We start from the raw sequence: 56,403 nt of genomic DNA, 5'->3' as shown, positions 1-56,403 counted from the left end.
TGATCCTCGATCCGAACCGGCCGATCCTCGGTCTGGACGACTCGAAGAAACTCACCGAAGCCAAGCGTGAAAAGCTCTACGACGAGATCTGCGAAAAAGCCTTGAGCTGGTGCATCGCCCGCGCCGAAGTCGAAGAAATCGATGAGCTGAACATTCTCCACGCCACCATGCTGGCCATGCAGCGCGCGGTGGCCGGGCTGCACATCCAGCCGAAACTGGCGATGATCGACGGCAACCGCTGCCCGCACTTGCCTATGCGTTCCGAAGCGGTGATCCAGGGCGACGGCAAGGTCCCGGCGATTGCTGCCGCGTCGATTCTGGCCAAGGTCAGCCGCGACCGCGAAATGGCCGCTTTCGAACTGATCTATCCGGGCTACGGCATTGGCGGCCATAAAGGCTACCCGACGCCCGTTCATCTGGAAGCGCTGTCGCGGCTCGGGCCGACCCCGATTCACCGACGCTCGTTCGCCCCGGTGCGCCTGGCTTACGAGGCGCGGGAAGTGCTCACGCAGGTTTAGGCGCAAGGCTGATGTTTTATTCGAGGCCCGGTACAATCCGGGCCTCGTTGTCTCTATGTAACTGGACAGGATCACTATGCCGGCTTCATTCGTTCATCTACGCCTGCACACTGAATACTCCCTGGTCGACGGGCTGGTGCGGATCAAGCCGCTGGTCAAGGCGCTCACGGCCCTGAACATGCCGGCGGTCGCGGTCACAGACCAGAACAACATGTGTTCACTGGTCAAGTTCTATAAAAACACCATGGGCGCCGGCATCAAGCCGATCTGCGGCGCCGACCTGTGGCTGTCGAACAAGGATCCGGACGGACCGCTGAGCCGGATCAGCCTGCTGGTAATGAATGCCAAGGGCTATCGCAACCTCACCGAGCTGATCTCGCGCGGCTTCATCGAAGGCCAGCGCAACGGCATGATCATTGTCGAGCGCCAGTGGGTCGCCGAAGCCAGCGAAGGCCTGATCATGTTGTCCGCGGCCAAGGAAGGCGAGATCGGCATGGCGCTGATCGGCGGCAACCCGGCCGAAGCCGAGACGCTGACGCGTGAGTGGATGGCGGTGTTCCCGGACCGTTTCTATCTGGAAATCCAGCGCACCAACCGTCCCAACGACGAAGAGCAGTTGCACGGCGCGGTGGCCCTGGCCGACAAGCTCGGTGCGCCGCTGGTGGCGACCAACGATGTGCGTTTCATCAAGCAGGAAGACTTCGCCGCCCACGAAACCCGCGTCTGCATCGGTGAGGGCCGCGCCCTCGACGATCCGCGGCGCTCGAAGAATTACAGCGATCAGCAATACCTGAAAAGCGCCGAGGAAATGCTCGAGCTGTTCAGCGATATTCCCGACGCGATCGAAAACACCGTCGAGATCGCCAAGCGCTGCAACATCGAAGTCAAGCTGGGCACGCACTTCCTGCCCAACTTCCCGATCCCCGATGGCATGACCATCGACGAATATTTTCGCAAGGTTTCCTTCGACGGTCTCGAAGAGCGCCTCGCGGTGCTGCTGCCCAAGGACACCACCGAGGACTACGAAGCCAAGCGTCAGGTCTACGTCGACCGCTTGAATTTCGAGCTGGATATCATCATCCAGATGGGCTTCCCCGGTTACTTCCTGATCGTGATGGACTTTATCCAGTGGGCCAAGAACAACGGCGTACCGGTCGGTCCCGGCCGTGGATCGGGTGCCGGTTCGCTGGTGGCCTACGTACAGAAGATCACTGACCTCGATCCGCTGGAATACGATCTGCTGTTCGAACGTTTCCTTAACCCGGAACGGGTTTCGATGCCCGACTTCGACGTCGACTTCTGCATGGACGGTCGTGACCGGGTGATCGATTACGTGGCCGAGAAGTACGGCCGCAACGCGGTAAGCCAGATCATCACGTTCGGTTCCATGGCCGCCAAGGCTGTAGTGCGCGACGTGGCGCGGGTGCAGGGCAAGTCCTACGGCTTGGCGGATCGTCTGTCGAAGATGATTCCGTTCGAAGTCGGCATGACCCTGGAAAAAGCCTACGAGCAGGAAGAAATCCTGCGTGACTTCATCAAGGTCGATGAAGAGGCCGCGGAAATCTGGGAGATGGCGCGCAAGCTCGAAGGCGTGGTGCGTAACGTCGGCAAGCACGCCGGTGGTGTGGTGATCGCCCCGACCAAGCTGACCGACTTCTCGCCGATCTATTGCGACGAGGCCGGTGACGGCCTGGTGACCCAGTTCGACAAGGACGACGTCGAGGCGGCCGGTCTGGTGAAGTTCGACTTCCTCGGCCTGCGAACCCTGACGATCATCGATTGGGCGCTGAAAACCATCAACCGCGACCGCGCCAAGGTCAACGAGCCGCCGCTGGACATCGCGTTTATCCCGCTCGATGACAAGCCGACTTACAGCCTGCTGCAAAAAGCTGAAACCACTGCGGTGTTCCAGCTTGAATCGCGCGGCATGAAAGAGCTGATCAAAAAGCTCAAGCCCGACTGCCTGGAAGACTTGATCGCACTGGTGGCACTGTTCCGTCCGGGCCCGCTGCAGTCCGGCATGGTGGACGACTTCATCAACCGCAAGCACGGCCGCGCCGAGCTGGCGTATCCGCACTCGGACTACCAGTACGAAGGCCTCAAGCCGGTACTCGCGCCGACTTACGGCATCATCCTGTATCAGGAACAGGTGATGCAGATCGCACAGGTCATGGCCGGTTACACCCTCGGCGGTGCGGACATGCTGCGCCGGGCCATGGGTAAGAAAAAGCCCGAAGAAATGGCCAAGCAGCGCGGCGGTTTCATTGAGGGCTGCGCCACCAACGGCATCGACGCCGACCTTGCCGGTAACATTTTCGACCTGGTAGAAAAATTCGCCGGTTACGGCTTCAACAAATCCCACTCCGCGGCTTACGGTCTGGTGTCGTATCAGACGGCTTGGCTGAAAGCGCATTACCCGGCGCCGTTCATGGCTGCGGTACTCTCGGCGGACATGCACAACACCGACAAGGTCGTGACCTTGATCGAGGAAGTGCGCACGATGAAGCTGCGCCTCGACGCGCCGGACGTGAACACCTCGGAGTTCAAGTTCACGGTGAACGACGACGGCCGCATCGTTTACGGCCTCGGCGCGATCAAAGGTGTCGGCGAAGGCCCGGTTGAAGCCATTACCGAGGCGCGTCAGGCCGGTCCGTTCAAAGACTTGTTCGACTTCTGCGCGCGGGTCGACCTCAAACGCATCAACAAACGTACCCTCGACGGTCTGATCCGCAGCGGTGCGCTGGATCGTCTGGGCCCGTATTTCCACGACGAGCAAAAGGCTTATCAAGCCAATATCGACCGCAACCGCGCCGTGCTGCTGGCGGCGATGGAAGAGGCGATCAAAGCGGCCGAGCAGACCGCGCGCACCCACGACTCCGGCCACGCCGACCTTTTCGGCGGCTTGTTCGTCGAGGAAGATGCCGACGTTTACGCGTCCCATCGCAAGGCCAAGGAGCTGACCCTCAAGGAACGCCTCAAAGGTGAAAAAGACACCCTGGGCCTGTACCTGACCGGTCACCCGATCGATGAGTATGAAGGCGAGATCCGCCGATTCGCCCGTCAGCGCATCATCGACCTGAAACCGGCGCGCGACACCCAGACCGTGGCCGGGATGATCATTGCCCTGCGGGTCATGAAGAACAAAAAGGGCGACAAGATGGGCTTCATCACCCTCGACGACCGCTCCGGGCGGATCGAGGCGTCGCTGTTCGCCGAGGCGTTCCATTCCGCGCAATCGCTGTTGCAGACCGACGCTATGGTGGTGGTCGAAGGCGAAGTCAGCAACGACGACTTCTCCGGCGGCCTGCGCCTGCGGGTCAAGCGGGTGATGAGCATGGAAGATGCGCGCACCAACCTCGCCGAGAGCCTGCGCTTGAAATTGCAGACCCAGGATCTGAAAGGCGATCAGCTACGCTGGCTGGGGGATCTGCTCAAGCGTCATCGCGGGGCGTGCCCGATCACCATGGAATACACAAGTCCAGATGCGAAGACCTTGCTGCAGTTCGGCGAGACCTGGCGGATCGACCCGGCGGATACGTTGATTCAAGCCCTGCGTGACCAGTTCGGGCGAGACAACGTCTTCCTCCAATACCGTTGACCGGCGAGTGCCATCACTGCGCTCGCCCGCAACCTGAATTTTTAATCTCGACCTTAGCGCGCCTCTCCCTTAAGGTAGGGCGCGAATAGACAACCGGCCGGCCCAAGCTCATTTGGGACACGACCCAAGACGGACGCCTATGAACCCGAATTTTCTAGATTTCGAACAGCCGATCGCCGACCTGCAAGCCAAGATCGAAGAGTTGCGCTTGGTCGGTAATGACAATTCGCTGAATATCGGCGATGAGATCTCCCGCCTGCAGGACAAGAGCAAAACGCTCACCGAAGACATCTTCGGCAAATTGACCAGCTGGCAGATCGCACGCCTGGCGCGTCACCCGAAACGCCCTTACACCCTCGACTACATCGAGCACATCTTCACCGAGTTCGACGAACTGCACGGTGACCGTCACTTCTCCGACGACGCCGCGATTGTCGGCGGTATCGCCCGCCTGGAAGACCAGCCGGTGATGATCATCGGCCACCAGAAGGGCCGTGAAGTGCGCGAGAAGGTTCGCCGCAACTTCGGCATGCCGCGTCCGGAAGGCTATCGCAAGGCCTGCCGTCTGATGGAAATGGCCGAACGCTTCAAGATGCCGATCCTGACCTTCATCGACACGCCGGGTGCCTACCCGGGTATCGACGCCGAAGAGCGCAACCAGAGCGAAGCCATTGCCTGGAACCTGCGCGTGATGTCGCGCCTGAAAACCCCGATCATCGCCACCGTCATCGGTGAAGGTGGTTCCGGTGGCGCACTGGCGATCGGCGTCTGCGATCAACTGAACATGCTGCAGTACTCGACCTACGCGGTGATCTCGCCGGAAGGTTGCGCATCGATCCTGTGGAAAACCGCCGAAAAGGCGCCGGATGCCGCTGAAGCCATGGGTATCACTGCCGAGCGTTTGAAAGGCCTGGGCATCGTCGACAAGGTGATCGGCGAGCCACTGGGCGGCGCGCACCGTGACCCGGCTGCTGCCGCGGCATCGATCCGTGCCGAGCTGAGCTCGCAACTGGCGATGCTGAAGAAGTTCGATAACGAAGCGCTGCTCAAGCGCCGTTACGATCGACTGATGAGCTACGGTCTCTAAAGTCGAGCGCTACCCCTTGCAGGAGTGAGCCTGCTCGCGATAACGATGTAACATTCGACCCATGTGTTGACTGTTGCACCGCTATCGCGAGCAGGCTCACTCCTACATTCGATTGGGGCAAAGAGAAAGATATGGGCCCGTCCCCCACTGATTTGCCGTCCCGGCTATTGCCGAGCCTCGAACCCTGGCGCGACGCCGCTCATTGGCGCATCGCCTTTTCCGGTGGCCTTGATTCCACCGTCCTCCTGCATCTGCTCGCTCAACTCGCAAAGTCCCAATCCCTGCCTGCGCTCAGCGCCATCCATATCCATCACGGCCTTCAGGCTGCTGCCGATGCATGGCCGCAACATTGTCAGGCGGTGTGCGATGCGCTGGGCGTGCCGTTGATCATCGAACGGGTGAAGGTGCAGCCGGGCGCAAGCCTGGAGCGCGCGGCGCGGAATGCGCGTTATGCGGTGTTCAATACGCTGACCGAGCACAATGACGTGCTGCTTACCGGCCAACATCGTGATGATCAGGCGGAAACATTGTTGTTCCGGTTGCTGCGCGGCGCCGGTGTGCGCGGTTTGTCAGGCATTCCTGCGCAACGCCCGGTGGGGCAGGGCATGCTGGTTCGTCCGTTGCTGGATGTTCCGCGGGCCGAGCTGGAGGCTTACGCCAACGCCCATGAACTGGCCTGGATCGAAGATCCGTCGAATCAGGATCGGCATTTCTCACGCAATTATCTGCGCCATCAAGTCGTGCCGGCGCTGACCGAGCGCTGGCCTCAGGCGCAGGCAAGCATGGCCCGCAGCGCTGCGCACCTGCGTGAGGCGCAGGGTTTGCTCGATGAGCTGGCGCAGATGGATCTGGCGCAGGCTGGCACCGCGCATGACTTCGCATGGCTGGGACTGCCATCGCTGGAGATGGTGCCGCTGGCCGCGCTGTCTGTGGCGCGTCAGCGCAATGCCCTCAGCCATTGGCTCGAACCGCTGACCCGCTTGCCGGATGCCGACCATTGGTCGGGTTGGAGCAATCTGTGCGAGGCCGCTGCCGACGCTTCGCCCGTCTGGCGTCTGGCCGATGGTGAACTGCACCGCAGTGCCGGCCGGTTGTGGTGGCTGAATGGCCAATGGTTGCGCGCACCCGCGATCGGCGTCGACTGGCAGACGCCGTCGTTGACGCTACGCTTGGCCGATAACGGCAGCGTGATGTTCAGCGGATCGGCGCCTGACGGGCCATTGCGCATTGCTTATCGGCAGGGCGGGGAGGTCATGCAGATCGCCGAGCGCGGCCATCGTGATCTCAAGCGCTTGCTCAACGAGCGTGCCGTGCCGGGTTTTGTCCGTGGCAGATTGCCGCTGCTGTTTCGCGGCGATGAACTGCTCGCGGTGGCGAACCTGCCGGGGCTCGACGGCCCGGCGCAGGGTGGCTGGAAATTGCAATGGCAGCCAAGCGGTGAAGATCAAGGTTTGAGCTGAAAGGAGCATTCCGGTAGACTACGCTCCCTTCTTGATACAACTTCTGTGGATTCGCCTGAATTGCAGGAGTTGCCGATTACCAAGCAGTCTTTGCTGGGCGATTCCAAAAAATGTGTAGCGAGCAACGTACCGGTGTTTCACCTGCCGGTCTGTCCCAACGCGGCGGTTTTTTTGAAAGGTGCACTGTGATTAATGCAGGTGATCGGGGGCTTCGGCCTTCCTTCGCTTTCCCCGGCGGCTCGTTCCGCTTTAACGCAGACTTCTAGGGTTTTTCATGACGCGCTACATATTCGTCACGGGCGGTGTTGTTTCTTCATTGGGGAAAGGCATTGCCTCGGCTTCATTGGCGGCTATCCTGGAGGCGCGGGGGCTTAAGGTCACCATGCTGAAGCTGGATCCGTACATCAACGTCGATCCAGGCACCATGAGCCCGTTCCAGCACGGTGAAGTGTTCGTCACCCACGACGGCGCCGAGACCGACCTGGACCTGGGTCACTACGAGCGGTTCATCCGCACGACCATGACCCAGAACAACAACTTCACCACTGGCCGTGTCTACGAGCACGTGCTGCGCAAAGAGCGCCGTGGTGATTACCTGGGTGCAACCATCCAGGTGATCCCGCACATCACCGACGAAATCAAGCGCCGCATCATCAAGGGTGCCGGTGACGCTGACGTGGCGATGGTCGAAATCGGCGGCACCGTTGGCGACATCGAGTCGCAACCGTTCCTCGAGGCGATCCGCCAGTTGCGTTTCGAAGTCGGCGCCAAGCGCGCGATGCTGATGCACCTGACACTGGTGCCGTACATCGCCACTGCCGGCGAAACCAAGACCAAGCCAACCCAGCACTCCGTCAAGGAACTGCGTTCGATCGGCCTGCAGCCAGACGTGCTGGTGTGCCGTTCCGATCACCCGATCGACATCTCGTCGCGTCGCAAGATCGCCCAGTTCACCAACGTTGAAGAGCGTGCGGTGATCGCGCTGGAAGACGCCGACACCATCTACAAGATCCCGGGCATCCTGCACTCGCAGGGTCTGGACGATTTCGTCGTCGAGCGTTTCGGTCTGCAATGCAACAGCGCCGATCTGTCCGAGTGGGACGCGGTGGTCGATGCCAAGCTGAACCCGGAACACGAAGTGACCATCGCCATGGTCGGCAAGTACATGGAGCTGCTCGATGCCTACAAGTCGCTGATCGAAGCGATGAGCCATGCCGGCATCAGCAACCGCACCAAGGTCAACCTGCGTTACATCGATTCCGAAGACATCGAAAACCAGGGCACCGCGCTGCTCGAAGGTGTCGACGCGATCCTCGTACCGGGCGGCTTTGGTCTGCGCGGCGTGGAAGGCAAGATCACTGCCGTTCAGTATGCTCGCGAGAACAAGGTGCCTTACCTCGGCATCTGCCTCGGCATGCAAGTGGCGGTCATTGAATTCGCCCGTAACGTGATGGGCTGGAAAGACGCCAACTCCACCGAGTTCGACCGCGCCAGCGGCCACCCGGTTGTCGGTCTGATCACCGAGTGGGAAGACGCGACCGGTGCAGTGGAAGTACGTACCGAAGCGTCCGATCTGGGCGGTACCATGCGTCTCGGCGCTCAGGACTGCCTGCTCGAGCCGGGCTCCAAAGTGCATGACTGCTACGGCAAGGACGTGATCGTCGAGCGTCACCGTCACCGTTACGAAGTGAACAACAACCTGCTGCCACAACTGATCGAAGCCGGCCTGAAAATTTCCGGTCGCTCCGCTGATGCGGCGCTGGTTGAAGTGGTTGAAGCGGCCGACCACCCATGGTTCGTCGCTTGCCAGTTCCACCCTGAGTTCACCTCGACTCCACGCGATGGCCACCCGCTGTTCAGCGGTTTCGTCAAGGCCGCGTTGGCTCAACATCAGAAGAAGGCGTAACCCCGATGGCACAGAAGATCATCCGCGTCGGCGACATCGAGATTGCCAACGACAAACCCATGGTGCTGTTCGGCGGCATGAACGTGCTGGAAAGCCGTGACATGGCCATGCAGGTTTGCGAAGAGTATGTGAAGGTCACCGAAAAACTCGGTATCCCTTACGTGTTCAAGGCCAGCTTCGACAAGGCTAACCGGTCTTCTGTGACCTCTTATCGCGGCCCTGGCCTGGAAGAAGGCATGCGCATCTTCCAGGACATCAAGCAAGCCTTCGGCGTGCCGATCATCACCGACGTCCACGAGCCTGATCAGGCCGCGGTCGTCGCTGAGGTCTGCGACATCATTCAGCTGCCGGCCTTCCTGTCGCGCCAGACCGATCTGGTTGTCGCGATGGCCAAGACCAACGCCGTGATCAATATCAAGAAAGCCCAGTTCCTCGCGCCTCAGGAAATGAAACACATCCTGAACAAGTGCGTGGAAGCGGGTAACGATCAACTGATTCTCTGCGAGCGTGGTTCGAGCTTCGGCTACAACAACCTCGTGGTCGACATGCTCGGCTTCGGCATCATGAAGCAGTTCGAATACCCGGTATTCTTCGACGTGACCCATTCGCTGCAAATGCCTGGCGGTCGTTCCGACTCCGCCGGCGGTCGCCGCGCCCAAGTCACCGATCTGGCCAAGGCCGGCATGAGCCAGTCGTTGGCGGGTCTGTTCCTTGAAGCGCATCCGGATCCGGACAACGCCAAATGCGACGGCCCTTGCGCCTTGCGTCTGGACAAACTGGAGCCATTCCTGGCCCAGCTCAAAGCCTTGGACGAACTGGTGAAGAGTTTTCCGACGGTAGAAACCGCGTAAGACTCATTTCTCCGGTAAAGTACCGCACGATTTGTCGCTCATGCCCTCGGGCATGAGCGTTGTCGTCTGCAAGTCTGCCCGCTGTACTTCGCTTGCCGACGATTGAAGGTTTCCTCTAGCTGCGTCGTTTTCGTCAACTTTGGAGTGTTTACAACAATGGCAAAAATCGTCGACATCAAAGGTCGTGAAGTTCTCGACTCCCGTGGCAATCCCACCGTGGAAGCGGACGTGCTTCTCGACAACGGCATCATCGGCAGCGCCTGCGCGCCGTCCGGTGCATCCACTGGCTCGCGTGAAGCACTCGAGCTGCGTGATGGCGACAAGAGCCGTTACCTGGGCAAGGGCGTGCTCAAGGCGGTAGCCAACATCAACGGTCCGATCCGCGATCTGCTGCTGGGCACCGACCCAAGCGACCAGAAAGCCCTTGACCACGCGATGATCAAGCTCGACGGTACCGAAAACAAGGCAACCCTGGGCGCCAACGCCATCCTCGCGGTATCCCTGGCTGCGGCCAAGGCGGCTGCGCAGGATCAGGATCTGCCGCTGTACGCACACATCGCCAACCTCAACGGTACTCCGGGTGTTTACTCGATGCCGGTGCCAATGATGAACATCATCAACGGTGGCGAGCACGCCGATAACAACGTCGACATCCAGGAATTCATGGTGCAGCCGGTCGGCGCCAAGTCGTTCTCGGAAGGTCTGCGCATGGGCACCGAGATCTTCCATCACTTGAAAGCTGTGCTGAAGGCCCGTGGCCTGAGCACCGCAGTTGGCGACGAAGGCGGTTTCGCACCGAACCTGGCGTCCAACGAAGACGCGTTGAAAGTGATCTCCGAAGCGGTGGCCAATGCCGGTTACACGCTGGGCACCGACGTGACCCTGGCGCTGGACTGCGCGGCGAGCGAATTCTACGAAGACGGCAAGTACAACCTGTCCGGCGAAGGCCAGGTGTTCACTGCTGAAGGTTTCGCCGACTACCTCAAAGGCCTGACCGAGCGTTATCCGATCATCTCGATCGAAGACGGTCTGGACGAGTCCGACTGGGCTGGCTGGAAGATCCTCACCGACAAGATCGGCGAGAAGACTCAACTGGTGGGCGACGACCTGTTCGTGACCAACACCAAGATCCTCAAGGAAGGCATCGATAAAAAGATCGCCAACTCGATTCTGATCAAGTTCAACCAGATCGGCACCCTGACCGAAACCCTGGAAGCCATCCAGATGGCCAAGGCTGCCGGTTACACCGCCGTGATCTCGCACCGTTCGGGCGAAACCGAAGATTCGACCATTGCCGATCTGGCAGTGGGCACCTCGGCTGGCCAGATCAAGACCGGTTCGCTGTGCCGTTCCGACCGCGTATCGAAGTACAACCAACTGCTGCGTATCGAAGAGCAGTTGAATGGCAAGGCCAAGTACAACGGCCGCAGCGAGTTCCGCGGCTGAGTACAAACTGATGGAAGGACACCGGATTGTGTCGAAAAAGTCGTGACAGCGATGGATTTGCCACTAATCTGATGCCTTGAAAGCACAAGCCTGGATCTTTCCAGGCTTCGTGCTATCAGATGCTTCAAGTTTTCGCGTGGCGGTCTTTTTTCACTGGATACCTGATATTCGATGCGCAGTCCTTACTGGTTGTTTCTCGTTTTGCTCTTGCTGCTGGCCGGTCTGCAGTACCGCCTGTGGGTGGGCAACGGCAGTCTGGCGCAGGTCGCCGAGCTGAAGCAGCAGATTGCTGACCAACATGCCGAGAACGAAGGTTTGCTGGAGCGCAATCGCGTGATGGACGCGGAAGTCAGCGAGTTGAAAAAAGGCATGGAGACCGTTGAAGAGCGGGCTCGTCACGAACTGGGCATGGTCAAGGACGGTGAAACTCTTTACCAGTTGGCCCAATGATCGATTCCCTGCCGGCCTTCTGGGCCGTGATTCCTGCCGCGGGCGTTGGTGCCCGAATGGCCGCGGACCGTCCCAAGCAATACCTGCAACTGGGCGGGCGCACAATTCTCGAACACAGCCTCGGCTGTTTTCTCGATCACCCGAACCTCAAGGGGCTGGTGGTCAGTCTTGCTGTTGATGATCCTTACTGGCCGAACCTGGCGTGCGTCAGCGATCCGCGCATTCGGCGCGTCGACGGCGGCGCCGAGCGGTCCGCTTCGGTGCTCAATGCCTTGCTGCATCTGCATGCGCAGGGCGCCGATGATGAAGACTGGGTGCTGGTGCACGATGCGGCACGGCCCAATCTGAGCCGCGACGATCTGGACAAGTTGCTCGCCGAATTGGCGGTCGATCCGGTGGGTGGTTTGCTGGCGGTGCCGGCGCGCGACACGCTCAAACGCGTCGACAAGTCCGGACGCGTGGTTGAAACCGTCGATCGCAGTGTGATCTGGCAGGCGTACACGCCTCAGATGTTTCGCTTGGGTGCATTGCATCGGGCGTTGGCCGACAGTCTGGTGGCGGATGCCGTGATTACTGACGAAGCTTCGGCGATGGAGTGGGCTGGATTGAAGCCGCGTCTGATTGAGGGCCGCGCGGATAACCTCAAGGTTACCCGGCCGGAAGATCTGGAGTGGTTGCGCCAGCGCTGGGCTAACCGGCGCTGATCTTCTTCGCCTGTTGAGCCGCCATCGCGAGCAGGCTCACTCCTACATTTGAAATGCGTTCCCCTGTAGGAGTGAGCCTGCTCGCGATAGGGTATTTCAGGCAACGCATCACTCACTCTTGATACTCCGGCCGCTCAGCCAACCCAACCTTAAGAAAATCCACCAACTTGCGCACCTTCGGCGACAAATGCCGCTGCTGCGGATACAACGCCCACACCGCAGTATTCGGCGGCTGATGCGCCTCCAGCAGAGAAATCAGCGCGCCGCTCTGCAAATGCTCCAGCACGTAATAATCCGGCAACTGACACAATCCCACGCCCTGTAATGCCGCATCCAGTACCGCCTGGCCACTGTTGCAGCGCCAGTTGCCCTGTACCCGCTGGGAAAACTCGCGACCGTTCTGCTCAAGCTGCCAGATGTCCGAACTGCCGATCAGGCAATTGTGCCGACTCAATTCCGACAAGCTGTGTGGGCGACCATACCGTTCGAGGTAGGACGGTGATGCGCAGAGATACATGCGCCGGGGCGCCAGCCGTGTAGCGACCAATCGCGAATCCTGCAGGCGGCCGAGGCGAATTGCCAGATCCAGACCTTCATGGACCAGATCGAGCTGGCGATTGCTCAGCTCGATATCAACGCGCAACTGCGGATACAAACCCATGAAGCGCGTCACCAGCGGCACGATGAAGCGCTCGCCATACGCCACGGCGCAGGTCATGCGCAGCATGCCTTTCGGCTCGCTGGCCAGATCGCCGACGGCGCGCAACGCCTCTTCGCGGCCGTCCTGCAGACGCTGGCAATGCTGCAGAAAGGTCTGCCCGGCTTCGGTCAAGGTGACGCGGCGCGTGCTGCGATAAAGCAGGCGGGTCTGCAAACGCTCTTCCAGGCGTGCGATTTGACGACTGATGTGCGAGGACGAAACCCCTAGGCGTTCGGCGGCAGCGGTGAACTGGCTGCATTCGGCAACGGCGACAAACTCGTCAATGCCTTCCCAGCGGTTTTCCAGCATTGGGATTATCCCTGTATGGCAATAATGTTTTGCTTTCGCTCGGATTATTCATCAAGCGGCGCTGAACTACACTGCCTGTCTGGTTTTTTATTCAATGCATTCACTGGAGAGTCAGCATGATCAAGTCGCGCGCCGCCGTTGCCTTCGAGGCCAAGAAGCCGCTGGAAATCGTAGAAGTCGATGTCGCCATGCCGAAGGCCGGTGAAGTGTTGCTGCGCGTGGTTGCTTCCGGCGTTTGCCACACCGATGCCTACACCTTGTCCGGCGCTGACCCGGAAGGGATCTTTCCGTCGATTCTCGGTCACGAGGGTGGCGCCATCGTCGAAGCCATTGGCGAGGGCGTGACTTCGGTCGCGGTCGGCGATCATGTCATTCCGCTGTACACCCCGGAATGCGGCCAGTGCAAGTTCTGTAAGTCCGGCAAGACCAACTTGTGTCAGGCGATTCGCGCGACTCAGGGCAAAGGCTTGATGCCGGACGGTACTTCGCGTTTTTCCTACAAAGGCGAAACGATTTTTCACTACATGGGCACGTCGACATTCTCGGAATACACCGTGCTTCCGGAAATCTCCGTAGCGAAAATTTCCAGGGACGCGCCGCTGGAAAAGGTCTGCCTGCTGGGCTGTGGCGTCACCACCGGCATTGGCGCGGTGATCAACACGGCCAAGGTCAAACCGGGTGATACCGTGGCCATTTTCGGTCTGGGCGGCATCGGTCTGTCGGCGGTCATCGGCGCGGTAAAAGCCAAGGCTGCGCGCATCATCGCCATCGACATCAACCCGGCCAAGTTCGAAATCGCCAAACAGCTGGGCGCCACCGATTGCGTTAACCCGAAAGACTTCGATCGTCCGATCCAGGAAGTGATCGTCGACATGACCGATGGCGGCGTCGACTTCTCCTTCGAGTGCATCGGCAACGTACAACTGATGCGCGCAGCCCTTGAGTGCTGCCACAAAGGCTGGGGCGAGTCAGTGATCATCGGCGTCGCCGGTGCCGGCCAGGAAATCGCTACCCGTCCGTTCCAGCTGGTGACCGGCCGCGTCTGGCGCGGTTCGGCATTCGGCGGCGTGCGTGGTCGTACCGAGTTGCCAAGCTACGTCGATATGGCCCAGAGCGGCGAGATCCCGCTGGATACCTTCATCACCCACACCATGGGCCTGGAAGATATCAACAAGGCTTTCGACCTGATGCACGAAGGCAAGAGCATCCGTACCGTCATCCATTTCTAACAGCAGCTCCAGGTTTCAAGCTTCAAGCTGCCAGTAAGAGCGAACGTGCCTTTTCTTGTAGCTGGAAGCTTGCCGCTTGCCGCTGGGGAGAATCCCGTGAATCTGGAAAATATTTCCTGTCAGAAGAGTTTCGGTGGCTGGCACAAGCGCTATCGCCATCGCTCCGAAGTGCTCGATTGCGACATGGTGTTTGCCGTGTATCTACCGCCGCAGGCGGAGCAGGGCGGTAAATTGCCGGTGCTGTACTGGCTGTCAGGCCTGACCTGTACCGATGAGAACTTCATGCAGAAGGCCGGCGCCATGCGCATGGCCGCCGAACTCGGTCTGATCATCGTCGCGCCGGATACCAGTCCACGCGGTCCGGATGTACCGGACGATGCGGACAAGGCCTGGGACTTTGGCCTGGGCGCCGGGTTTTATCTGAATGCCACACAGCAACCATGGGCGCGGCACTATCGGATGCATGATTACGTTGTGCAGGAATTGCCTGCACTGGTTGAGGCGCATTTTCCGGCATCGGACAAACGCAGCATCAGCGGTCACTCGATGGGCGGCCACGGCGCGTTGATCTGTGCGTTGCGCAATCCGGGGCGTTATCAATCAGTGTCGGCGTTTTCGCCGATCACCAACCCGGTGGATTGCCCGTGGGGGCAGAAGGCTTTCTCCCACTATCTGGGAGAAGACCGTTCGAAGTGGAAAGAGTGGGACGCCTGCGCGCTGCTTGCCGACGCGAAGGAAAAGCTGCCGCTGCTGGTCGATCAAGGTGATCGCGATGATTTCCTTGCCACCCAGCTCAAGCCTGAAGCCCTGCAACACGCGGCAAAACAAGCGGGGCATCCGCTCGAGTTGCGCCTGCAACCGGGCTACGACCACAGTTATTTCTTCATCTCAAGCTTCATTGACGACCACTTGCAGCATCACGCGCGCGCTCTAGGCGCCTAATGTCCGTCAAAGCAGGTAGAATCACGCCCTGACAAAAATCGGGGCGTTTTTTTTATGCGTATTGGCCACGGCTATGATGTGCACCGTTTCGCTGAAGGCGATTTCATTACTCTGGGCGGCGTGCGCATTGCACACGGCTTCGGGCTGCTCGCTCATTCCGACGGTGACGTCCTGCTGCATGCCCTGAGCGATGCCTTGCTCGGCGCCGCAGCGCTTGGCGACATAGGCAAACACTTCCCTGACACCGACCCGCAATTCAAAGGCGCCGACAGCCGTGCGCTGCTGCGTCATGTCGTTGCGTTGATCCACGCCAAGGGCTGGAAAGTCGGCAACGTCGATAACACCATCGTCGCTCAGGCGCCGAAAATGGCCCCGCATATCGAATCGATGCGCGCGCTGATCGCCGCGGATCTTCAAGTTGAGCTCGATCAAGTGAACGTCAAGGCTACCACCACCGAAAAGCTTGGCTTTGTCGGTCGCGAAGAAGGCATCGCCGTGCATTCCGTTGCCTTGTTGCTGCGCGCATGAATGACCTGCAATTGCTCGGCCCGCGCGCCTATGGCGAGCCCCTCGGCACGGCAGTATTGAAAGCCATCGCGGAAGATTTCCAGGTCGATGAAGTGCTCGACATTCCGTTCAGCGGCGACGGCGAGCACCTGTGGATCTGGGTGGAAAAGCGCGGTCTGAATACCGAAGAAGCGGCCCGTCGAATCGCCAAGGCGGCGGGTGTACCGTTGCGCACCGTCAGTTATGCCGGCCTCAAGGATCGTCAGGCGCTGACCCGCCAGTGGTTCAGCGTGCAATTGCCGGGCAAGGCCGATCCGGATCTGTCGGCGGCGGAAAACGATACGCTGAAGATCCTCAAGACCACCCGTCACAAGCGCAAGCTGCAACGGGGTGCGCACTCGGCCAACGGTTTCACGTTGCGACTGACCCGGTTTTCCGGCGACAAGGCAGCGATCGAAGAACGTCTGCAACTGATCGCCAAACAAGGCATCCCCAACTATTTCGGCGCCCAGCGTTTCGGCCATGACGGCGGCAATGTCGTCGATGCCCGTGGCTGGGCGGCGCGCAAGGCATTGCCGGAGCAGCGCAATGTGCGTTCGCGGTTGCTGTCGACAGCGCGCAGCTTTCTCTTCAATAAAGTGCTGGCAGCACGCGTGGCCGACGGCACCTGGCAGAAAGCCCAGGTCGGCGATCTGCTCGCGTTCACCGATAGCCGCAGTTTTTTTCCTGCCGGTGAAGCGGAGTGCAGCGACCCGCGCCTGGCGATTCTCGACTTGCACCCGACCGGTCCGCAGTGGGGCGAAGGTGACTCGCCGGCGTCGGGGGCTGTCCATGATCTGGAGCAGGGGATCGCTGGCGCTGAAGCCGAACTGCGCGATTGGCTGGTCAATGCCGGAATGAGCCACGAACGGCGCATCCTGCGGCTGCCCATTGGCGGGTTGACGTGGCATTATCCCCAGCCTGACATTCTGCAACTGGAATTCGTCCTCCCGGCCGGATGCTTCGCCACCGTATTGGTGCGCGAACTCGTTGATCTGGTGCCGGTGGGGCAGACGGACAGCCCATGCGTATTCTGATTTCTAACGACGATGGGGTAACTGCACCCGGTCTCGCCGCGCTTTATGCTGCGCTGGCGGATTACACCGAGTGCGTGGTTATCGCCCCTGAGCAGGACAAGAGCGGCGCCAGCAGTTCGCTGACGCTCGACCGTCCGCTGCACCCGCAATACCTGGCCAACGGCTTCATCAGCCTTAACGGCACACCGACCGACTGCGTGCACCTGGGCCTCAACGGCTTGCTGGAGCGCGAGGCGGACATGGTCGTGTCGGGCATCAACCTCGGCGCCAACCTGGGCGATGACGTGCTGTATTCCGGAACCGTGGCCGCAGCCCTCGAAGGGCGTTTTCTCGAACGCCCATCGTTCGCCTTTTCGCTGGTTTCACGCCAGGTGGATAATCTGCCGACAGCGGCCCACTTCGCGCGCAAACTGGTCGAGGCGCACGCCAGCCTCGACCTGCCGCCGCGCACGGTACTCAACGTGAACATCCCCAATCTGCCCCTTGATCATATTCGTGGCATTCAACTGACCCGGCTCGGCCACCGTGCCCGCGCGGCGGCACCGATGAAAGTGGTCGATCCGCGCGGCAAGGCGGGGTACTGGATCGCGGCAGCCGGCGATGCCGAAGACGGCGGTCCGGGGACTGATTTTCATGCGGTGATGCAGGGCTACGTGTCCATCACTCCGTTGCAGCTCGATCGCACCTTCAACGATGCGTTCAGAAGTCTCGACGGCTGGCTTGGAGGGCTTAGCTGATGGCCCGCGAACACGAAGATCGACTGCGCAGCGGCATCGGCATGACCTCCCAGCGCACTCGCGAGCGACTGATCCAGCGCCTCTATGAAGAAGGCGTGTCGAACGCCAAGGTGCTGGAAGTCATTCGCCGGACACCGCGTCACCTGTTCGTCGACGAAGCGCTGGCCCATCGCGCCTACGAAGACACGGCGCTGCCGATCGGCAACAACCAGACGATTTCCCAGCCTTACATGGTGGCGCGCATGAGCGAGCTGCTGCTCGAGGCGGGCCCGTTGGACAAGGTGCTGGAGATCGGCACCGGTTCCGGTTACCAGACCGCAGTATTGTCGCAACTGGTCGAGCGCGTTTTCTCCGTCGAGCGCATCAAGGTCCTGCAGGATCGCGCCAAGGAGCGACTGGTCGAACTGAACCTGCGCAATGTGGTGTTTCGCTGGGGCGATGGCTGGGAAGGCTGGCCGGCACTGGCACCGTATAACGGCATTATCGTCACGGCCGTGGCCACCGACATACCGCAAGCCTTGCTCGATCAACTGGCTCCGGGCGGGCGCATGGTGATCCCGGTGGGTTCGGGCGAAGTGCAGCAACTGATGCTGATCGTGCGCGAGGAAAACGGGTTTTCCCGGCACGTTCTTGGTGCTGTGCGTTTCGTGCCATTGCTCAACGGGCCACTCGCCTGAGCATTTATAAAAGCGTGCTGAATTCCTTTCGTTCGCCTGTGTCTTACACCGGCAGCGAAGAATTAAACGCAGCAAGTTGGCCAGTGGCAAACGTGTGCGTGCAGCGATTTCGCGTCATTAAGGGTAAAGCCGATCCGGCCCGTTATACTTGCGACAACCTGGGCCGGGACGCGGTACTTGTACATTTTTCAGCCACCACAAAGGAGCGGCGGGTGAGTCTCACAGTCATAGCGCAGCGTATGGGTAACACGAGCTTTCAGCGCCTGGTGACTGGCCTTGTCTTGAGTACTTTGCTGGTCGGTTGCTCCAGCACCAAATCGAGCAATGTCCGGGTGGTCGACCGCAACAATGCCGTTGCGCAACGTCCTGCCGTGACGACCGGGCAGTATGTAGTCCGTCCCGGCGACACCTTGTTTTCGATCGCCTTCCGCTACGGCTGGGACTACAAAACCCTCGCCGCCCGGAACAATATTCCTACGCCGTATACGATCCATCCGGGTCAGACGATTCGCTTCGACGGCCGTAGCGGTTCAACGCCGACCGCGGTGGTCAGCAGCAGTAGTTCGTCACCTTCCTCGTCGAGCAAAACCACAGTTATCCGACGCCAGGCAAATGGCACCACCACCACTACAACCCGCGGATCTACTCGCGTTGCACCGTCCGTCGCAAGCAAGCCGGCACCTGCGCCACTGCCTCCGGCCGGCCCGGCCCCGACCGGCTGGGGATGGCCATCTAATGGCGTTCTGATTGGAAAATTCTCTTCAAACGGTAGTTTGAATAAAGGCATTGATATCGCCGGAGATTTGGGACAGCCTGTTTTAGCTGCGTCTGATGGGACGGTGGTTTACGCCGGGAGTGGCTTAAGGGGCTACGGCGAATTAGTCATCATCAAACACAGCGAAACCTACGTAAGTGCCTACGGACATAACCGCAGGCTGTTGGTTCGGGAGGGGCAGCAGGTCAAGGTCGGACAGACAATTGCCGAAATGGGGTCAACGGGTACAGACCGGGTGAAACTGCATTTTGAGATTCGCCGCCAAGGTAAACCTGTAGATCCACTGCAGTTCCTGCCCAGACGTTGATGTGTAAGCCAGCCTGTTCCGTCGCGTAGAGGGGACAGGCTCCAGCGTTGCCAAGGATAAAGGCGTCGCTTGAGCTTGGGGTCGAACTCACCAAAGGACTATAACAATGGCTCTCAGTAAAGAAGTGCCGGAGTTTGACATCGACGATGAGGTTCTCCTTATGGAGACCGGCATCGATTCGGATTCGATGTCGAATGATGAAGGGGCTGCTCCACCTTCCGTTCGTTCCAGATCCAAACACTCCGCTACACTCAAACAACATAAGTACATCGATTACACGCGTGCACTTGATGCCACGCAGTTGTACCTCAACGAAATCGGCTTTTCCCCTCTGCTCTCCCCGGAAGAAGAAGTTCATTTTGCGCGCTTGTCGCAAAGTGGCGATCCCGCCGGGCGCAAGCGCATGATCGAAAGTAACCTGCGGCTGGTGGTTAAAATCGCCCGGCGTTACGTCAATCGGGGGCTGTCGCTGCTGGATCTGATCGAAGAGGGCAACCTCGGACTGATCCGTGCGGTGGAAAAGTTCGATCCCGAGCGCGGCTTCCGCTTTTCGACCTACGCGACCTGGTGGATTCGTCAGACCATCGAACGCGCGATCATGAATCAGACCCGGACCATCCGGCTGCCGATTCATGTGGTCAAGGAACTCAACGTGTACCTGCGGGCTGCACGGGAGCTGACGCAAAAACTCGACCACGAACCTTCACCCGAAGAAATTGCCAACCTGCTGGAAAAACCGGTGGGCGAGGTCAAGCGCATGCTCGGCCTGAACGAGCGGGTTTCTTCGGTCGACGTCTCGCTGGGTCCGGATTCGGATAAAACCCTGCTGGACACCCTCACCGACGATCGTCCGACCGATCCGTGCGAACTGCTCCAGGATGACGACCTGTCGCAGAGCATCGATCAGTGGCTGTCGGAGTTGACCGACAAGCAGCGCGAAGTGGTGGTACGTCGCTTCGGCCTGCGCGGTCATGAAAGCAGTACGCTGGAAGACGTAGGCCTGGAGATCGGTCTGACCCGGGAGCGGGTGCGGCAGATCCAGGTGGAAGGCCTGAAACGCCTGCGTGAGATCCTTGAGAAGAATGGCCTGTCGAGCGAGTCGCTGTTTCAATAAACGACTGCCCGGCCGCCCGCAAGAAGCCCCGACCGGTTCGGGGCTTTTTGTTGTCTGTAGCAAATACGGCGGATTGTGATGCGGTCTAAGGGCTGGATGAGCGAGATGTAGTCTCGCTCTGTAAGCCAATGCTTACTGTTTCGTAAGTGTTCGATATTTTTTCAGTGTGGCGGACGGCTATTCCGCTTGTCGATGTCACGTAATGCACTGATAAAAAAGCATATTCCTGATTATTAAAAGCTCATGACAGTAATTTCCGGCGCTTGAGGCAGATTGTCCCGTTCTGGAAAATCATTAGTATCTGAACTGTGTCGACGGACAGACACGCCCTTCAAGGAGGAGGGGAACGGACATCGCAGGACGTGATTCATCAGGACGATGAAAGGGAATACAGGGAATAGGGAAAAAATGTGGGCGGGTCATACCGCCCCTTTTTTTGCCTGCAGAAAAGCAAAAAGGCCCGCGAGGGGCCTTTTCTTTCGAGCGCGGGGCAGATCAGCGTTCGAGCTGTTCGATCTTGTTCTGTTTGCCATCCCACTCTTCAGCATCCGGCAATGGATCTTTCTTCTCGGTGATGTTCGGCCAGATTTCTGCCAATTCAACGTTCAGCTGAATGAAGTTTTCCATGCCGGCAGGGATTTCATCTTCCGAGAAGATGGCCACAGCAGGGCATTCTGGTTCGCACAGTGCGCAGTCGATGCACTCGTCCGGGTGGATCACCAGGAAGTTCGGGCCTTCGTAAAAGCAGTCCACCGGACACACTTCTACGCAGTCGGTGTACTTGCACTTGATGCAGTTGTCGGTGACGACGAAGGTCATTTCTAATTTTCTCCTCAGGCGGCGGCAGCGTTGCCCCTTCACGGTTGGGGTCGCCAGGTTCGGGAGCGATACCTGCTGGCCAGGCTATGAGCCAACAGCATCCCGAACCGCGCGAGATTCTAACAGCTTGAAGCGATTTGCGTTATATCCGCTTCTTCAGTGCTTATATCCGGTTCTTCAGTGCATAGAGCATTTCGAGTGCGCGGCGCGGGGTCATGTCATCCAGGTCAACTTTCGCCAGCTCATCCAGCACCGGGTGCGGCAGACTGGCGAACATATCGCTTTGCTGCGGCGCTGCGGGTTTGCCTTTGGCGGCCGGTTTCGGCGCCTCATGGGGCAGCGCGGTGTCTTCCAGACGACTCAGATGCTCACGGGCACGCACGATCACTTCGCTCGGCACGCCGGCCAGTTGCGCCACGGCGAGGCCATAACTCTGGCTGGCCGGTCCCGGCAGCACGTGGTGCAGGAACACGATGCGCTCGTTGTGCTCGGTGGCATTGAGATGCACGTTGGCCACCAAGGGTTCGGCCTCTGGCAGTACGGTCAGTTCAAAATAGTGCGTAGCGAACAGCGTATACGCACGCAGGTGCGCCAGACGTTCAGCCGCAGCCCAGGCCAGCGACAGCCCATCGAAGGTGCTGGTGCCGCGACCGACTTCGTCCATCAGCACCAAGCTGCGTTCGGTGGCGTTGTGCAGAATGTTGGCGGTTTCACTCATCTCGACCATGAAGGTCGAACGGCCGCCGGCGAGGTCATCGCTGGAGCCAATCCGGGTGAAGATGCGGTCCACCAGTGACAATTCGCAACTGGCCGCCGGCACGAAGCTGCCAATATGCGCCAGCAGTACGATCAGTGCGGTCTGCCGCATGTAGGTGGATTTACCGCCCATGTTCGGGCCGGTGATCACCAGCATGCGCGTGTTGTCATCCAGGCTCAGGTCGTTGGCCACGAACGGCGTCGTCAGCACTTGCTCGACCACCGGATGGCGGCCCTGAGTAATGCGCATGCACGGTTCGCTGACGAAGCGCGGGCAGTTCAGGTCGAGATTCAGTGCACGTTCGGCGAGGTTGCTCAGCACATCCAGTTCGGCCAGCGCGCCAGCGGTGTCCTGCAGCGGCGGCAACTGGCTGATCAGGTCTTCGAGCAGGGCTTCGTAGAGCATCTTTTCACGGGCCAGGGCACGGCTCTTGGCGGACAGTGCCTTGTCTTCGAACTCTTTCAGCTCCGGGGTGATGAAGCGCTCGGCACCCTTCAAGGTCTGGCGGCGAATATAGTCCGCTGGCGCCGACTCGGCCTGCTTGCTCGGCAGTTCGATGAAATAGCCGTGAATGCGGTTATAACCGACTTTCAGATTGGCAAGGCCAGTGCGGGCTTTTTCCCGGGCCTCAAGATCGATCAGGAACTGACCGGCGTTTTCGCTCAGCGATTGCAACTCGTCCAGTTCACTGTCGTAACCGGTTTTCAGCACGCCGCCGTCGCGGATCACCGCGGGCGGGTTGTCGATGATGGCTTTCGCCAGCAATGCCGCCAGTTCCGGGTAGGTGCTGGTGATGGTCGCCAGATTTTGCAGGTGCGGCGCCTCCAGATCGGTCATCGCCGCTTGCAGTTCCGGCAGTGCGCCCAGTGCATCGCGCAGACGCGCAAGGTCACGCGGTCGCGCATTGCGCAGGCCGATCCGCGCTAGAATGCGCTCGATGTCACCGATTTCCTTGAGTTGCGGTTGTAGCTTTTCAAAGCGATAGCGATCAAGCAGGCACGTGATCGAGGTCTGACGCGCCAGCAACACGGTCAGATCGCGCAACGGGCGGTTCAGCCAGCGGGTCAGCAAACGGCTGCCCATGGCCGTCTGGCAACGATCAACCACCGATTGCAGGGTATTATCGCGACCGCCCGCCAGGTTGGTGTCGAGCTCCAGGTTACGTCGGCTCGCACCGTCGAGTACCACCGTGTCATCCAGCCGTTCGTGACGCAGGCTGCGCAAGTGGGGCAGGGCGGTGCGCTGGGTTTCCTTGGCATACGCCAGCAGGCAACCGGCCGCACCGATGGCCAGCGTCAGGTTCTCGCAACCGAAGCCTTTCAGGTCCTGCGTGGAAAACTGCTGGCAAAGGCTTTTCAACGCCGAGTCGCGCTCGAAATCCCACGGCGCACGACGGCGCACGCCACGGCGTTTTTCCGCCGGCAGGTCTTTCGGCCAGTCATCCGGAATCAGCAGCTCAACCGGATTGACCCGCTCCAGTTCCGCCAGCAGGTTTTCCCAGCCCTTGATCTCCAGCACGGTGAAATTGCCGCTGGTGATATCCAGCACCGCCAGACCGAACAGACGCTCGTCACCCAGCACCGCCGCGATGAGGTTGTCGCGGCGCTCATCGAGCAACGCTTCGTCGCTGACCGTTCCCGGTGTGATGATCCGCACCACCTGACGCTCGACCGGGCCTTTGCTGGTGGCCGGATCGCCGACCTGCTCGCAGATCACCACCGACTCGCCAAGCTTGACCAGTTTCGCCAGATAGCCTTCCGCGGCGTGGTAGGGAATGCCGCACATCGGAATCGCCTGCCCCGCGGACTGGCCGCGCGCAGTCAGAGTGATGTCGAGCAGCTTGGCGGCCTTCTTCGCGTCCTCATAGAAGATCTCGTAGAAATCGCCCATGCGGTAGAACATCAGCTGATCCGGGTGCTGATTCTTCAGGCGCCAGTATTGCTGCATCATCGGGGTGTGGCTGGAGAGATCCATATTCAAAGGCTTGGCTCTTTCGGTATCTGGCAAGGGTCAAAAATCCGCAATTCTACCGCGTTTTTTTTGACCCTGCCGAAGCGACGGCCGACAGACTCTTTCAGGCCAGAGCGAATCGGCCCTTGAGATTGCGCGACAATTTTTCCCCGTGCTTTCTCATCGGGTTTTCGATGAAGCGGTAATTGAACTCGGAGAACAACAGCGTGATTGCCACGAACATTGTTATATAAAAAACGGTGTAACCGCCATCGAACGGTGTTGGCGCCGGGTTGCCTGGTTGGGAGAAAAACCAGTGTCGAACCAGTGACAGCGCAATCACATGAGTCAGATAGATGGCATAAGAGCGCGAGCCGATGTAGTTGCAAAAAGCCGCGATGGCGCTATTGGCCGTCAGATAGTTGTTGTTATAGCTGGCAATCCAGACCAGCAAGGCCGAGCCGACCGCCGTCAGCCCCATTGCGAAAGGCAGGGGCGGGTTGGGCGCGGTGAGCCGTGCAAGAAAGGCAATCATGCCGGCAAGCAATAACAGAACGAGCCAGCCGTTCTTCAGAAAGCCGGGCTCAAGACGTTTGTAACTTTCGCTGCCGTGCCACAACGCCAACAGAACGCCGAGAGAAATGGCATCGGTGCGAAAGGCCCAGAGTTCAGGAGTCGGGCGAATCAGTTGGCGGGTCAAAAAGAACTGCGCCAGGAATATCACAATGAACACAGCGGGCATCCAGCGCCGCCCCGCGAGTACCGCGATGATCGGCAGCACCAGATAAAACTGGTTCTCCAGCGACAGGCTCCAGTAGATGCCGGCGTCGCCAAGGGTGCCGGTGTCACGGCTGACCGCATACACCACGTTCATATACTGCAGGGCAGCAGCCAATGCCGAATGGACGAATATCTCCAGCTGCAGAAAAACCCCTCTGCCGCCGTACAGCCAGGAAAGCAGCAGCGACACGCCGATCCAGAACAGGGCAGACGGCATCAGACGCCAGAATCGCCGTACCCAGAACGGGACACTCAGCTCCAGCACGTCACGAAGACTGCGGTTGGACGGAATTTCATTGGCAATGGACTTGGTAATGATGAACCCGGAAACGCAGAAGAAAATATCCACGCCATAACCGAAGCGGTAATCCGCCAGCACCTGCCAATAGACCGATTGCGGCGAAAGGATAAGGGCAATATGGGCGAAGATGACAAGGACAATCGCCAGCGCGCGCAGCGCTTCGATATCGCTGTTCTTGCGCTGCTTTACATGGGGTGTGGTCATGGTCGGCTCAGTATGGATCGATCGCTCGACAGTCGAGTGCTGCTGGGTGGGCCATAGGCGACAGTCGTGGGTTTTGGCTGAAGTCGTACCAGCGTCAAAGTCAGTGATGATGCTGATTGGAATAGGGGGTTTCTGAAACGTCTGTAGGATGTTTCTCTAGCTGCGTAAGATTAACACGGCCGGAAGGCCCTACGCAGGCGCGCGTCCTATTGGAATTTCAGCGTTTATGCATTTTTTATGCGAAACAGCATTTGTATTCGCAAAAGACTTCGAGCACTATGCGCGTTATGCAAAAACGCAACGTAGCCTCCGTCTTAAGAGCACTGCTCGATCAGCACGGGATCTCCCCCACGGAGCTCCACCGTCGCACCGGCGTGCCTCAATCCACTCTCTCGCGGATTCTCAGCGGGAAGATCGTCGATCCTTCGGATAAACACATTTCGAAAATCGCCGAATACTTCGGCGTGAGCACTGATCAGCTGCGCGGGCGCGCGGACGTCGCGGCGACGTCTGGCGGCGGGCGTGACGACGTGCATGCGGAACTCAAGGACATAAGCCTGTGGGACGACGACACCCCTGTCGATGACGACGAGGTGTCAGTGCCCTTTCTTCGTGAGGTTGAATTGGCTGCTGGATCAGGAAGATTCGTCATCGAGGAGAGCGAACGCTCAAGCCTGCGCTTCGGCAAGCGCAGCCTGCGCCATAACGGTGTGCAGTTCGACCAGGCCAAATGCGTGACGGTACGTGGCAACAGCATGTTGCCGGTGCTGCGCGATGGCGCCACCGTCGGTGTGAATGCGGGCAAGTGCGGTATTGGCGACATCATCGATGGCGACCTTTATGCGATCAACCACAACGGCCAGTTGCGAGTGAAACAGCTCTACCGTCTGCCGACCGGGATCCGTCTGCGCAGCTTCAATCGCGATGAGCACCCGGACGAGGACTACAGCTTCCAGGAAATCCAGGAAGAGCAGATCGTCATCCTCGGCCATGTCTTCTGGTGGGGCATGTACGCCCGCTAAGCCCACCACTTTCAGATAAACCCGCCCCTCGGCGGGTTTTTTTTCGCCTGCACAAAACCGGCAAACCCCTTTGATATCAGGGCTTCCATGCATCCGTGCATTCTTGATGCATAAATAAATGCATTTACGCATTGACTGTATATGCATCCATGCATATTCTTGCCACCAAGCCGCTCGACAAAGCGGCTGGCAAGACAAGCTCTTTAGTTCCACAAGCACAGGCAGCGATGAACCGGCCTCAACGGTTCAGAGGGTTGGCAACTGACCCGGGTGTGCAGCGTAAAGCACCAGAAGCAGTTATCCGGCGGGCAGGGACCGCGGTCGGAAAAACAATCTGAATGGACTCGTACCGCGCCAGTAGCGCCGAAAAGTCAGCTTCCTTCTTGAACACAGGATTTGAAGGAAGGCGAAGGAGCGCATTACTGAAAAGCCTGGCGTGCAAGCGCCGGGCTTTTTGGAATGCCAACCGAGGCTCACCTGTTGCCTTCACGGTCTTTGACGGTGCAGGGCGATACACCGCTCACCAAACTTAAAGAAAAGGAAACCACCATGCGCCGATATGGACGCGTTGATCAGGATCGGATCGTCGAGTTTTTCGAAACGGACGGCGACATCAGCCAAATGTTTCACCCCAGCATCATCTGGGCGGAAGTGACTAACAACCCAGAGGTTCAACTCGGTTGGGTAGCTACTAAAACCGACGGTGTCTGGACTTTTGCCGAATACGTACCACCGCCGCCGACCGAGCAAGAGCTGATCGCTCAGGCTCAGCAGCAAAAATGGCAGTTGCTGAACAATGGCGCCTACTGGCTGCTGCTCAACTCCTTTCAATACAAGGCTGACACTGGCGTGGCCACGCCTGAAGAGCAAGCGCAGTTGCTGGCGCACAAGGAGTACTCGATTGCAGTCAGCGACATCGACAAGCAGCCGGGTTATCCGGCCAATATCGTCTGGCCAACCGCGCCTTATTGATCAGGTCAGCGCATCGTTTGCTCTTGATGCTCCACCTGTTGGGGTCTGTATTACTGAAAAGCCTGGCCTGATCGCCGGGCTTTTTGGAATGCCTACCTGGAATAGACATTGTTTGAATTCAACTCTCATCCATCACCCACTACCAACGGAGGCGTGACATGACAAACGAGCAACAAGCGTTGGCGGACATGCCGATCTGGCTGGTCATCCTCCTGGCCGTGGTCGGCGGAGTGTCCGGCGAAATGTGGCGCGCGGACAAGGAGGGCGCCCGCGGCTGGTCATTGCTGCGGCGCCTGGCCTTGCGCTCCGGCGCCTGCATGATCTGCGGCGTGTCGGCGATCATGCTGCTGTATGCCGCGGGACTATCCATATGGGCTGCCGGCGCATTCGGCTGCCTGACTGCCATGGCCGGCGCCGACGTGGCCATCGGTCTTTACGAACGCTGGGCTGCCAAGCGCATTGGCGTCTGCGAAGTGCCGCCGCGAGAGTCCTCCGACTGATCAATAATCCATGCGAAGAGAAAACTGACTATGAATGACGAAGATCTGGCCGCGCTTAATAGATTGATCGGAGCACTGCAATTACAGGCTGACAGCCAGGCGGCATTGAATGCCTCCATACGCGTACTCGCTCAGAGTAACCAAGCCTTGGTAGACCTTATCAAGAGTCGGGAGCCGGACCCCAACGCACCGCCTTATCTGGATGGTACGCCCGCACCCTGATTCGTCTGCTTCAAGCCGTTGAGGCAATACCAACCGAGTTTCACCCCCAACCCCGCATTTGCGGGTTTTTTGTTCATGGAGAACGCTAGATGTCGATCCTTACCCAAGGTACCCAAATTTTCGCCCTAGTACCGCCGACCACTGGCACCGGTGCTTACACCGTGCTGGAGATTGAGCACGCTACATCCTTCGATCCGGGCGGCGCTCCGGCAGAGCAGATTGAAGACACCAGTCTCAATGCCGAAGAGCGCACCTATAAAAAAGGGTTGCGTACACCAGGCACCGCGAGCCTGGGCCTCAACGCTGACCCAACTAACGCCAGTCACATTCGTCTGCATCAACTGTCTGAGGCCAATGGCGATACCAGCATCAAATGGGTTGTGGGTTGGTCCGACGGAAAAGGTGTCGCGCCTGCAGTGAACAGTAAGGGCGATGATTTTGAGTTGCCGACGACACGCACCTGGTTCACTTTCGACGGTTATGTGTCGGACTTCCCGTTCAACTTTGCACTTAATGCCGTTGTCACCACTACCGTCACTATTCAGCGTACCGGTGGGTCCGCCTGGATCAAGAAAGCCTGAGATCAGCCATGAACCTCAAACAACTGAAAGCCAAGGGCGGCATCGTCGACGGTCAGCCGGTTAAAAAAGAAGTGAGTTGGACTCATCTCGATAGTCAATCGGGCAAGGAAGTCACTGACACTTTCACTTTGCACATTCGCCGCCAGTCGTTCGGCGTGATTGAGCGACTGTTCGCCCAAGGTGAAAACGAACAGAGCCGGAACGCGAGTTACATCGCGGCGTCGGTCTCGTTGGGAGCCGAAGGCGCGGAGGCACTTTCCTACGACGACGCCTACAACCTCGAACCTTCGTTAGGGTTTCTGTTGCTCAACGCAGTCAATGAGGTGAATGGCACAGGCGGTAGCGCAGTAAAAAACTGACTGCCGCCGATGAGTTCTGGCACGAACTGGTGCTGAACGGAGTCGGCGGCCGCACGATTGCCGAAGCCAAGGAACGCATGACCTACCAGGAAGCGTTGGCATGGGGTCGATACATCGATAGATATGGATCGCTTCATACCGGTAGGCGGCTGGAGGCGAGTAGCGCAATGGTTGCGCTACAGACCCACCGGCTGGGCGGCGGTCTGGCGGAAATGCTGGACTTCATGCCTCATGAGCAGCGTCAGGGGCTTTCCCTGGAACGTGCGATTCAGGAGTGGCAATAGCCAGAAATTCATATGACCCGTTTCGGCGGGTTTTTTCATAGCCCGGAGAAACGCACATGGCAGTTACTTCCTCTGCAGGTTTGACGCCGAACCTCGACGGCCTTGAACAAGCCTGGACTCAGGCGTCACGTATTACCGAACAAAAACTGCGTCAGATGCAAAAGCAGATCGAGGATGCCGCAAAGAAAATCGGCGTGACGCTGCATGCGTCGGCCAACTCGATTGCGCAAGCGAACATCGCTACCTATGTCGATGTTCAGCAGCAAGCTGCCAAGCAAATCAACTATTCAGACGATTTCGACAAGCTGCGCAGTAATGGTGCTCTTGCTGCCGCGCAACTCGGAATGGGGTCACGGGAAAGTGAGCGTGCGAAAGCGTTGAATGACATCGACCAAAAATATGCGTTGGCACGCAAGGCGCTGGACACGCCCACGGCTGGAGGCATCGCACCTCAGGAAGGTGCCGATTACGGCACGTCGCTCGACAAGTTGAAAGCCGAACATGAGCAGATGACTCTTCAGGTTCAAAGCAACTACGAGTCGATGACCGAGGCTCAGGGTAACTGGATCAACGGGGCCACTTCGGCCTGGGATGATTACCTGACCAGCTCCAACAATGTTGCAGCCAAATCCAAGACAGTGTTTACCAATGCGTTCAACACCATGGGCGATGCGGTTTCGACATTTGCGCTGACAGGCAAGTTTTCGTTTTCCGATTTTGCCAAATCGGTGCTTGGAGACATGGCCAAACTGGCGGCTCAGACAGCGATGTCCAAAGGTCTGAGTTCGTTGTTCGGTCTGGTCGGAACGGCGGCGACGTCGCTGTTTGGTGGTGGTAGCGCACCTGGGGTGACGACCGCCAAAGTAGGGGCGGACACCACCATCTTCAACCCGGCTTTATCGCTTGGGTCGGATTTCAGATACACCGGATACGCCAAGGGCGGTGCCTTTACAAACGGCGTTGCTACGGGGCCGATCCTGGCGCCGATGGCCATGTTTGGCGAAGCCGGAGCAGAGGCCATCATGCCGCTCAGTCGAGGTTCCGATGGCTCCCTCGGCGTGCAGGTGCAGGGCGGCGCATTGGGCGGTAACAGCAACCATCAAGTAGTCATCCAGCAAACCATCAATGTGGGTGACAGTTCGGGGGGGAGCGTAGCAGGCGACATGAACTCGCAAACCGTCGCCAAGGCCTACGCCGGTGCCGCCAAACAGGGCGCCGCCGAACAGATTGCTCGTGACCTTAAACCGGGTGGGCAAATCTGGTCCGCCATTAACGGCCGCTGACCATCAGCGGCTGCAACCACTCGCACCCGGAGAAAACATGAGCACGGAAACATTCAGCTGGCTTCCAAAAGTACAGCCTGTCGGCAATGTCGAGTTTCGCCTCAAGTCGGCAAAGTTTGGCGACGGCTATCAACAGGTGGCCGCAGACGGCCTCAACAACAAATCACAATCCTGGCCGCTGACCTTCGTCGGTGACGAGGCGCGGATCAAATCCATTGTGCAGTTTCTTGATCGTCATGCTGGAGCCGCGCCTTTTTACTGGACGGCACCGCTGGGCGAGCCGGCCCTGTATCGCTGCAAAGGTTATCAACCGACTCCGATGGGAGCAGGTCTCTACACGTTGGTAGCCACCTTTGAGCAGGCATTTCACCCGTAAATCGGGGTACGCCTGACGCGAAACCCACCCTGCCTGGTGCGGGGTTTTCTTTGCCCGGAGATTCAAATGTCCATTACTGCAGATATCCAGGCGCTGGAACCGGGCGCCTGGGTCGAGCTGTTTGAACTCGATGCCACCAGCCTCGGCGCCGAGCTATACCGATTCCACGGCTATCCACAGCAAGCCTCGATTTTCTGGCAAGGCCTGGAGTATTCACCCTGGCCCATTCAGGCCGAAGGCTTTGAAATGACCGGGCAGGGCACACAACCGACTCCATCGCTTTCGGTCGGTAACGTCGGTGGTTTCATCACTGCTCTGGTGTTGTATTTCGATGATCTGGTCGGGGCTCGGCTGATCCGTCATCGCACGCTGGGCAAGTATCTCGATGGTCAGCCTGAAGCCGATCCCGAAGAAGAACTGCCGCCAGATGTCTGGTACATCGAGCGCAAGGTCAGTGAAGACAGTGAAGTGGTGAAGTTCGAACTCGCCAGTGCACTGGACTTCAACGGCGTACAACTGCCGCGTCGGCAAATCGTTGCCAACGTCTGCTGGTGGCTCAGTTGTGGTGGTTATCGCGGTCCGTACTGCGGCTACAACGGCGGCCCCGTGGCGGACGCCAGTGATGTAATCGTCAGCGACGCGGCCAGGGACAAGTGCGGTGGACGCCTGAGCAGCTGCAAGCTGCGTTTTGGCGAAAACAATCCACTGCCATACGGCTCGTTTCCGGCGGCGGGTCTGATTCGGAGCTGATCATGAACAAGACCACACTGGCCTCTATCGAGCGTCATGCCATCGCGCAGTATCCCGACGAATGCTGCGGTTTGCTGATTCGCGAGGGACGCAGACAACGTTATGTGCCGTGCCGCAATACTGCGACGACGCCCAGTGAACACTTTCGTCTGGCACCACAAGACTACGCAGCGGCCGAGGAGTGCGGCGAGATCCTCGCCGTCGTTCACAGTCATCCGGATTATCCGGCGACGGCCAGCGAGGCAGACCGGGTTTCTTGTGAAGCCTCTGGGTTACCTTGGCACATTCTCGAAGTGCGCAAGGATGATGCGGGGCGGGTTTGCAAGGGTGAACTGGTCACCATCACACCCAGTGGATATCTGGCGCCCTTGATTGGGCGCGCATTCGTTCATGGGGTACATGATTGCCTGAGCATCATTCTTGACTATTACCGACGAGAAATGGGTATCGAACTCGGTGACTATGACCGCGAGGACGGCTGGTGGGATAAAGGCGCAAATCTCTATCTGGAGAACCTGCCCGCCGCAGGTTTTGAACAGGTCAGCCAATTGCAGCAGGGCGATATCGTGCTGATGCAGATTCGTTCCCCGGTGCCCAACCATGCCGCCATTTATCTCGAAGATGGCGTACTCAAGGCTGAGCCTGATCACTTCCCCGCGCCGGGTTCAATCCTGCATCACCTTTATGGGCGAGACAGCCGGCGAGATACCTATGGCGGATATTGGGCAGAAGTGACGGTGAGCTGTTGGCGGCATCAATCGAAAGTTACTCATCACCAGCCCCTGATTCAATGACTGAAACCTGACTGGAGGTCTTCTCCTGGAGCTGTGAAATGCATCAGCAAAAACTTAGGACTATTCGCCTTTACGGCACCTTGGGTGCCAGTTTTGGTCGCGTGCACCGGCTGGCTGTGAACAACGCCGCGGAAGCCATTCATGCCTTGTGCATTCTGGTTCCGGGGTTCGAGCGCTTTCTGATGGAGTCCCGGGACCGGGGGCTTACGTACTCGATTTTCCTGGGCCGCGACAACATTGGCCAGGACCGGCTCAAAGCACCGAGTGGCGCAATTGATATTCGTATTGCACCAATGGTTATTGGCAGCAAGCGAGCGGGCTCATTGCAGACGGTTGTCGGTGTCGTATTGATCGCCGCAGCAACATTTTTCACCGGTGGTTTTGCTGGTATTGCCGCTGGTGGTACTTGGGGAGCGGTGGGGTCTGTAGGCATATCCATGGTGATTGGGGGCGTCATGCAGATGCTTTCTCCACAAGCCAAAGGCCTGGGCGCCCAGGACGGCCCTGCCAATCGAGCCAGCTACAGTTTCAACGGCCCCACCAATACCAGTGCTCAAGGCAACCCGGTAGGTCTGCTTTACGGCCAGGCCATTGTCGGCAGCGCAGTTATCAGTGCCGGGATCTACGCGCAGGATCAACTGTAGCGAGCGGCTTTTTTACTGCCGGAGAAATCTATGGCAATGCAAACAGATCAACAAAAAATTCAGACGGTGCTGTTATCCGGATCCCTGGCGCGATTGTTTGGGCGCAAGCATCGTGTGACAACTTCCGGCGGGTTGCGGGACGTCATGGGTTACTTCAAGCAGTTCCCCGGTTTCGAAAGGTACATGAACGAAAGCGCTGGCAAAGGGCTTCGGTTTGCGCTGTTCAACGGTCGAGAAAATCTTTCGCAAGATGAACTGGGTAAGCCTACCGGCAAAGAAGTGCTGCGAATTGTGCCGGTCATCGCAGGGTCAAAGCGCGCAGGATCACTTCAAACCATTGTCGGCAGTGTGATGATCGCTGCCGCATTCGTACTGTCGTTTACGCCATTCGCCGGTGCTTCACCTTTTCTGTATCAAATGGGAACCGCGATGGTGATCGGTGGCGTTTTGCAAATGCTGTCCCCCCAAGCGAAAGGCCTGGGGTCTCAGGACAGCCCAGCCCATCGCGCCAGCTACAGCTTCAACGGCCCGGTCAACACCGGCGCCCAAGGTAATCCGGTAGGTCTGTTGTATGGCCAGTTGGTCGTCGGCAGTTCCGTGATCAGCGCAGGTATCTACGCGCAGGATCAACTCTAGCGTTCGATCTTTTATTGACGTCCACCCAACCCGCCCTGTGCGGGTTTTATTTCGCCTGAAGGAAAGCCATGACTGACCTCATTCTCGCTGGCAGCAAAGGCGGCGGCGCCAAGCCGCGCCCCTCCGTGGAGGCGCCAGACAGCCTGCAAAGCACGGCTTACGCTCGTATCCTCGATCTCGTCAGCGAAGGCGAGATTGTCGGTCTGAAAAATGATGCCCGCTCGGTGTTTCTGGATGAAACACCGCTGGCCAACGACGACGGCAGCCTCAACTTCAATGGTGTCACGCTGGATGTTCGTACCGGTAGCCAGGATCAGGCACATATCCCCGGTTTTCCCGCAGTGGAAAACGAGACGGTCGCAGCGGTCGAACTGCGTAGTGATCAACCGTGGATCAAGGCCTTTAGCAACCTGCAACTGTCGGCTGTGCGGATTCGTCTGGCGGTGGCGCGACTGGCGCAGACCAATACCAGCAACGGCGACACTAACGGTTATACAGTCAAATACGCGATCGATCTGGCCACCGATGGCGGTGCCTTCGTCGAAGTGCTGACGTCTGCGTTCAGTGGCAAAACCACCACCAAGTACGAGCGATCGCACCGTATCGATCTGCCTGCGGCCAAAAGTGGCTGGACCGTGCGAGTACGCCGGTTGACCCCCAATTCCACCAGCGGCGCCATTGCCGACACCACCAGTGTCGAATCAAGTACTGAGGTGATCGACGCCAAGTTGCGCTATCCCGGCTCAGCGATCATCGGTTTGCAATTTGATGCTTCGCAGTTTCAGTCGATACCGTCGCGTTCGTTTGAATTGCTCGGACGAATCATTCGGGTGCCCAGCAACTACGAACCGCAGAGCCGCACGTACATTGGCATTTGGGACGGTACGTTCAAATCGGCCTGGACCGACAACCCGGCGTGGATTTACTACGATTTGCTGCTGCATCCGCGTTATGGCCTGGGCCATTTGCTCAATGCCGGTCAGGTCGATAAATGGGAGCTGTACCGCATCGGTCAGTATTGCGACCAGCCTGTCTCCGACGGCAAGGGCGGGACTGAACCGCGCTTCACCTGCAATCTGTATCTGTCGGTGCGTGCCGATGCACTGAAGGTTTTGCAGGATCTGGCGACCACGTTTCGTGGCATGTCGTATTGGGGGGCGGGTTCGGTCATGGCGGTGGCCGACATGCCGGAAGATCCGGTGTACACCTACTCCAACGGTAACGTCATTGATGGCAAGTTCGTCTATAGTGGGTCGGCGAAAAAGACCCGGTTCACCGTGGCGCTGGTCAGTTGGAATGATCCGACGGACTTCTACCGGCAGAAGGTTCAGTACGTCGATGATGCTGATGGTATCGCCCGCTATGGTGTACAGCAGACGGAGATCACCGCTACCGGTTGCACGTCTCAGGCCCAGGCCCAACGCATTGGTAAGTGGGCACTACTGACCAATCGCCTGGAAACTGAAAGTGTCACTTTCTCGGTCGGTCTGGACGGGACGTTGGCGCGTCCGGGGCAAATTATCCGCGTGGCTGACAACGACCGCGCCGGGCGACGGATTGGTGGACGCCTGCGTGATGCAACACTCGATACGCTGACCCTGGATGCCCACGTGACCGCCGAAGCTGGCGATACTCTCACCTTGGTCATGCCGACCGGCAAAGCCGTGTCACGTGTGATCAAGTCAGTGAGTATCAGTGACGAGGCGCAGCGTGTGGTCCTTACTCAGCCTTTGAGCGAGTTGCCGCCGGCGCAGTCGATGTGGGCCATTGATTCCGTTTCTCTGGCTGCACAGCAATTTCGCGTGTTGTCGATTGCTGAAGATTTCACCGACACTGAAATCAAGTACAGCATCAGTGCAGTCAAACATGTGCCGAGCAAGTACGGCGCAATCGACAACGGCTCCCGCATTGAACGCCCGCCTGTCACAGTCATACCGCCAGGCGTTCAGGCGCCACCGACGTCAGTCACGATCAGTAACAACCACTTCGTCGATCAAGGCAGTGCAATCGGTGTCATGACCATCGAGTGGGCGCGTCCGGCCAACGCTATCGCTTATGAGGTTTACTGGCGCAAGAACGACAGTGAATGGGTATATGCCGGTCGAACCGGCGGTTCGTCGATGGAGGTACGCGGCATTTATGCCGGGCGTTACGTGGCCAAAGTGCGAGCCATCAACGCGCTGGACATCGGTTCGATCTATGCGACTTCGGTGGAAACGCAACTGTCCGGGAAAACCACGCCACCGCCATCGGTGACGTTCCTCAAGGCGGACAGCCTGCTGTTCGGTATCGGCTTGAAATGGGAGTTCCCGGCAGGTGCTGAAGACACGCAGCGAACCGAAATCTGGTACGGGCCGACGGCAAACCTTGAGGCCGCTACCAAACTGGCGGATCTGGCATATCCGCAAAGTGATTACGCGATGCAGAGCCTGTTGGCCGGCACGTCGTTCTTCTTCTGGGCGAGGCTGGTTGATCGTACGGGCAATATCGGGCCCTGGTATCCGACTGGCAATGGTGTGCTGGGTCAAGCCAGTTCAGAGGCAGGACCGATACTCGACATGCTCGCCGGGAAGATCTCGCAGACCGAACTGGGTAAAGACCTGCTCAGTGACATTGAAAAAATCCCCGGACTGCAAAGCCAGATTGATGCCCTGGACGAAAGCTATGAGCCAACGAGGACTTATGCGAAATACGCCGTTGTGCGTCAGGCCGATCGGTTGTATCAGGCCAAGGCCCCAGTCCCCGTCAATTCGCCACCACCGAACATCGAGTATTGGGTCGACGTCGGGCAAACAGTCGAGACCGCTACCGGTCTGGTTCAGCAGGTCGGGACCAATACCGCCGATATCAGCAAGATCGACGGCGCAATAACGGCTCAGGCCGCCGCATTTCAGGCGCTGCGCGCAGCGTCTCGAGACGACAATGGTGAAGGCGAGCTGGCAGATGCGCTCAAGGGTTGGACCAGTACGGCGGCCATCGCCACGGAAAGCAGCGTCAGGGCTTCTCAGAATGAAGCCACGGCGCAGCGTCTTTCAACTGTTGAGGTCGCCACTGATCTGAACACGGCAATTGTTACTTCGCTCGAAAAAGCGGTGACGACTACTAACGCTGCGACAGCCTCGAAAATTGACCAGTTGACCGCACAGGTCGGGCAAAACAGTGCGACCGTGAGAGAGACTGCAACTGCACTGGCGGATACCAGCGGCAAGTTGTCGACTTTGTGGTCGGTGAAAATGGACACGACTGCAGGCGGCCAGAAATACGCGGCGTCTTTCGGACTAGGCCTCCAGGTCGATCCATCCGGTGTTTCATCGCAGTTCGTCGTGCGTGCGGACACCTTCATGTTGTTGAACCTGGCCAAAGGAATACCGACGTCACCGTTCACGGTCTCTGGTAATCAGACCTTCATCGATTCTGCCTTCATCCAGGACGGCACGATCACCAACGCAAAAATTGGCAACGTCATCCAGTCCACCGCATTGGCCAGCAATGGCACGCCCATCTGGACACTGGACAAAGGTGGAAGATGGACGGTGGTAGACCAGGCCGGCACGGTACGCGTTGAAATGGGGATGCTCTCATCATGACTTTCGGATTCAGAACGTTCGACGCGCAGGGAAAAATGTCGATTGATGTGACTGATCGGGCATTGAGAGTTATTTATTCGAGGCCCGTAGGGTTTGCTGATTCGGGAACTTTTGCTTTGCCTGGTTTCAACTCAAACAATGCTACTGCTTATGTGGTCGGCAACGAGGTCAATAAGCGTCCGGTGTGGGCGTTTATGCGCGATGGCTATGTCGAGTGGGGATTCTACGGGTGGTGGAGCAATGCTTACCACACCGCCGGAACACTCTATGTGATAGCGAAATCATGAGTAATTTTGGACTGCTTGTACGTAATGCTGGCGGCGCGACTATTATCGACAGCAAGTTTCATAATCTCGGAATTTTGCTGGAGCAAAACATAGCGGTCACTACGAGTACCGTGTATCAGTTGGCCTTTCCATATCCGGTGACCTCGGCAGCGCCGCCCATTCTGGCTGTCAGGGCATGGGACAATCCAGCGCTGTTCTATGACAGCGTCCAGTATCTGGGCGGGCCGGGAAATTGGACCGGAGCGGTATTGGCCTTTATCGGTAACGGCGGACATACATCCCAAAACATTGCCATACGCGTTTACGCCTATAACCTTCGCTCCGTCAGCGGTTACGGAATGCGCGTGCGCAATGAACTCGGGGTAGTCGTGTTTGACTCCTTGCTGCGCCCCCCGGTCTTTGAAAGAGAGTTGGGCGGCGCTCCTCAGGATTGGATACTGGTTTCGGGACAACCGATTGCCGGCGCGGCACGCATGGATATCTATCGCCCAGCCACATGGATTACCAGCTCGAATACCTATCTGGCCGTCGGTATGGCGCTTGATGTGGAGTTGGGACAAGTGGCAGTCAATGGCGTGACGGTCAATGCAATCACTTATATCCGATGGGGGTTCGCTGCCAATGGCGAACCCAGATTGATGCTCGATTCACGCACCGGCTTCAACACGAATTATCCGGGGATTCCCCAAGCTATCTACTATTCGATGCCGGCTATTCCGATTATCAAAGAGTAAGTTTCTCTCGCTTGGTAAGTGGACGACTTATGTCTTTTGCCAGGGCGTTGCCGCGTCCTGAACTTTTCTAACATTCCTGGAGTACATATGCCCTGGTATAAAACTGGAACAGTTACTGTCGTCCAGAATTCAACCACCGTCACTGGCAACGGCACTGCGTTCATTGCCAATAGCCGTGTGGGTGATGCTTTTCGAGGCCCCGATGGCGGATGGTACGAAGTCATTAATATTGCCAGCGACACGGCACTATCCATTGCACCGGAATACCGCGGCAGTTCTGCGAGCGGGCCGTATGCACTGGCGCCTATGCAAGGCTACGTCAAAGATTCTGCGGATCAATTACGCACCCTCGTCAATCAGTATGGAGCGAAGCTTGCGGCGCTTGGCGCAACCGCTAATTTCGATGTACTGCCAGTTTCCAGAGGGGGAACCAGTAGCACAACGCCGACCGCAGCTCGCGCTGCTCTGGAACTGGGCGATGCCGCCTCAGCTACCCTGCAAAGCACTCTCAGCGATGCAACTGCCGGGCGCGTCATGCGGGTCGGAGCGTTTGGTATCGGCGGTGACGCCCCGGTTTACAACGGCAACATCGACGACACGGCGGCTATTCCGGCTGGACGCTGTTTTGTCATTAATACCGCAACTGGTGTGAAACCGACGGGATCATCTTACGGTTTGATGGACACCATCAAGTACGCCGGTCAGCCGGTTCATCAGGCCTGGCACGAGGTCAACGGCATCGTTGGCGGTGGCACTTTACGGACGTGGGAGCGAGATCAATACGGTACGGGCGTTTTCGGACCATGGCGCATGGTTTACCGGCAGAACAACGTTATCGGCGTCGTTTCAGGTGCCGGGGCACCTACCGGAGCAATTATCGAACGGGGGGCCAACGCCAATGGTGAATACACCAAATTCGCTGATGGCACGCTGGTCTGCTGGAAGGTGATTGCCACCAACTCGACGGGTACCTACGCAGTGGGCGCATTGTTCGGCAGTGATGCGTATGCCCCGGGTGCCTATCCCTCAGTCTTCGCATCGATACCCACTGTGACGTCGGCAGCGATTGGCAAGGTTTACGCCGACTGTGTAATGGCCAGTGTCTGGATTCCCCCGTCTATTGCCAACTGGGGCGCCTGGCGCGCTATCGCAACAACGAATGCAGCCTCGGCTGCGCAAATCAATTTGATCGCAATAGGCAGATGGTATTGATGAACATTATTCTATCTCCGCAGCGCAGAGACGACTCTCTGACACTGTACAAGGCGGGTGCGCTGATTACCGTGAACGGCGAAACCTTCGATTTTTCGCGGTTGTCCGACGGCGACACGTTGCCGCAAAGCGCGATCGACTCCGAATGGTTCGTGGGTGACGTTACCCGCGAGCAGGGACAACTGACGCTTCATCTGTTGTTGCCAATTCCCGCTCATTACAGCCAGGCGCAAGCCTTTCCCGCGGACCTGATCAATATTCCTGACGGCGACGTGGCGTTGCCACAGCCCTTGCCGCAAAAGGGGGTCGAAGCATGAGTATCGACTGGTCGCAATTGATCACCAAAGCTATGAAAGAGGCAGCGGCTGCCGCAGCACGATTGACGGAAGCTCAAGCGTTGCTCAAGAGCAGAAACGAGGCAGCTGCAGCACAGATTGCGCGAATTCAGGATCGGATCGACACCCTCGGTTACGGAATTGATTCAGGGGAGGCGACAACTGAAGATGAGGCAGAGCAGCAAGTACTGCTTGGTAACGTGAAGCAGTGGAAAGCCTACAAGTTCAGCCTGGGTAAAGTGAGTGCACAGTCCTCCTGGCCGGCGGCTATCGAGTGGCCTGTCCAGCCGGCTGTTCCGCTGATTGCGGCTGACCCGGGAATACCGGTCGATAGTTTGAAATTAGCTGATCGCCCGCAGCCCTGAGCGTTATCAACGCTCCGTAGTCCCGTATACCGCCGAGTGCGGTTTTTTTTTCGAAAAAAGGACTTAACCATGCCATGGCTTAGAACAGGTACGGTCAATGTCACCAATAATTCGCCCGCGGTTATTGGCGTTAACGTTGATTTCGTGACTAACGTTCGGGTGGGCGACGCCTTCGTCGGACCTGATGGACGACAATATGAAGTGAGCAATATCGCCAGCCCGACGATGTTGTCGATCATCCCGGCTTACCAAGGGACGACGGCCAACGCTGCGGCCTATTCGATCATGCCCGTGCAGGGCTATCCCAAGGCACTGGCCGATGCATTCAACAACCTCAACGTTCAGTACGGCCCGAAGCTGGCAGCACTGGGGGACGCTAGTGCTTTCGATGTCCTGCCGGTGCGAAATGGCGGAACCGGCACAACGGATGTCGCCTCGGCACGCCTGGCGCTCGGACTCGGTGCTGTGGCAACGGACACTGTTGTACCGGTAGTACGAGGTGGCACGGGTGGAAACTCCCCGGCAACCGCTCGGGCGGGCCTCGGACTGGGCAGTGCCGCCGTTGCCGCGTTGGTCGGAACGGTCGGCCAGGACAAGGGCGTTCCAACCGGCGCCGTCATTGAACGTGGCGCCAATGCCAATGGTGAGTACGTCAAGTTTGCCGACGGCACGCTGATCTGCACGCTCTACGGTCGAGGTGGCATCCCGTTCAACAACCCGTCCAACATGGGCTTCAACTGGATCTATCCAATGCCATTCGCAGCGCCGGGATTTGTGATTGGGAACCTGGTTGGCGTACTCGGTGTGTCAAGACAGGTGACCAGCGTCGGCGCCTATAGCCGGGGGCTCGGCTTCGCCAGTATCTGTGCATTCAGCCTCGGGCAGTTCGCACAGAACGACGAGCAAATGGTCTCTTTTGACTGCTTCGCCATCGGCAGATGGTTCTAACGAAACTCTGACCGACAGCCAACGGCTGAGGCACATCGTTAATCCGGGTTGAGTGCAGGCGCTGACCTGTGACGGCCCCACTCGGTAGCTCTTCATGAAAATGACCCCTCTGGTCACGCAACTGCGTGCTCAGTGCCCAACGCTGGGCAATCGAATCGCAGTGGGCATTGACGTCGCTGCACTGCAAGCCGATGCGACGCTACAACTTCCGTGCGCGAGCATCACAGCACTGGCCGATCTGGCCAGCAACAGCACCGCCCAAAACCTCACCAGCCAACCGATCCGCGACCGCTTCGAAATCGTCCTCGTGCTTGACGCCAGCGACGCGACAAAAGCGCTGGATCTGTTGCATGAGCTGCGCGCCGAAGTGTGGCGCGCACTGGTGGGTTTCAAAGTGGATTCCGACTACAGCGCCATCGTTTATGACGGCGGCGAACTGGTCTCGCTCAACAGCAGCCGCGCGTTTTATCGGCTGCGCTTTTTTGCCGAGTTCCAGCTCGGCCGCAATCTGCCAAGTCAGCCTGCGGAGAGTTGGCATGAACGCGAACTGGACGGTTTGTCGTCCTTTACCGGGGCCACCGTGCGGGTCGATGCGATCGATCCGGCCGACTCCAACCTGCAACGCCCGGGCCCCGATGGGCGCGTGGAAATGACTTTCTCTGGAGACGTAACCCCATGAGCAACCGCATCACTGTGCTGCCGGCCGCCGGCCGCGTCGTGCCTGACCCGGAGGCCGGCGACCTGCTGCCGCCTGAAGGCCGTGAAGTGCCCGACAGCGCCTGGTGGCGCCGCCGTCTGGCCGACGGCGACATCACCCTCAAAACCGCAACAGCCAAACAAAAGGGAGCCAAATAATGGCGATCGGATTCAGCAACATCCCGGCGGACATTCGTGTACCGCTGTTCTATGCCGAAATGGACAATTCGGCCGCCAACAGTGCGACGTCGGCCATGCGCCGTCTGATCGTCGCGCAGGTCAACGACAACATCGCCCCGACCGAGGTCGGCAAACTGGTGCTGGTGTCCAGCGTGGCGCTGGCAAAAAGCATCGGTGGTCAGGGCTCGATGCTCGCCTCGATGTACGAGACTTTCCGCAAGGCCGACCCGATCGGTGAGATCTGGTGCCTGCCGCTGCACAACGCTGAAGGCGCGATCGCCAAAGGCGTGCTGACGCTGACCGGCGCAGCCACTCAGGCTGGCGTGCTCAACCTGTATGTTGGCGGCGTGCGGGTGCAGGCCACTGTGGTCAACGGTGCCACCGCGGCTCAAGCGGCCACCGCCCTGGCGCAGAAAATCAACGCCACGGCCGATCTGCCGGTCAGCGCTGCTGCCGCTGAAGGCGTGGTCACCCTGAGCGCCAAATGGACCGGCGACAGCGGCAACGACATCAGCCTGCAATTCAATCGCCTGGGCAAGAGCAACGGCGAAGAAACCCCGGCCGGACTGACCACTGCGATCACCGCCATGACCGGCGGCGCCGGTGTGCCGGATCAAGTGGCTGCGGTGGCGGCACTGGGCGACGAGCCGTTCGAGTTCATCGCACTGCCGTGGTCCGATCTGTCGACCCTCAACACCTGGCAAGCAGTCATGGATGACAGCACCGGTCGCTGGTCGTGGGCCAAGCAACTGTTCGGTCATGTCTACAGCGCCAAGCGCGGCACCGTCGGCACTCTGGTCGCCGCAGGCCAGGCGCGCAACGACCAGCACATGACCATTCAGGCGCTGGAGCCGGGCGTTCCGCAACCGTTCTGGGTACAAGCGGCGGCACTGGCTGCACGCACCGCGGTGTTCATCTCGGCAGATGCCAGCCGTCCGACGCAAAGCGGCAGCCTGCCGGGTGTCGATCCGGCGCCGGCCAGCGAGCGGTTCACCCTGACCGAGCGGCAATCGCTGCTCAACTACGGCATCGCCACCGCGTACTACGAAGGCGGTTACGTGCGCATCCAGCGCTCGATCACCACCTACCAGAAAAACGCTTACGGCCAGGCCGACAACTCCTACCTGGACAGCGAAACCATGCACCAGTCGGCGTTCATCGTGCGTCGTCTGCAAAGCGTGATCACCAGCAAATACGGTCGGCACAAACTGGCCTCCGACGGCACCCGTTTCGGCGCCGGCCAGCCGATCGTTACCCCGGCGACCATTCGTGGCGAGCTGATCGCCCAGTACGCCAAGCTCGAACTGGAAGGCCACGTCGAGAACGCCGAGCTGTTCGCCGAGCACCTGATCGTCGAGCGCGACGTGCAGGACCCAAGCCGCGTGAACGTGCTGTTCCCGCCGGATTACATCAACGGTCTGCGCGTGTTCGCACTGCTCAACCAGTTCCGTCTGCAATACGACGACGCGGCCTGATCGCCGTCATTTTCGCCAAGCTTTCAGCCCACCCCGCGTGGGCTTTTTCATTACAAGGGAGTAACACCATGGGTCAACTGATTGCAGGCACCTGCTACGTCAAGGTCGACGGCGCACAACTGACGATCAACGGCGGCTGCGAAGCCCCGCTGATGGCAGTCAAACGCGAAACCGTCGTGCCCGGTTTCTACAAGGAAACCGACATCGCGCCGTCGTTCAAAGTGACTGCGCTGCACACCGCCGATTTTCCGCTGAAGAAGCTGATCGAAGGCACCGACATCACCGTCACCTGCGAATTCAGCAACGGCAAAGTCTACGTACTGGCCGGTGCCTACCTGGTCGAAGAGCCGGTCTCCAAAGGCGATGACGCCACCATCGAACTGAAATTCGAAGGCATCAAGGGGACCTGGCAATGAGCGGCGCCGTGAAGCTTCAGGTTGCGATCGAAGCTCACGGCGAGCCCCTGACCGAACTCGTCCTGCGCCGCCCGACGGTGCAGGAAGTGCGAGCGATCAAGGCGCTGCCGTACAAGATCGACAAGAGCGAAGAAGTCAGCCTCGACATGGACGTGGCGGCCAAATACATCGCCGTCTGCGCCGGCATTCCGCCGTCGTCGGTCAACCAGCTGGATCTGGCTGACCTCAACGCGTTGAGCTGGGCCGTTGCGAGTTTTTTCATGAGTGCGGCGTCGGCGCCATCACCGACCTGATCGCCGTCGCCTATGACCTGGCCTGGTTCTGGAAGGTTGACCCCGAACAGATGATGGCCAGGCCACTGGATGTGCTCCGCGAATCGCTGGAGCACGCGCAACGGATCAATGCGATGCAGCAGGTGCAGTGATGGCAGACGAAGAGAAGAAAACCCCGAAACCGGTGCTGATCACCGGCATCGATGAACTCTCGCCCAAACTCGGCGCCCTGCGCGTGAAGGTCGAGAGCTTCAAAAACAATCTCGAACAGACTGGCCTTGGCAAACTGGACATCAGTGGTCTGTTCAAGGGCGGCAGTGTGATTACGCCGTTCGTGGAAGGGATCAAATCGGCGGCGGCGTTTCAGGGCAAATTGAACGACGTCAGCGACACGGCGAAAACCGTTGAGCTGCCCGCCGCGCCGAAAGCCGCTGCGCAGAACATGAACGTGTTCAGTGCCTCGATGGAAAAGGTCTCGGCCTCGGTCGACGCCGCCCTGGTGCCGGCCGTTGGGGCGCTGGTGGTCGGTCTGGAACCGGTGCTGACCCAGGTCGGCAGCCTGCTCGCCGACAATCCGCAACTGGTCGAAGGCCTGGCGGCGGGGGCCATCGCCTTTTCGGCGATGCAAACCGCAGTGAGCGGCGCCACGCAGGTGTTCGACGTGATGAGCATGGTGCTCAAGACCAACCCGATCATGCTGATTGCCATGGGCATTGCCGTGGCGGCCGGTTTGATTGTCGCCAACTGGACGCCGATCAGTGCTTTCTTTACCGGGATGTGGGAAGGCATCAAAAACGTCGGGGCGAGGGCAATGGCCACGTTGCGCTCGGTGCTCGACTGGCGACCACTAGCCACATTGGCGGCGCTGTGGGAACCGCTCGGCGGGTTCTTTGCGGGCGTCTGGGACAAGGTCAAAGCCGTCACCGCGCCGCTGACGGATTTCCTGCAATCGGTGTTTTCCTGGTCCCCGGCCGGCATGATCATCGAAAATTGGGGGCCGCTGACCAGCCTGTTTTCGGCGATCTGGGAATTGCTCGAGGCCTTGAGTGTGCCGGTGATGGCGTTTCTCAGAAACCTGTTCGATTTCTCGCCGATGCAGATGATTACCAGCACCTGGGGAGGTGTCATTGCGTATTTCCAGCCGATATTGACGGCGCTGCAGTCGGCCATACAAAGCACCCGCGATATTTTGCGCACGCTGTTCGATTTTTTCCCGATGGAAATGCTCACCAGTGCCTGGGGTGGAATTGTCGGGTTCTTCGAACCGATCTGGATGGCGTTGCAAACGTCGGTGCAACGGGTCAAAGGCTTTTTCACCAGCCTGTTCGAGTGGTCGCCGCTGGAGCAGATTGCCCGGTACTGGCAGCCGATCGGTGAGGTTTTTTCGGCGATCTGGGGTGTTGTGTTGGCGCTGTCCGCGCCGGTCGTGGATTTTCTGCACGGCCTGTTCGAATGGAAACCTCTGGATCAGATCATCGAGAGTTGGGGGCCGGTCACCGAGTGGTTCGGCGAGTTGTGGCAAAAGCTGCAAACCGTCATTGCGCCGATCAAGGAGTTGTTCGACGGTGGCTTTGCCGGCTTGATCGCCAACGTCACCGGCAAGGTTGAAACGCTGACCCAGGCGCAACGCCAGACCAACGCCGAAGGCAAGGGTGAACTCGCACCGGCGTTCTTCGGGGCCAGCTCGATGGCTGCCGGCAACGGCACCTTGCAAAGCGGCTCGTTGCAGCAAGGTTCAGGCGCGCTGATCCAACAAAGCGCAATCAACAACCGCACGCAACTCGAAGGCGGCCTGACCGTGCGCTTCGAAAATGCGCCGGCGGGGCTGCGCACCGAACAACCGCAAACCAATCAACCGGGCCTGGCCGTGGCGTCGCGCATCGGCTATCGCTCGCTGTCGATGGGAGGTTCTCAATGAACTGGCGTGACCGTTTGTTGCCGGCATCCTTTCGCGGTGTCGGCTTCTGGATCGACCAGGCGAAAACCCCGGTCGGGCGCAAGGGGCAATTGCACGAATACCCGCAACGTGACCTGCCACATTTCGAAGACCTCGGCCAGCAGGCGAAGATTCACGACATTACCGCCTTCATTGTCGGCGCTGATTGCCTGGAGCAGCGCGACAAGCTACTCAAGGCATTAGAGGCGGGCAGTGGCGAGCTGGTGCATCCGTGGCTCGGTCGTTTGCAGGTCAAGGTCGGCGAATGCGACATGACCCACACCCGCCAGGACGGCGGGCTGGTGACCTTTGCGTTGAAGTTCTACCCCGATAAACCGTTGCCTTTCCCGACCGCGACGGTCAGCACCCAGAAAGTCCTGTTGGCCAAGGCCGACACCTTGCTGGGTTCGGCCGTGGCGCGGTTTGAACAGGCGATGACGTTGATCAAGGCTGCGCGGATCGGCATCGCCAATCTGCGCAACAGCCTGACCGGGGTTTACGAGGTGATCAAGGAACAGCTCAAACCGCTGATCGAGCAGTACCGGCAGATCACCGAACTGGTCAAGGCCGTGAAGGAGTTGCCCAAGGAAGTGGCGGCAGAGTTCAAAGGCTTGCTTGGCGATATCAAGGAGCTGAAGGCGTTCGCGAAGGAGGGCTACCGTGGCGTGATTGCCGACGTGTCGCAACAACTCGAAGCCATTCGCAAGGCCGATGCGCCGAAGATCACCACCGGCAAGGACACCAACGCGGCGGCGCAAGCCATGGCGGATCTGGTGCAGGACACGCTGCTGGTCAAAGTGGCGCAATGGGTGGCGTCGATGCCGGTTGCGAGCCCTGCGGTAAAACTCCTTTCGACCCCTTCGGTGGCGCATCAGGCGGATCGACCGGTGACCCGTCAGGAAGTGCCGGTGACCGAGGAAATGAAGGCGCTGCAGAAGGCCGTCGGAGCGGCGATTGACCCGATGCTCGACAAGGCCGATCCCAAACACCACCAGGCCATCAATGACGTGAAGGAAGCGCTGCTTGCGCATCTCAAGGCCGTGGCGTCTTCGGGGGTGCGACAGGTCAGCAAATCGTTCCAGGAAAGCTTGCCTGCACTGGTGGTGGCCTACCGGCAATTTGCCGATGCCACGCGGGTGACTGAAGTGACGCAGAGCAATGCGATGAACCATCCGGGCTTTGCCCCCAACGACGTCAAAGTCTCCAGGGAGTGAGCCATGAGCGAGATGGACAACCATGTCACGCTGACCGTCAACAACATGGAATACGGCGGCTGGAAAAGCGTGGAAATCAGCGCTGATCTGGAGCGCCAGTTCCGCACCTTCAAACTCGACATCACCTGGCAGTGGCCGGGGCAGACGGTGGATCAGCGGATCAAACCGGGTGACCCGTGCGAAGTGAAAATCGGCCAGGATCTGGTGCTGACCGGTTACGTGTTCAAGGCGCCGATCCGCTATGACGGCCGGCAGATCAGCCTGACCATCGAAGGCAGTTCCAGGACTCAGGATCTGGTCGATTGTGCTGCCCGTAACCTGCCCAGCCAATGGCAGCAGCAGCCATTGCTGAACATCGTTCAGGATCTGGCCAGGGAATATGGGTTGTCGGTGGTTAATGAAATCAGTGAAACCACACGCCTGACCAAACACACCATCGTGCCCGGTGAAACGGTATTTCAGTCGATCGATCGTCTGCTCTCGCTGCTGCGGGTGTTTTCCACCGACAACGAGCTGGGCCAACTCGTACTGGCCAAACCCGGCAGCGGCGGTCGGGCCAGTGATGTGCTCGAATTGGGCAAGAATATTCTGTCCGCCAACGCGCCCATGGATTACAGCCAGGTGTTCTCCGAGTACCGGGTGATCGGCCAGCAAAAAGGCTCGGACAAGCAGAGCGGGGCGGCGGTCAGCGAAGTCGAATCGACGGCCGCCGACCTGACCTTCAAACGACGGCGCACCACGGTGATCAATGAAGGCACGCAACTGACCTTTGAGTTGGCGCAGCAGCGTGCCCAATGGGAAAGCGCCACCCGCATGGGCCGGGCGCAAACCACTACCTATCAGGTGCAGGGCTGGCGTCAGGCCAACGGCGATCTGTGGCGGCACAACACGTTGGTGCGGGTGAAAGATCCGGTACTGGGATTCGACGGCGACATGCTGATTTCCAAAGTCACCTATTCGCTGTCGGCGCAGGGCTCGGTGACCACCTTGCAGGTGGCACCGCCGCATACCTTCGATGCTGATCCAACGCCAGCGAAAAAACCCCAGACCTGACACCGATCCCTCCTGACACCACCGCCCCCTGTGGGAGCGGGCTTGCCCGCGATATCGGTGGTTACTGCAAACATTTCTTTGCCTGACACGCCGCCATCGCGGGCAAGCCCGCTCCCACAGGGACCGTGTCGACAAACTCTTCAGGACACCCCCATGAGCCTACTGACACGCCTGCTGGCGCGCGGCACTGTCGTGCTCGCCAATTCGGCCTCCAAGCTGCAATCGCTGCAAATGCGCCTCACCGCCGGCGAAGTGAACGACGACCTCGAACACTTCGAACCCTACGGTTTCACCAGCCATCCACTGGCTGGCGCCGAAGGAGTCGTCACTTTCATTGGCGGTGACCGTTCCCATGCGATCGCCCTGGTCATCGCCGACCGCCGCTATCGCCTGCAATCGCTCGCCGCCGGTGAAGTGGCGATCTACACCGATGAGGGCGACCGGATTCATTTCAAGCGCGGGCGGATCATCGACATTGAAACCGCCACGCTGAACATCCGCGCCAGCAGCGCGGTGAACTTCGATACGCCCGTCATCAACCAGACCGGCAAGATCGTTTCCACTGGCGACCAGCTCGCTGGCGGCATCAGCCAGATCAACCATGTGCACGTCGGCGTTCAGGCCGGCAACGGTCAGACCGGCGTGCCGGCAGGAGGCAAATGATGCTGATCAGCCCGAACCTGCATGCCGCACTGACCCGCGCGGTGCTGATCAGCCTGTTCACCTGGCGCCGCGCCGCCGATGACGACGCCCTCGACGACGAAGAACGTTTCGGCTGGTGGGGCGACAGCTTTCCCACCGTCGCCGACGATCGCATCGGTTCACGGTTGTGGCTGCTGCGCCGGGTCAAGCTGACCCGACAGACCCAGATGGACGCTGAATTCTATGCCCGCGAGGCGTTGCAATGGCTGATCGACGACGGTCACTGCAGCGCCATCGACATCCTCAGTGAACGCCTCGACGCCCAGCGCCTGAACCTGCGCACGGTCCTGACCCTGGCCGATGGCGAACGCCTGGACATCAACCCCGATAACAGTTGGCAGGTGATCTATGCCGTTTGAAACCCCTTCGCTGCCGGTGCTGATCAAGCGCACCCAAAGCGACCTGGCCGGCGATTCGCTGCGCCAGTCCGATGCGCAAGTGCTGGCCCGCACCCTCAGCGGCGCCGCGTATGGTCTGTACGGCTACCTCGACTGGATCGCCGAACAGATCCTGCCGGACACCGCCGATGAGTCGACTCTGGAGCGCATCGCCGCACTGCGTTTGAACCAGCCGCGCAAACCCGCGCAAGTCGCCAGCGGCAGCGTCAGTTTCAGCGCCACGGCCGGCGCGCTGCTGGACGTCGACACGCTGCTGCAATCGAGCGATGGCCGCACCTACAAAGTCACCAGCGCACGCACTGCAATCAATGGCAGCAACACGACGACGATTGCAGCGCTGGAGGCCGGCAGCCTTGGCAATGCCGACGCCGGGCTGGCGCTGACGCCGGTGCAGCCGATTGCCGGCGTAGTCGGCAACAGCTTCGTCGTGCTGGCGCCGGGTCTCAGCGGCGGCGTCGCGCGGGAAAGTCTCGAATCGCTGCGCTCGCGGGTGATTCGCTCGTACCGGATCATTCCCCACGGCGGCTCGGCCGACGATTACGAAACCTGGGCACTGGAAGTGCCCGGCGTGACCCGGGCCTGGTGCCGAGGCGGCTTTCTCGGCCCCGGCACCGTCGGTGTGTACATCATGCGTGACGACGATCCACAACCGGTGCCCAACGACGAGCAACTGGCGCAGGTGCAGGCGTACATCGAGCCGTTGCGCCCAGTGACCGCCGAAGTGCATGTGCGTGCGCCGATTCAGGTGCCGGTGACCTACCGCCTGAAGCTCACGCCGGACACCAGCGCCGTACGCGCGGCGGTCGAAACCCAGTTGCGCGATCTGCACAACCGCGAGGCCGACCTCGGCGAGGATCTGCTGATCAGCCACATTCGCGAAGCCATCAGCAGCGCTGCCGGTGAAACCGATCACGTGCTCAGCGCGCCGGTCGCCAACGTCACCGCCAAGGACAGCGAGCTGCTGACGTTTGGGGGCTGCGTATGGGGGGCATAAGAACCGCCGCGCAATATCAGGCGCAACTGCGCGCCTTGCTGCCCAGCGGCCCGGCGTGGGACCCGGAACGTGTGCCGGAGCTCGAAGAAGTGCTGCAAGGCGTCGCCGTCGAACTGGCGCGCCTAGATGCGCGCGCCGCTGACCTGCTCAACGAGATGGACCCGGCCGGCGTCAGCGAACTGGTGCCGGACTGGGAACAGGTGATGAACCTGCCCGACCCGTGCCTGGGCGCCACGCCGCTGTTCGACGACCGCCGCCTCGCCGTACGCCGCCGCTTGCTCGCGGTCGGCAGCCAGGCTGTCGGCTACTACCTCGACATCGCCAAAAGCCAGGGCTACCCCAACGCCACCATCACCGAACACGAAGCGCCGCGCATGGGCCGTGCCCGGTTCGGCTCGGCCCATTGGGGCACCTGGGAAGCGCAATTCATGTGGACGCTCAATACCGGCGGCCGCCTGCTGCTCGGCCGGCGTTACGGCGCGAGCTACTGGGGCGAGCGCTTCGGCGTCAACCCGGGCTCGGCGCTGGAATGCCTGATCCACCGCAGCGCGCCGGCGCATACCAAGGTGCACATCAATTATGACTAGGAAGGAATGAGGGATGGATTATCCGAACAGTGTGCCGAGCGCCGGTCTGGTGAATGGCAAGTTTGTCGATGAAAACCCGCTGACCGGAACGCCGGGGTCGTTGATTCCGGCAGATTGGGGTAACGGGGTCACGCTGGAAATTCTCAACGTGATCAATGCGGCCGGGATTACGCCGGACGAGAAGAAATACGATCAGTTGTTGCAGGCGATTCAGTCGGTGACGGCCAAGGGCTGGAATCAGGATCTGGCGTTGCCGTTGGTGGCTTTGCCGCTGCCGACCGTGGCCAGCGCCGATGGCCGACTGGTCGTCAGCCCGGCTGCAGCGTCTACCAGCGGTGGCAGGGTTTCGATTGCCGCAGGTACGTTTATCAGCCTGGGTCAGGAAATCGTCAGCGGCCAGTTGGGACGTTCGCGTACGTTCGTGACATTCGCCTGGAGCAGCGTCGATCTGTTGCCCAACAGTCATTATTTTTTACGTGCACAAGCCGTGGGTGGTGCGCTGACCTTTTACGTGCAGCGCGGCAACATTCATGACGTTGTCCCGGAGTCGTTGAAAGGTACGGCTAACGCCGCAGCGGGTGGCGGGTTTCAGTCAACGGCGCTGGACATGTGCCTGGCCTGGGTCATCACCGGGGCGCCCGGCTCCGTGCCGACGGTGCGCACGATCTACAACCGCGCCCGTTTGACCTGGACGCAAACGGTTAACGGCACCGGTGCAATTTTTCTGCCGCTGGACCCTCATGCGCGTTCGGCACGCCTTGTGGCGGGTAACCCGACACCGTCCTCGACGGCAGTGACGACTGTTGCTTTTCCATCAACCGGATGGGCCGGGGGCAATTACAGCTATCTGTCGCCCGTCAGCACTGGCGTCTCGAATAATGCCCTTGGCTGGAGCCCGGCGACCGTCTCCCCTTGCGTGTTGTTCACCAATAACACCGTTAATGACGTTACGGTTTCCACGCTGGTCGCCAGTTTCGACCATGCCAATCTTCGCTCGCTCTGGCAGTGCTATCAGGCAGAACACAACCTCGGCCAATCAAACGCCGACAGCGATGAGCTGTTGCTGAGCATGGGCATCAAGGCGCATCCAATCACCGATTACAGTGTCGGCATCGCGGTCAACTTCGCCGACGCGGTGAACGTGCAACTGTCCTGGGAGCTTATTCGATGATCGTTATTCAGGAACTTCATCAGTTCGACGGCGAGATGCGTCTGCCTCAACCTTCGGCAGCCTATGACTGGGACGGCGAGAAGTGGGTATTGAACGCGGAAAAACAGGTCGTGCTGGATGCGCAAGACGTCGAGCGGCTTTGCGCGAAAGTCGACACCGCCGCCGACAGCGCCCGCGCCACACTGGCCGGCGACCCGCTCAAGGCCATGGAATACGCCCAGGCCGCCGCCGACGCGCAGGCTTATCAGGATGCCGGCTACCCGAAGAAGGAAATCCCGTTGTCGGTCGCAGCCTGGGTCGTCAAGGGCCGCACCGCCAAGCAGGCAGCAGAGCAGATTCTCGCCAAGGCCGATCAACTCACCGACCACTTGCTGAGCCTGCGCACCTTGCGCCTGAAGGCCAAGGCGCAGATCCGTGCACAGGCGAGCAAGGGCAAGATCGATCTGGCGCGCAGCGCTGCCGATGATGCGTTGGTAGCGATTCGTGACCTTGTCAGCGGGGTTTCCGGCTAGACCCACGACTCAGTTCTGCGTCAACCGAGCCCACTTCAACGTGGGCTTTTTTTATTTCGCACAGGCCGCCATGGCGACCGGCCCGGCGCGGTTCATTTGTCATTTACCAGAGAACCAGTAATCCATGGACTATCCAAAAAGCGTCCCCAGCGTCGGCCTGGTCGATGGCCGTTTCGTTGATGAGAACCCGGTGGCGGGCACGCCGGGTTCACTTATTCCCGCCGTTTGGGGCAATGCGGTCACGGAGGAGCTGCTCAACGTTGTCACCGGTGCGGGACTGACGCCTGCCGAAGGGGACAATCGGCAGTTGCTCAAAGCCTTGCAGGCCCTCTTGGCATTGGCCAGTCCGATGGGCACGTCAGTGATCAGTGTGTCGGACTCCCACGCGTTGGCGGCAAATGAGCTCGGTCTGGTACTGGTCAATGCGGGCAGTGGTGCGACCACCATCAGCCTGCCGCCATCGGACCGCGCGTTGGGGGTCCGTGACGCCATTGTGCGTCGGGTCGACAACTCGACGTCGCGCCTGGTGGTGCGAGCTTCGGGCACCGACAGAATCAGATTTCATACCCATCTGGTCGCTGCCGGCTATCCGTTTTTCGTGCTGATGGGTTCGGGGGACTGGTGGCATCTGCGCAGTGACGGCGCGGGCAACTGGTGGCCGATCGGACGGTTCGACGGCACGCCATTGGGCCGGGCTGTATTCGAGACAACTACGCTGCTCAACCCCGGCGGATACGGTCCGCTTAACGGGGCGGTGTTCAGTCGCAGCGACTGGCCATGGTTGTGGGATCACGCGCAGCAGTCCGGCGCGCTGACCGCCGAGGCCGCAAGAGTCGGGGCCGAAGGAGGCTGGACCAGTGGCGACGGCACGTTGACCTTTCGCGGGCCGGAAGGTCGCGGTGAGTTCATTCGATTGAGCGACGAGGGTCGAGGCGTGGATGCCGGTCGTTCGATCGGCAGTTGGCAGGTAGACATGTTCCGCTCCCATCGCCATGAACTCAAAAGCGACTTGCTGGGCGTACCGCTGGTGTCGGCACAGAACGCGGCACCTGATGCCTTGTTCAACCAAGCCAACATCAGTCTCGGCTTCACCGAAAACACCGGTGGAATTGAAACCCGTCCGCGCAACACGGCTTATCCAGGCCGGATAAAACTTATTTGAGGCCCGCTTGCGGCTTCTTTCATCAGCAAAGGAGTTCAACAATGGATTACTACTACGTAGTAGACGAAACCAACCAGATCCTCACCGGCCCGATCGACTTGCCAGTGACGCCGGGCATCGGCGTTCAGATACCCGGTAATGTGATTGTGCTGACGGAGCTGTTGCCGACTCCCGAGGTCGGTTATGTCTGGGTTTGGCGTAATGCACAGGCCTCGCAATTGATCGACCTGCGCAACCGGTTCGTCTATCGCAAGGACAATGGCAACTATGTCTACTGGAGCGAACTGGGCCCGCTGCCTGATTATCTGACGGTCAAGGGACGGCCAAACAGCTACTACTTCTGGAAGGATGACGACTGGGTACTGGACATCGAAGCCGAGCGTGCAGGCTTGGCAGCGCAAGCCGATAGTGAACGCGACAACCGTCTGCGTGAGGTGATCATTCGCGTCGCACCATTGCAATATGCCTATGACGTGGGTGAGGCCACCGCAGAGCAGTCGGCTTCGCTGCAAGCCTGGAAACGCTACGCCCTGAACCTGGCGCGTATCGAGCTGCAAGCGGATTATCCATCGGTCATTGAGTGGCCGACCGCACCGGCCAGATTCGTGAATTCGCCGACCGTTTAATACGCGACTTACTCACTGAAATACTGACAGGCGGCCTTGTGCTGCCGGCATTCGGCTGCCTGTAAAACTGAAAAAAGGTTCTGACGTGGACTATCCAAGAACTATTCCCGGCGTGGGCCTCGTCGACGGCGGCTTCGTCGATGAAAACCCGCTCGCCGGAACACCGGGATCGTTGATTCCCGCAGCGTGGGGCAACAGCGTCACGCAGGAAATTCTCAACGCGATCAAGGCTGCCGGATTGACGCCGGATGAAGCCAAAACCGATCAACTGGCCACAGCCATCGGCGCCCTTGTTGATTTCACCAGACTGAAAAATACCCCAACCACGTTGGCTGGTTATGGCATCACCGATGCGGTGGGGCGGTTGCTGGCAGTCCGGCAGATCGAGACGGTTGGGATCACGGTTTACAAGCCTAACCCAAGGGCCAGGCGCATTCGTGTGCGTCTGGTAGGTGCCGGTGGTTCGGGCGGCGGCTGTGCACCGGTGGTAGCGGGTTATCACAGTATCGGCGGTGGCGGTGGCGGTGGCGCCTATAGCGAGAGTTTGTATGACGTGAGCGCGGAAATGATGGCCGGCGTACCGGTTTCACTGGGAGCAGGTGGCGCTTCACGTAACGCGATGGGGCAGGCCGGTGGTGGTGCTTCTTTTGGCAGCTACATGAGCGCAGCGGGAGGCATGGGCGGGCAAATCCTGACATTCCCCGTGACAGCCACGGCAGTCGGCTTCGTCCAGGGTGGCGCCGGAGGGCAAGCCGTGACGGGTGGAAACCTGGCTAACGCACGTGGAATTGGCGGTGGTTATGCCATGTACAACGCCAATTGGGGCGTATTGGCCGGCGGCGGTGGGGCGAGTCCGTTTGATGGCGGCGGCCCGTTGATGGGCCTTAGTGGCCCCGGCACTTCAGGGAATCGAGGCTCGGGTGGCAGTGGTTCTTGTTCGACCAGTGCGTCCGCCTCTGTTCTTAGCGGTGTCGGCGGTAATGCCTTCTGTGAAATCTGGGAGTACGAGTAATGGCCTGTTATGCACGGCTGGAAAACGGTGTCGCGGTCGAGCTGATCGATACCGGTGAGTACGCAATCACTCAACTGTATGCACCGGCTTTTGTCGAGGCGATGGTGCGGGTGCCGGAGGGCATGCACGTTGAGATCGGCGCACCCGTCAGTGAATTGCGCCACGAGGTCGAGCCGCTACCGGCCACGGGCAACCCTGTCGTCATTCCTGTAACTGTCGTCGAGGAGCAAGAGCCTTCGACAGCAGCACGCACCTGGCGTCAGTCCAGCCTGTCGGCTACGGAATGGTGGGTGGCGCGGCATCGCGATGAGCAGGCGCTGGGGCGTGGGACAACGCTCAAGCCCGCTCAGTATCTGCAGTTGCTGGAATACCGCCAGGCACTGCGTGACTGGCCTGATTCAAGCCAGTTTCCTTCGTCAGTTTCCCGGCCCTCGGCCCCCGATTGGCTCGCCGCTGATGCTGGCTAACGCCATCAGGTTGTGTGTTTTCAGATCAGGAGATGAGTAATGGATTATCCAAAAAGTGTGCCCAGTGCGGGCCTGATGGACGGCAAGTTTGTCGATGAGGATCCGGTAGCGGGTAAACCGGGATCGTTGATTCCGGCGAGTTGGGGGAACGGCGTCACGCAGGAATTGCTGAAGGTCATCCAGGCTGCCGGTCTTACGCCTACAGAGTCGGCCAATGATCAGCTGTTAGTGGCTTTACGCAGCAACAAGTTATTTGTGACTGCGCCGCAATTTGACAGTGGCAAATCGGTTGCTACGACTGAATTCGTAACCCGAACAGGTTTGCAGTTTTCCGGTTTCGTGTCCTATGGAGTGAGCACCGTTCTGAGTGCTGCCAATATCGGTGGAGTCGCCAGCTTCGCGAATAACTCGCCGATCACAGCGACGTTGCCTTCA

60 protein-coding genes (2 of these 60 cut by a window edge) are annotated in these 56,403 nt (G+C 59.4%); 56 read left to right on the top strand and 4 right to left on the bottom strand.

Features of this window, described 5'->3' with window-relative positions; translation table 11 throughout:
- The 9 genes from rnhB to ispD form a co-directional block, all read left to right on the top strand.
- Window positions 1-518: the 3' portion of a ribonuclease HII gene (gene rnhB / locus BLU24_RS22950; RefSeq protein ID WP_090282010.1), read on the top strand. Its footprint begins 109 nt before the window's first position; the window shows 518 of its 627 coding nt (coding positions 110-627); its start codon lies off the left edge, out of view; it ends in the stop codon at window positions 516-518.
- Window positions 519-594: 76 nt separating this feature from the next.
- Window positions 595-4,116 carry a DNA polymerase III subunit alpha gene (gene dnaE / locus BLU24_RS22945; RefSeq protein ID WP_093104245.1) on the top strand — a complete coding sequence of 1,174 codons (3,522 nt, stop codon included), beginning with the start codon at window positions 595-597 and terminating at the stop codon, window positions 4,114-4,116.
- A 139-nt stretch (window positions 4,117-4,255) separates the two neighbouring features.
- Window positions 4,256-5,203 (top strand): acetyl-CoA carboxylase carboxyltransferase subunit alpha, encoded by a 948-nt coding sequence (locus BLU24_RS22940; protein ID WP_038357918.1) that lies wholly within the window; start codon window positions 4,256-4,258, stop codon window positions 5,201-5,203.
- 131 nt (window positions 5,204-5,334) lie between these two features.
- Window positions 5,335-6,663, top strand: coding sequence for a tRNA lysidine(34) synthetase TilS (gene tilS / locus BLU24_RS22935; protein WP_093104242.1), 1,329 nt, complete (start codon window positions 5,335-5,337; stop codon window positions 6,661-6,663).
- A 274-nt stretch (window positions 6,664-6,937) separates the two neighbouring features.
- Window positions 6,938-8,569: a CTP synthase gene (locus BLU24_RS22930; RefSeq protein WP_090282014.1), complete on the top strand. Its 1,632-nt coding sequence runs from the start codon at window positions 6,938-6,940 to the stop codon at window positions 8,567-8,569.
- A gap of 5 nt (window positions 8,570-8,574) precedes the next feature.
- Window positions 8,575-9,420, top strand: a complete 846-nt coding sequence (gene kdsA, locus BLU24_RS22925; protein ID WP_007954807.1) for a 3-deoxy-8-phosphooctulonate synthase — start codon at window positions 8,575-8,577, stop codon at window positions 9,418-9,420.
- A 156-nt stretch (window positions 9,421-9,576) separates the two neighbouring features.
- Complete coding sequence (gene eno, locus BLU24_RS22920; protein ID WP_093104240.1) at window positions 9,577-10,866, top strand: phosphopyruvate hydratase; 1,290 nt, start codon at window positions 9,577-9,579, stop codon at window positions 10,864-10,866.
- Window positions 10,867-11,037: 171 nt separating this feature from the next.
- Window positions 11,038-11,316, top strand: coding sequence for a cell division protein FtsB (gene ftsB, locus BLU24_RS22915; protein WP_007964293.1), 279 nt, complete (start codon window positions 11,038-11,040; stop codon window positions 11,314-11,316).
- Complete coding sequence (gene ispD / locus BLU24_RS22910; RefSeq protein WP_093104237.1) at window positions 11,313-12,020, top strand: 2-C-methyl-D-erythritol 4-phosphate cytidylyltransferase; 708 nt, start codon at window positions 11,313-11,315, stop codon at window positions 12,018-12,020. Before ftsB ends, ispD begins: the two co-directional genes overlap by 4 nt.
- A 112-nt stretch (window positions 12,021-12,132) precedes the next feature.
- Here ispD and BLU24_RS22905 read toward each other — a convergent pair whose 3' ends face one another.
- Complete coding sequence (locus tag BLU24_RS22905; RefSeq protein WP_093104234.1) at window positions 12,133-13,029, bottom strand: LysR substrate-binding domain-containing protein; 897 nt, start codon at window positions 13,027-13,029, stop codon at window positions 12,133-12,135.
- Between the two features lie 116 nt (window positions 13,030-13,145).
- Here BLU24_RS22905 and BLU24_RS22900 point away from each other — a divergent pair, with 116 nt between their 5' ends.
- From BLU24_RS22900 to rpoS, 8 genes are all read left to right on the top strand, one after another.
- Window positions 13,146-14,258 (top strand): S-(hydroxymethyl)glutathione dehydrogenase/class III alcohol dehydrogenase, encoded by a 1,113-nt coding sequence (locus tag BLU24_RS22900; RefSeq protein WP_090282018.1) that lies wholly within the window; start codon window positions 13,146-13,148, stop codon window positions 14,256-14,258.
- A gap of 96 nt (window positions 14,259-14,354) precedes the next feature.
- On the top strand, window positions 14,355-15,200 hold the full coding sequence (gene fghA, locus BLU24_RS22895) for an S-formylglutathione hydrolase (protein ID WP_093104231.1): 846 nt from the start codon (window positions 14,355-14,357) through the stop codon (window positions 15,198-15,200).
- Window positions 15,201-15,254: 54 nt separating this feature from the next.
- Window positions 15,255-15,728: a 2-C-methyl-D-erythritol 2,4-cyclodiphosphate synthase gene (ispF, locus tag BLU24_RS22890; protein ID WP_020795989.1), complete on the top strand. Its 474-nt coding sequence runs from the start codon at window positions 15,255-15,257 to the stop codon at window positions 15,726-15,728.
- On the top strand, window positions 15,725-16,783 hold the full coding sequence (gene truD / locus BLU24_RS22885; protein ID WP_090282020.1) for a tRNA pseudouridine(13) synthase TruD: 1,059 nt from the start codon (window positions 15,725-15,727) through the stop codon (window positions 16,781-16,783). The genes ispF and truD overlap by 4 nt, the downstream gene beginning before the upstream one ends.
- The gene (gene surE / locus BLU24_RS22880; protein WP_090282021.1) at window positions 16,771-17,520 is read left to right on the top strand and encodes a 5'/3'-nucleotidase SurE; all 750 of its coding nucleotides are present in this window, start codon (window positions 16,771-16,773) and stop codon (window positions 17,518-17,520) included. The genes truD and surE overlap by 13 nt, the downstream gene beginning before the upstream one ends.
- Before the next feature lie 41 nt (window positions 17,521-17,561).
- The gene (locus BLU24_RS22875; RefSeq protein ID WP_172833348.1) at window positions 17,562-18,197 is read left to right on the top strand and encodes a protein-L-isoaspartate(D-aspartate) O-methyltransferase; all 636 of its coding nucleotides are present in this window, start codon (window positions 17,562-17,564) and stop codon (window positions 18,195-18,197) included.
- Window positions 18,198-18,409: 212 nt separating this feature from the next.
- Window positions 18,410-19,279 carry a peptidoglycan DD-metalloendopeptidase family protein gene (locus tag BLU24_RS22870; protein ID WP_093104222.1) on the top strand — a complete coding sequence of 290 codons (870 nt, stop codon included), beginning with the start codon at window positions 18,410-18,412 and terminating at the stop codon, window positions 19,277-19,279.
- A gap of 106 nt (window positions 19,280-19,385) precedes the next feature.
- A complete protein-coding gene (gene rpoS / locus BLU24_RS22865) occupies window positions 19,386-20,393 on the top strand; it encodes an RNA polymerase sigma factor RpoS (protein ID WP_090282024.1) in 1,008 nt (335 codons plus the stop codon).
- Window positions 20,394-20,888: 495 nt separating this feature from the next.
- Here rpoS and fdxA read toward each other — a convergent pair whose 3' ends face one another.
- The 3 genes from fdxA to BLU24_RS22850 all read right to left on the bottom strand — a co-directional run bounded on the left by fdxA (window position 20,889) and on the right by BLU24_RS22850 (window position 25,204).
- A complete protein-coding gene (fdxA, locus tag BLU24_RS22860) occupies window positions 20,889-21,212 on the bottom strand; it encodes a ferredoxin FdxA (RefSeq protein ID WP_090282025.1) in 324 nt (107 codons plus the stop codon).
- A 163-nt stretch (window positions 21,213-21,375) separates the two neighbouring features.
- On the bottom strand, window positions 21,376-23,943 hold the full coding sequence (mutS, locus tag BLU24_RS22855) for a DNA mismatch repair protein MutS (protein WP_172833347.1): 2,568 nt from the start codon (window positions 23,941-23,943) through the stop codon (window positions 21,376-21,378).
- Between the two features lie 100 nt (window positions 23,944-24,043).
- Window positions 24,044-25,204 carry an acyltransferase family protein gene (locus tag BLU24_RS22850; protein WP_093104219.1) on the bottom strand — a complete coding sequence of 387 codons (1,161 nt, stop codon included), beginning with the start codon at window positions 25,202-25,204 and terminating at the stop codon, window positions 24,044-24,046.
- Between the two features lie 287 nt (window positions 25,205-25,491).
- Here BLU24_RS22850 and BLU24_RS22845 point away from each other — a divergent pair, with 287 nt between their 5' ends.
- The 39 genes from BLU24_RS22845 to BLU24_RS22655 form a co-directional block, all read left to right on the top strand.
- Window positions 25,492-26,226: an XRE family transcriptional regulator gene (locus BLU24_RS22845; RefSeq protein WP_090288437.1), complete on the top strand. Its 735-nt coding sequence runs from the start codon at window positions 25,492-25,494 to the stop codon at window positions 26,224-26,226.
- 549 nt (window positions 26,227-26,775) lie between these two features.
- Complete coding sequence (locus BLU24_RS22840) at window positions 26,776-27,198, top strand: tail fiber assembly protein (protein WP_093104216.1); 423 nt, start codon at window positions 26,776-26,778, stop codon at window positions 27,196-27,198.
- Window positions 27,199-27,356: 158 nt separating this feature from the next.
- Window positions 27,357-27,698, top strand: a complete 342-nt coding sequence (locus BLU24_RS22835; protein ID WP_093104213.1) for a phage holin family protein — start codon at window positions 27,357-27,359, stop codon at window positions 27,696-27,698.
- A gap of 30 nt (window positions 27,699-27,728) precedes the next feature.
- Window positions 27,729-27,920: a hypothetical protein gene (locus BLU24_RS22830; protein ID WP_093104210.1), complete on the top strand. Its 192-nt coding sequence runs from the start codon at window positions 27,729-27,731 to the stop codon at window positions 27,918-27,920.
- A gap of 89 nt (window positions 27,921-28,009) precedes the next feature.
- Window positions 28,010-28,501, top strand: a complete 492-nt coding sequence (locus BLU24_RS22825) for a phage tail tube protein (protein ID WP_093104208.1) — start codon at window positions 28,010-28,012, stop codon at window positions 28,499-28,501.
- Between the two features lie 8 nt (window positions 28,502-28,509).
- Window positions 28,510-28,860: a phage tail assembly chaperone family protein, TAC gene (locus BLU24_RS22820; protein ID WP_093104205.1), complete on the top strand. Its 351-nt coding sequence runs from the start codon at window positions 28,510-28,512 to the stop codon at window positions 28,858-28,860.
- Window positions 28,861-28,889: 29 nt separating this feature from the next.
- A complete protein-coding gene (locus BLU24_RS22815; protein ID WP_093104203.1) occupies window positions 28,890-29,144 on the top strand; it encodes a hypothetical protein in 255 nt (84 codons plus the stop codon).
- Window positions 29,145-29,200: 56 nt separating this feature from the next.
- On the top strand, window positions 29,201-30,427 hold the full coding sequence (locus BLU24_RS22810; RefSeq protein WP_093104200.1) for a phage tail tape measure protein: 1,227 nt from the start codon (window positions 29,201-29,203) through the stop codon (window positions 30,425-30,427).
- Between the two features lie 37 nt (window positions 30,428-30,464).
- Window positions 30,465-30,803, top strand: coding sequence for a phage tail protein (locus tag BLU24_RS22805; protein WP_093104197.1), 339 nt, complete (start codon window positions 30,465-30,467; stop codon window positions 30,801-30,803).
- A 66-nt stretch (window positions 30,804-30,869) separates the two neighbouring features.
- Complete coding sequence (locus BLU24_RS22800; RefSeq protein ID WP_093104194.1) at window positions 30,870-31,553, top strand: phage minor tail protein L; 684 nt, start codon at window positions 30,870-30,872, stop codon at window positions 31,551-31,553.
- Window positions 31,554-31,555: 2 nt separating this feature from the next.
- Window positions 31,556-32,347 carry a C40 family peptidase gene (locus BLU24_RS22795; RefSeq protein ID WP_093104191.1) on the top strand — a complete coding sequence of 264 codons (792 nt, stop codon included), beginning with the start codon at window positions 31,556-31,558 and terminating at the stop codon, window positions 32,345-32,347.
- Window positions 32,348-32,385: 38 nt separating this feature from the next.
- The gene (locus BLU24_RS22790) at window positions 32,386-32,991 is read left to right on the top strand and encodes a tail assembly protein (protein WP_093104189.1); all 606 of its coding nucleotides are present in this window, start codon (window positions 32,386-32,388) and stop codon (window positions 32,989-32,991) included.
- A 30-nt stretch (window positions 32,992-33,021) separates the two neighbouring features.
- On the top strand, window positions 33,022-33,627 hold the full coding sequence (locus BLU24_RS22785; RefSeq protein WP_093104186.1) for a tail assembly protein: 606 nt from the start codon (window positions 33,022-33,024) through the stop codon (window positions 33,625-33,627).
- Between the two features lie 68 nt (window positions 33,628-33,695).
- The gene (locus tag BLU24_RS22780; protein ID WP_093104185.1) at window positions 33,696-37,214 is read left to right on the top strand and encodes a phage tail protein; all 3,519 of its coding nucleotides are present in this window, start codon (window positions 33,696-33,698) and stop codon (window positions 37,212-37,214) included.
- Window positions 37,211-37,501, top strand: a complete 291-nt coding sequence (locus BLU24_RS22775) for a hypothetical protein (RefSeq protein WP_093104183.1) — start codon at window positions 37,211-37,213, stop codon at window positions 37,499-37,501. The genes BLU24_RS22780 and BLU24_RS22775 overlap by 4 nt, the downstream gene beginning before the upstream one ends.
- Entirely contained in the window at window positions 37,498-38,235 is a 738-nt protein-coding gene (locus BLU24_RS22770) for a hypothetical protein (RefSeq protein WP_093104181.1), read from the top strand. The genes BLU24_RS22775 and BLU24_RS22770 overlap by 4 nt, the downstream gene beginning before the upstream one ends.
- Window positions 38,236-38,322: 87 nt before the next feature.
- Complete coding sequence (locus BLU24_RS28060) at window positions 38,323-39,447, top strand: hypothetical protein (protein ID WP_231990171.1); 1,125 nt, start codon at window positions 38,323-38,325, stop codon at window positions 39,445-39,447.
- Complete coding sequence (locus BLU24_RS22760; protein ID WP_093104178.1) at window positions 39,447-39,764, top strand: hypothetical protein; 318 nt, start codon at window positions 39,447-39,449, stop codon at window positions 39,762-39,764. Before BLU24_RS28060 ends, BLU24_RS22760 begins: the two co-directional genes overlap by 1 nt.
- Entirely contained in the window at window positions 39,761-40,147 is a 387-nt protein-coding gene (locus BLU24_RS22755) for a phage tail protein (protein ID WP_093104175.1), read from the top strand. Before BLU24_RS22760 ends, BLU24_RS22755 begins: the two co-directional genes overlap by 4 nt.
- 69 nt (window positions 40,148-40,216) lie before the next feature.
- Complete coding sequence (locus BLU24_RS27910; protein WP_093104173.1) at window positions 40,217-41,095, top strand: hypothetical protein; 879 nt, start codon at window positions 40,217-40,219, stop codon at window positions 41,093-41,095.
- Between the two features lie 94 nt (window positions 41,096-41,189).
- Window positions 41,190-41,774, top strand: coding sequence for a phage tail terminator protein (locus tag BLU24_RS22745; protein ID WP_093104170.1), 585 nt, complete (start codon window positions 41,190-41,192; stop codon window positions 41,772-41,774).
- Window positions 41,771-41,950, top strand: a complete 180-nt coding sequence (locus BLU24_RS22740; RefSeq protein ID WP_093104167.1) for a DUF2635 domain-containing protein — start codon at window positions 41,771-41,773, stop codon at window positions 41,948-41,950. The genes BLU24_RS22745 and BLU24_RS22740 overlap by 4 nt, the downstream gene beginning before the upstream one ends.
- Window positions 41,950-43,446, top strand: a complete 1,497-nt coding sequence (locus tag BLU24_RS22735) for a phage tail sheath subtilisin-like domain-containing protein (RefSeq protein ID WP_093104164.1) — start codon at window positions 41,950-41,952, stop codon at window positions 43,444-43,446. The genes BLU24_RS22740 and BLU24_RS22735 overlap by 1 nt, the downstream gene beginning before the upstream one ends.
- A gap of 68 nt (window positions 43,447-43,514) precedes the next feature.
- Window positions 43,515-43,862: a phage tail tube protein gene (locus BLU24_RS22730; RefSeq protein WP_007908779.1), complete on the top strand. Its 348-nt coding sequence runs from the start codon at window positions 43,515-43,517 to the stop codon at window positions 43,860-43,862.
- The gene (locus BLU24_RS22725; protein WP_007908778.1) at window positions 43,859-44,155 is read left to right on the top strand and encodes a phage tail assembly protein; all 297 of its coding nucleotides are present in this window, start codon (window positions 43,859-43,861) and stop codon (window positions 44,153-44,155) included. Before BLU24_RS22730 ends, BLU24_RS22725 begins: the two co-directional genes overlap by 4 nt.
- A 130-nt stretch (window positions 44,156-44,285) precedes the next feature.
- On the top strand, window positions 44,286-46,052 hold the full coding sequence (locus tag BLU24_RS22720; RefSeq protein ID WP_093104162.1) for a phage tail protein: 1,767 nt from the start codon (window positions 44,286-44,288) through the stop codon (window positions 46,050-46,052).
- Window positions 46,049-47,284 carry a DNA circularization protein gene (locus BLU24_RS22715; protein WP_093104159.1) on the top strand — a complete coding sequence of 412 codons (1,236 nt, stop codon included), beginning with the start codon at window positions 46,049-46,051 and terminating at the stop codon, window positions 47,282-47,284. Before BLU24_RS22720 ends, BLU24_RS22715 begins: the two co-directional genes overlap by 4 nt.
- Before the next feature lie 3 nt (window positions 47,285-47,287).
- Complete coding sequence (locus tag BLU24_RS22710; RefSeq protein ID WP_093104156.1) at window positions 47,288-48,337, top strand: phage baseplate assembly protein; 1,050 nt, start codon at window positions 47,288-47,290, stop codon at window positions 48,335-48,337.
- Window positions 48,338-48,490: 153 nt separating this feature from the next.
- Window positions 48,491-49,000, top strand: coding sequence for a phage baseplate assembly protein V (locus BLU24_RS22705; protein ID WP_093104153.1), 510 nt, complete (start codon window positions 48,491-48,493; stop codon window positions 48,998-49,000).
- A complete protein-coding gene (locus BLU24_RS22700; protein ID WP_093104150.1) occupies window positions 49,000-49,398 on the top strand; it encodes a phage GP46 family protein in 399 nt (132 codons plus the stop codon). Before BLU24_RS22705 ends, BLU24_RS22700 begins: the two co-directional genes overlap by 1 nt.
- A complete protein-coding gene (locus BLU24_RS22695) occupies window positions 49,388-50,431 on the top strand; it encodes a baseplate J/gp47 family protein (RefSeq protein ID WP_093104148.1) in 1,044 nt (347 codons plus the stop codon). Before BLU24_RS22700 ends, BLU24_RS22695 begins: the two co-directional genes overlap by 11 nt.
- Window positions 50,419-51,018 carry a YmfQ family protein gene (locus BLU24_RS22690; RefSeq protein WP_093104145.1) on the top strand — a complete coding sequence of 200 codons (600 nt, stop codon included), beginning with the start codon at window positions 50,419-50,421 and terminating at the stop codon, window positions 51,016-51,018. Before BLU24_RS22695 ends, BLU24_RS22690 begins: the two co-directional genes overlap by 13 nt.
- A 13-nt stretch (window positions 51,019-51,031) precedes the next feature.
- A complete protein-coding gene (locus tag BLU24_RS22685; protein WP_093104143.1) occupies window positions 51,032-52,189 on the top strand; it encodes a phage tail protein in 1,158 nt (385 codons plus the stop codon).
- A complete protein-coding gene (locus tag BLU24_RS22680) occupies window positions 52,186-52,701 on the top strand; it encodes a phage tail protein (protein ID WP_093104140.1) in 516 nt (171 codons plus the stop codon). The genes BLU24_RS22685 and BLU24_RS22680 overlap by 4 nt, the downstream gene beginning before the upstream one ends.
- Before the next feature lie 124 nt (window positions 52,702-52,825).
- Window positions 52,826-53,863 carry a phage tail protein gene (locus BLU24_RS22675; RefSeq protein ID WP_093104137.1) on the top strand — a complete coding sequence of 346 codons (1,038 nt, stop codon included), beginning with the start codon at window positions 52,826-52,828 and terminating at the stop codon, window positions 53,861-53,863.
- 41 nt (window positions 53,864-53,904) lie between these two features.
- Window positions 53,905-54,489, top strand: coding sequence for a tail fiber assembly protein (locus tag BLU24_RS22670; RefSeq protein WP_093104135.1), 585 nt, complete (start codon window positions 53,905-53,907; stop codon window positions 54,487-54,489).
- A gap of 85 nt (window positions 54,490-54,574) precedes the next feature.
- Window positions 54,575-55,501, top strand: coding sequence for a glycine-rich domain-containing protein (locus BLU24_RS22665; protein WP_093104132.1), 927 nt, complete (start codon window positions 54,575-54,577; stop codon window positions 55,499-55,501).
- Window positions 55,501-55,968 carry a phage tail assembly chaperone gene (locus BLU24_RS22660; RefSeq protein WP_093104129.1) on the top strand — a complete coding sequence of 156 codons (468 nt, stop codon included), beginning with the start codon at window positions 55,501-55,503 and terminating at the stop codon, window positions 55,966-55,968. The genes BLU24_RS22665 and BLU24_RS22660 overlap by 1 nt, the downstream gene beginning before the upstream one ends.
- 39 nt (window positions 55,969-56,007) lie before the next feature.
- Window positions 56,008-56,403, top strand: partial view of a gp53-like domain-containing protein gene (locus BLU24_RS22655; RefSeq protein WP_093104126.1) — the 5' portion only. It continues 501 nt past the right edge of the window; 396 of the gene's 897 nt are visible here — the first part of the coding sequence; it begins with the start codon at window positions 56,008-56,010; its stop codon lies beyond the right edge, outside the window.

The sequence above is a fragment of the Pseudomonas sp. Z003-0.4C(8344-21) genome, assembly GCF_900104975.1.
Lineage (GTDB): Bacteria > Pseudomonadota > Gammaproteobacteria > Pseudomonadales > Pseudomonadaceae > Aquipseudomonas > Aquipseudomonas granadensis.
Note: the sequence above shows the minus strand (reverse complement) of the source record. Positions and strands in the feature narration are given on the sequence as shown.

Bases quoted from the DNA above. Each gene is read 5' to 3' on its own strand.
- dnaE (WP_093104245.1), top strand. From the start codon at position 595: ATGCCGGCTTCATTCGTTCATCTACGCCTGCACACTGAATACTCCCTG.
- BLU24_RS22940 (WP_038357918.1), top strand. From the start codon at position 4,256: ATGAACCCGAATTTTCTAGATTTCGAACAGCCGATCGCCGACCTGCAA.
- tilS (WP_093104242.1), top strand. From the start codon at position 5,335: ATGGGCCCGTCCCCCACTGATTTGCCGTCCCGGCTATTGCCGAGCCTC.
- BLU24_RS22930 (WP_090282014.1), top strand. From the start codon at position 6,938: ATGACGCGCTACATATTCGTCACGGGCGGTGTTGTTTCTTCATTGGGG.
- kdsA (WP_007954807.1), top strand. From the start codon at position 8,575: ATGGCACAGAAGATCATCCGCGTCGGCGACATCGAGATTGCCAACGAC.
- eno (WP_093104240.1), top strand. From the start codon at position 9,577: ATGGCAAAAATCGTCGACATCAAAGGTCGTGAAGTTCTCGACTCCCGT.
- ftsB (WP_007964293.1), top strand. From the start codon at position 11,038: ATGCGCAGTCCTTACTGGTTGTTTCTCGTTTTGCTCTTGCTGCTGGCC.
- ispD (WP_093104237.1), top strand. From the start codon at position 11,313: ATGATCGATTCCCTGCCGGCCTTCTGGGCCGTGATTCCTGCCGCGGGC.
- BLU24_RS22905 (WP_093104234.1), bottom strand. From the start codon at position 13,029: ATGCTGGAAAACCGCTGGGAAGGCATTGACGAGTTTGTCGCCGTTGCC.
- BLU24_RS22900 (WP_090282018.1), top strand. From the start codon at position 13,146: ATGATCAAGTCGCGCGCCGCCGTTGCCTTCGAGGCCAAGAAGCCGCTG.
- ispF (WP_020795989.1), top strand. From the start codon at position 15,255: ATGCGTATTGGCCACGGCTATGATGTGCACCGTTTCGCTGAAGGCGAT.
- truD (WP_090282020.1), top strand. From the start codon at position 15,725: ATGAATGACCTGCAATTGCTCGGCCCGCGCGCCTATGGCGAGCCCCTC.
- surE (WP_090282021.1), top strand. From the start codon at position 16,771: ATGCGTATTCTGATTTCTAACGACGATGGGGTAACTGCACCCGGTCTC.
- BLU24_RS22875 (WP_172833348.1), top strand. From the start codon at position 17,562: ATGACCTCCCAGCGCACTCGCGAGCGACTGATCCAGCGCCTCTATGAA.
- rpoS (WP_090282024.1), top strand. From the start codon at position 19,386: ATGGCTCTCAGTAAAGAAGTGCCGGAGTTTGACATCGACGATGAGGTT.
- fdxA (WP_090282025.1), bottom strand. From the start codon at position 21,212: ATGACCTTCGTCGTCACCGACAACTGCATCAAGTGCAAGTACACCGAC.
- mutS (WP_172833347.1), bottom strand. From the start codon at position 23,943: ATGGATCTCTCCAGCCACACCCCGATGATGCAGCAATACTGGCGCCTG.
- BLU24_RS22850 (WP_093104219.1), bottom strand. From the start codon at position 25,204: ATGACCACACCCCATGTAAAGCAGCGCAAGAACAGCGATATCGAAGCG.
- BLU24_RS22845 (WP_090288437.1), top strand. From the start codon at position 25,492: ATGCAAAAACGCAACGTAGCCTCCGTCTTAAGAGCACTGCTCGATCAG.
- BLU24_RS22840 (WP_093104216.1), top strand. From the start codon at position 26,776: ATGCGCCGATATGGACGCGTTGATCAGGATCGGATCGTCGAGTTTTTC.
- BLU24_RS22835 (WP_093104213.1), top strand. From the start codon at position 27,357: ATGACAAACGAGCAACAAGCGTTGGCGGACATGCCGATCTGGCTGGTC.
- BLU24_RS22830 (WP_093104210.1), top strand. From the start codon at position 27,729: ATGAATGACGAAGATCTGGCCGCGCTTAATAGATTGATCGGAGCACTG.
- BLU24_RS22825 (WP_093104208.1), top strand. From the start codon at position 28,010: ATGTCGATCCTTACCCAAGGTACCCAAATTTTCGCCCTAGTACCGCCG.
- BLU24_RS22820 (WP_093104205.1), top strand. From the start codon at position 28,510: ATGAACCTCAAACAACTGAAAGCCAAGGGCGGCATCGTCGACGGTCAG.
- BLU24_RS22810 (WP_093104200.1), top strand. From the start codon at position 29,201: ATGGCAGTTACTTCCTCTGCAGGTTTGACGCCGAACCTCGACGGCCTT.
- BLU24_RS22805 (WP_093104197.1), top strand. From the start codon at position 30,465: ATGAGCACGGAAACATTCAGCTGGCTTCCAAAAGTACAGCCTGTCGGC.
- BLU24_RS22800 (WP_093104194.1), top strand. From the start codon at position 30,870: ATGTCCATTACTGCAGATATCCAGGCGCTGGAACCGGGCGCCTGGGTC.
- BLU24_RS22795 (WP_093104191.1), top strand. From the start codon at position 31,556: ATGAACAAGACCACACTGGCCTCTATCGAGCGTCATGCCATCGCGCAG.
- BLU24_RS22790 (WP_093104189.1), top strand. From the start codon at position 32,386: ATGCATCAGCAAAAACTTAGGACTATTCGCCTTTACGGCACCTTGGGT.
- BLU24_RS22785 (WP_093104186.1), top strand. From the start codon at position 33,022: ATGGCAATGCAAACAGATCAACAAAAAATTCAGACGGTGCTGTTATCC.
- BLU24_RS22780 (WP_093104185.1), top strand. From the start codon at position 33,696: ATGACTGACCTCATTCTCGCTGGCAGCAAAGGCGGCGGCGCCAAGCCG.
- BLU24_RS22775 (WP_093104183.1), top strand. From the start codon at position 37,211: ATGACTTTCGGATTCAGAACGTTCGACGCGCAGGGAAAAATGTCGATT.
- BLU24_RS22770 (WP_093104181.1), top strand. From the start codon at position 37,498: ATGAGTAATTTTGGACTGCTTGTACGTAATGCTGGCGGCGCGACTATT.
- BLU24_RS28060 (WP_231990171.1), top strand. From the start codon at position 38,323: ATGCCCTGGTATAAAACTGGAACAGTTACTGTCGTCCAGAATTCAACC.
- BLU24_RS22760 (WP_093104178.1), top strand. From the start codon at position 39,447: ATGAACATTATTCTATCTCCGCAGCGCAGAGACGACTCTCTGACACTG.
- BLU24_RS22755 (WP_093104175.1), top strand. From the start codon at position 39,761: ATGAGTATCGACTGGTCGCAATTGATCACCAAAGCTATGAAAGAGGCA.
- BLU24_RS27910 (WP_093104173.1), top strand. From the start codon at position 40,217: ATGCCATGGCTTAGAACAGGTACGGTCAATGTCACCAATAATTCGCCC.
- BLU24_RS22745 (WP_093104170.1), top strand. From the start codon at position 41,190: ATGAAAATGACCCCTCTGGTCACGCAACTGCGTGCTCAGTGCCCAACG.
- BLU24_RS22740 (WP_093104167.1), top strand. From the start codon at position 41,771: ATGAGCAACCGCATCACTGTGCTGCCGGCCGCCGGCCGCGTCGTGCCT.
- BLU24_RS22735 (WP_093104164.1), top strand. From the start codon at position 41,950: ATGGCGATCGGATTCAGCAACATCCCGGCGGACATTCGTGTACCGCTG.
- BLU24_RS22730 (WP_007908779.1), top strand. From the start codon at position 43,515: ATGGGTCAACTGATTGCAGGCACCTGCTACGTCAAGGTCGACGGCGCA.
- BLU24_RS22725 (WP_007908778.1), top strand. From the start codon at position 43,859: ATGAGCGGCGCCGTGAAGCTTCAGGTTGCGATCGAAGCTCACGGCGAG.
- BLU24_RS22720 (WP_093104162.1), top strand. From the start codon at position 44,286: ATGGCAGACGAAGAGAAGAAAACCCCGAAACCGGTGCTGATCACCGGC.
- BLU24_RS22715 (WP_093104159.1), top strand. From the start codon at position 46,049: ATGAACTGGCGTGACCGTTTGTTGCCGGCATCCTTTCGCGGTGTCGGC.
- BLU24_RS22710 (WP_093104156.1), top strand. From the start codon at position 47,288: ATGAGCGAGATGGACAACCATGTCACGCTGACCGTCAACAACATGGAA.
- BLU24_RS22705 (WP_093104153.1), top strand. From the start codon at position 48,491: ATGAGCCTACTGACACGCCTGCTGGCGCGCGGCACTGTCGTGCTCGCC.
- BLU24_RS22700 (WP_093104150.1), top strand. From the start codon at position 49,000: ATGCTGATCAGCCCGAACCTGCATGCCGCACTGACCCGCGCGGTGCTG.
- BLU24_RS22695 (WP_093104148.1), top strand. From the start codon at position 49,388: ATGCCGTTTGAAACCCCTTCGCTGCCGGTGCTGATCAAGCGCACCCAA.
- BLU24_RS22690 (WP_093104145.1), top strand. From the start codon at position 50,419: ATGGGGGGCATAAGAACCGCCGCGCAATATCAGGCGCAACTGCGCGCC.
- BLU24_RS22685 (WP_093104143.1), top strand. From the start codon at position 51,032: ATGGATTATCCGAACAGTGTGCCGAGCGCCGGTCTGGTGAATGGCAAG.
- BLU24_RS22680 (WP_093104140.1), top strand. From the start codon at position 52,186: ATGATCGTTATTCAGGAACTTCATCAGTTCGACGGCGAGATGCGTCTG.
- BLU24_RS22675 (WP_093104137.1), top strand. From the start codon at position 52,826: ATGGACTATCCAAAAAGCGTCCCCAGCGTCGGCCTGGTCGATGGCCGT.
- BLU24_RS22670 (WP_093104135.1), top strand. From the start codon at position 53,905: ATGGATTACTACTACGTAGTAGACGAAACCAACCAGATCCTCACCGGC.
- BLU24_RS22660 (WP_093104129.1), top strand. From the start codon at position 55,501: ATGGCCTGTTATGCACGGCTGGAAAACGGTGTCGCGGTCGAGCTGATC.